Genomic DNA, 56,752 nt, shown 5'->3' with positions numbered 1-56,752 from the left:
TGAAAGTTATGTTGATTTGTTGTAGGAGAATTCCACTGATAAACTTCAATTCCTTTTGTGGAATCTTCATCTTGTAGTTGATAGTCTGGGTTTTGAATTTTATTAGCTAGAGTAGTTTTACCAGCGCCACCTTCTCCAATAATTAGTAATTTTGCTTCATAGAGATAATCTGTTCCTTCTTCTTCTTCTTGTCGGAAAAATTCTCTAATTGCTTTTATCCCTTTTTCAGCAATTTCTATTGGTGGAGTTTCTAAGGGATTGCCTCTTAAATTAAGATGATTTAAATTGGTGAGTTTAGTGATGGATTTGGGAAGATTTTTAATATTATTAAAGCCTAAATTAATGTGAGTTAAGTTGGTAAGTTTACCAATTGATTCTGGGAGAGTTGTCAATTGATTCCCTTTAAGATCGAGGTGATTTAAGTTAGTAAACTTACCAATTGATTCTGGGAGAGTTGTCAATTGATTCCCTTTAAGATCGAGGTGATTTAAGTTAGTAAGCTTACCAATTGATTCTGGGAGAGTTGTCAATTGATTCCCTTTAAGATCGAGGTGAGTTAAGTTGGTAAGTTTACCAATTGATTCTGGGAGAGTTTCCAATTGATTACTACCTAAATCAAGAATAGTTAAATTCGTAAATTCACCAATTGATTCTGGAAGATATGTTAATTGATTATTACCTAAATAAAGTTCAGATAAATTAGTAAGTTGAGTTACTGACTCTGAAATACTTGTTAATTGGTTTCCACCTAAATAAAGTTCAGCTAAATTAGTAAGCTTAGTTATTGATTTTGGCAGATTTGTTAATTGGTTTCCACCTAAATAAAGAGCCGTTAAATTAGTAAGCTGAGTTATTGATTCTGGCAGACTTATTAGTTGGTTTTCACTTAAATTAAGGTAAGTTAAACTGGCAAGTTTAGTTATTAGCCTTGAGATTTTTAACTGATTCCCAATTAAAATTAATGACTCTAGCTGCTCTAAGTCCCAAACTGTAGTAGGAATCTCGGTTAATCTATTATAATCTCTGCTAGAAAAATTGTTACTTAAATCTAATTCCTTAAGTTTATTATCCTTAGCTACTTGTATTCTTTCTCGAAAATGTGCTGGTATATAATTCTTATTCTTTCTTCTAGGATAAGTCATAACTCAATAAAATAATTTTTACAATCATTGTAATACCTACAAATACAAACATTGATTTTCCATAACCATCAGAACTTTCTTACTTCAACCCAATTTACAAAAAATGCTTATACATAACCACCCGATGTTTTGCCTCAAAAATTTTCTCAGTATTTCAGCAACGTGCTAGAATATTTCTTTAAGTAAAAATCATATAATAGTTCTTAGATGGAAAAACTAAGACGTTGTAGTTTTGAGTACCTGGTTTCTCGGGGCAACCTGCTAACTAGATGGCAAAACTAAGACGTTGTAGTTTTGAGTGTCTGATTTCTAGAGGCAACAACCTACTGACTAGATGGCAAAACTAAGACGTTGTAGTTTTGAGTGTCTGATTTCTAGGGGCAACAACCTACTGACTAGATGGCAAAACTAAGACGTTGTAGTTTTGAGTGTCTGATTTCTAGGGGCAACAACCTACTGACTAGATGGCAAAACTAAGACGTTGTAGTTTTGAGTGTCTGATTTCTAGAGGCAACAATATCTAATCTAATAGATGGAAAAACTAAGACGTTGTAGTTTTGAGTGTCTGATTTCTAGAGGCAACAACCTGCTAACTAGATGGCAAAACTAAGACGTTGTAGTTTTGAGTGTCTGATTTCTAGAGGCAACAACCTACTGACTAGATGGCAAAACTAAGACGTTATAGTTTTCAGTGCCTGGTTTCTAGAGGCAACAACCTACTGACTAGATGGCAAAACTAAGACGTTATAGTTTTCAGTGCCTGATTTGTAGAGGCAACAAAAGCTACTAGATGGCAAAACTAAGACGTTGTAGTTTTGAGTGTCTGATTTCTAGAGGTAACAACATCTACACAGATGGCAAAACTAAGACGTTGCAGTTATGAGTGCCTCATTTTTAGAGGTAACAACATCTACACAGATGGCAAAACTAAGACGTTATAGTTTTCAGTGCCTGATTTGTAGAGGCAACAAAAGCTACTAGATGGCAAAACTAAGACGTTGTAGTTTTGAGTGCCTGATTTCTAGAGGCAACAACATCTACGAGATGGCAAAACTAAGACGTTGCAGTTATGAGTGCCTCATTTTTAGAGGTAACAACATCTACACAGATGGCAAAACTAAGACGTTATAGTTTTCAGTGCCTGATTTCTAGAGGTAACAACATCTAATAGATGGAAAAACTAAGACGTTGCAGTTATGAGTGCCTCATTTCTAGAGGTAACAACATCTACACAGATGGCAAAACTAAGACGTTGTAGTTTCTGAGTGTCTGATTTGTAGAGGCAACAACATCTAATAGATGGCAAAACTAAGACGTTGTAATTTTGAGTGCCTGGTTTTTCACCATAACAAAAGCTATAACAGCAGAAAAACTAAGACGTTGTAGTTTTCACCCTGTTCCCTATTCCCTATTCCCTGCTATATAGCAATGTGCGCTGGCTTATGTACAAATTGCAAGAATTGTCCAATAGCTAAAAGTCTTATATTATCAGTTTTTTACTCTCCCTATTGCCTGTTGCCTGTTGCCTGTTGCCTGCGCGCAGCGCTATTCCAACCAAGATGAAAGGTCTCTGTCAATCAAATCTTGTAACTTGAGAATATCTTCACGGTAAAATTCAGTTAATACTTGACGCTCTTCTGAAGAAAGAGGTTTGAGTTCTTTTCCTGCTGAATTTAACTTAATTATATTAGAGCGTAATTTCTGCCGCATTTCTAAAGGCATTAATACTTTGAGGGTTGATGAAATAGCTTTCCTTACTGGATTTTTTGTTTGCAATAAATTATTCAATGTTTGATTCTTAGGTACAGCCGCACTTTGACTACGCTTTGAAGTATCAGGATTAAATGTATCATCTACCCCAATAAATCTATAAATTTCTTGCATCACCGTTAAAGAATCTTTAGTTAAATCATCATGGAGAATAATTTTTAATTTTTCTCGGTCAAAAGTATCTAAATAATGTTTGATAGGAGAATAATATAATCCTTTCTTGATTGTTGAAGAACTATCTGCCCGAAATTTAACTTGTTCGCTTAGAGACCTAACTTTTCCCACATTTATCCCATCACGAAGGTGCATTAAATAATCAGAATAAGCTCTGTCCACAGGATTTCTCAATATAGCAATCATTTTCACGTTAGGAACATAACGTTGAATCATTTCCGATGAAGTTTCATAGTTAACAAGATAGTTAGGAGATGCTTCTCCTATAGCAATCTCATCTTTTACATTCATAAAAAGTTCACAGTATCTTTCCCAGCTATTAATTCTTTTTCTTGTTCCTGTATCTGGTTTTTTTTCTGTATTGTTTTCCCAATCTGTAGCGAAAAAATTTGTTTCCTTAATGGGACTCATATACACCTGGGGATGTTCCTTTAAATATCCATAGACCGATGTAGTTCCTGCCTTCTGTACTCCTATTATTAGAAAAGTTGGTAACTTCATTGTATTTCTCCTAAATTTAAACTTATAGATATAGATATTTATTATTAAAAGTATTCAGACTACTAATTCGGAGTTTAGAGTATAGTTTACCATGATGCTTAAATTATAATTTATTAAGAGCTATCTTCCACAAATTCTGATGATTTAGTAACTCTTCATTCCTGATTAAGCTAAGAATAATTTAAATTCTATATTCCTTCACAGGAGCGCCCATTCCCTTGCCTCTGCTACAGACGCGGGGTCGCACCACTGTTAAGAGTTCCTTTTGGCACAAATTTAGATATATGGTTTAAATGCAAAATAGCTTATATCTTGGTTTAGTTTACTGCATTGATAGACTATTGTAAATAATCTGAATATTATATCAATCGTGCATAATTTATAAAAAACTCACCACTGTTCCTAGTTAAATCTTCCCTTTTTCCTAATTTCCAGATATTATCTACACAACCGCTTTAAGGATTACAATACTAAATGTTGAACACAGATTAAATTTGTTTTAAGTTATACCATATCCGGATGATTAAGTATCATAAAAATGTTCTATTGAAGCGACAAGGAATATCCCAAATTTATGCTCTGTTTCCAGTGTTATCACTTGAATTTAGACCTACCATCTACCACCTAAGAAATTTGTTGGAAACAATTAGACAATATCGAAATAATAGATCAAAAATCAGCTTTTTTTCTATCAGTTAGTTTGACTTATTATCTCACTGTTTGAGTTTGTTTTTAATTTAGTCGATCAGAGATTTTGATTCTAACAGCAAACCAGTAGGTTCATCATCATTATCCTCGTATTGAGGAAATAATTCGGAAATTTCTGATTGATATTTCTCTGTTTGATCTTGAATCATTTTATACGCCTTTACTAATATTTCCGATTGTGCTAATAGTAAATCATGTAAATCTATCAATCTTAAATTGCCATTCGACAACACTATAATTATTGGTTCGTAAATATAATTTTTTGGTCTATTTAGGGCAGTTAGTACTGCCGCATTAATTTGAAAATTTTCAGAAAGAACTAAAGGAGGAGTGCTAAGAAAATCTAACAATTCACTAACAGGTTGCCTAGAATAAAAGTCTTTATTTCCTGGGAATTTCATATACTCTAAGAATCTGACTTGTGAAATCATACCCAACATTTTTGTACTTTTAGTAATGATAACTCCTGGTAATTCTGGTTGTTGTCGAAATTTTTCTGCTACTTTTTTTCCTAAAGTAGTAGTATTAACTTGAAAATCGTGGAAGGGTAAGTTTCCAACAGTGGAATAGAGTGTAAGCTGAACTAGGTTGGTCATTGAAAATAATGAAGAATAAGCAGTATGAAAAAATATGCTATGAGAATATGTTAACTTGGATAAATTTACAGTTAGATTAAATAATCTAAAATCTAAAAAAAAGCTTAATAATTACATAAGCAATACTCTTTGTCCTGGTCCGGAATATTCTTATGGCCATTTTATCCAAAATCACCGGGGATGCCCAGTTTCCACCTGCAAAACCAAACTTAATTTTACCTTTAAATACCCTTGAGCTTTTAAGTCAGCTATTGCAACAAACAACTCAAGGTTTGAAGACCATATTAATGACGGAAGATATACTTGCCACCACTCAATCTCATAAATTCCCAGACCTAAAATTTACAGTAGTCATTTCAGAGGAGTTTAATGGACTTTTGTGGGGCACAATAGTCAAGGAGTCATCAGATAATCAAAGTCAGAAGATAGAAGACCGACAAAAAGATCATAATTTACAATCTAACTCTTTTACCTTTCCTTTTTCAAGGGAAAATGTGGGAAATTTAAAATTTAATGTAGGTTTAACTTTTGACCCAGAGACAATCACACTTTTTGTATACCAGATTTTTAATATTATAGAAGAAGACAATAGTAACTCAGCGCTCATCTCTCAAATTAAATCTCAAATAAATAACCTTAAAGTCAATAATCCAAATATCCAGGATGAATTTACCTTGAAATTACTAAAATTATTGACTTCTGATGAAAATATAGATTCTATTTTAGAGCAAACAAGTAGTCAAAAAATCAAGAAAAAAAAATCTTATTCTCAGACATCAAATTTACTGTCAATAAATGATTCAATAGTTGGTATTCATGGATTATCAAGACCGGATTCAATACTGAATAATCAACAATATCCATTAGTATGTAAACCTATTGAGCAAGCTCTAAACCAACAGCTAGAACAAGAGATACTTCTGAATCAAGTCACAACTAAAATTCGTCAAAGTTTAGAACTACCAGAAATTTTATCAACGACTGTAGAGCAGGTTCAAAAATTGATTAAAGTTGATAGATTATTAATTTATCAATTTAATTCTTCCTTATCATTAACAAATAAAAAAAATAATATTACAACAGAGAATCAAAGAAAAGGTACTGTTAAATATGAAGCATTAGCATCCGAAACAATTTCTTCAGTATTAGGTTTAAGTGAAGGAGAAAACTGCTTTTTTCCTCCCCATAACTCGATCGTGAAATATAGTAAAACATTTGTTCGTGCTATAGCTGATACAGAAGTAGTTTATGGTAAATTTCCTTGTTTAGTAGAATTGATGCAACAACATCAAGTCAAAGCTAAATTAGTAGTATCAATTATAGTCAATCGACAATTATGGGGATTATTAATTGCCCATCACTGTTCGATTCGAGAGTGGCAAGATAATGAAAAAATATTTCTCAAAGAAATAGCAGAACACTTAGCGATCGCTATTTACCAAGCTCAATTATATGAAGAATTGCAAAAGCAAAAACAAACTTTAGAAAAGCAAGTAGCTAGGCGGACTCAAGACCTTTATGATGCTCTACAAGCAGCAGAATCAGCTAATCGTACTAAGAGTGAATTTTTGGCCACAATGAGCCATGAATTACGCACTCCTCTCACTTGTGTTATTGGTATTTCTTCAACTCTTTTACGCTGGTCTTATGGCAATAGAGGAGCTAAAACAATACCAATACAAAAGCAAAGAGATTATTTACAAATAATCCATGATAGTGGCGAACATCTCCTAGAATTAATCAATGATATTCTTGATTTATCTCAAGTAGAAGCGGGCAAAGCAGTTTTAAATATCGGTGATTTTTCTCTCTCTAAATTAAGTTATGAAATTTGGCAAACTTTTAGAGAAAAAGCAGAAAAAAACGAAGTAAAATTAACTTTAGAACAAACAATAAATCCACAACTAGATCTATTTACTGCCGACCAAAGGCGAGTTAAACAAATTCTCTTTAATCTTCTCAGTAATGGAATTAAATTTACTCCTAGTGGGGGGAGTGTCATACTTAAAGTTATCAGAGACAAAAATACAGTAACTTTTCAAGTAGAAGATACTGGTATAGGAATTTCTGAAGAGCAAAAACCATTATTATTTAAGAAATTTCAACAACTAGATTCTCCTTATAATCGTCAGCAAAGTGGTACAGGCTTAGGTCTGGCTTTAACAAAACAATTAGTAGAACTTCATGGTGGAATTGTTGAAGTAGAATCTGCTATTGATTTTGGCTCTACTTTTACAGTGAAATTACCAGCACAACCCCTAACATTAAAAAATGAAGAATTAAAACAAAAAGAAGAAAATTCACCTAATATTTTATCCTTGCAAGGTAGCGTAGTATTGATTGAGCAAGAAGAAGATGTTGCCACAGTAATTTGTGATATTTTGACAGCAGCAGGATTAAAAGTTGTATGGATAATAGAAGGTTCTACAGCAGTGGAGCAAACTATTTTGTTGCAACCTGTTGCTGTAATTGTAGATATGCAATTACCAGGAATGGATGGTGTAGAAATTATCCAGCAGTTACGCACAACAAATAGTAGTGAAAATCCAAAAATTCTGGCATTAACTACTTTTGATACACAAATAGATATAGAATATTGTTATACTGTTGGTGCTGATGAATGTTTGACTAAACCAATTAATCTCGAATATTTATTGAGTAAAATGATAAATTTGCTGACTAAATAATAAGCGTTACATAAATGCAGGATGATTTTAGAGGAGTCAGGAGTCAGGAAGACCGAGTCAGGAGGTCAGTATTTCTTTGGCACTGTCGATACTGTCAGTCATTAAATTTTATTTATAACTGACCCGTCCGAACATGATATTAAGCCCCGCTCCAAAAACCCGATCGCCTTAAAAGGCGGGGTTTTAGACCCATGTTATTTTGATAAAAAATAATTATTTAACCATGACTAATAAATACTGCGATATATCATTACCACAAAGTTTAATCGTTTCTTGTCAAGCTCCTACTGACTCCCCTTTACATCATCCAGAAGTTATTGCAGCTATGGCACAAGCATCTATAAATCAGGGAGCTTCAGCAGTGAGAATAGATACCCCATCCCATATTCGAGCAGTGCGACAGAGAATTACTCAACCAATTATTGGTTTGTGGAAGCAACAAATACCAGGATTTGAAGTTTATATTACGCCCCAATTTTCAGATGCAGAAGCGATCGCCGAAGCAGGAGCAGATATTATTGCTGTTGATGCTACTGCTAGAAAACGTCCAGGAGGAGAAACTTTAGCAAAATTAATTACTCGTATTCATAATAAATTAGGAAAACCAGTAATGGCCGATGTAGATACTATAGAAGCAGCACAACTAGCAGTAGAAAAAGGTGCGGATTTTGTTGCCACTACTCTGTATGGTTATACTGAGCAAACAATTACAAAATCTCCTCCTGGTTTTGAGCTGTTAAAACAGATGGTAGAAAACTTAGAAGTACCAGCAATTTGTGAAGGAGGTATTGCTTCTCCCACAATGGCAAAAAAAGCTATGAATTTAGGAGCTAATGCTGTTGTTGTCGGGACAGATATTACAGGAATTGATAGTAAAGTCAAAGCTTACAAAATGGAGATGATTTCTTAAATTAGCTGAATATGCTAATTATTTATGACTCTTATTCCTCAATATTTAATAATACTGATGCTATCCAAATCTAATATTGCTTTCTGCTCCAAGAGGCATAGTTACTCTCAACTCTTTAGCAAAGTAAAAATATCTTTGATTCCTTCTGCTGTCTTTCCTCTAACTTTTTTGTATAGCAGAAGGAAGAATTAAGAAATAAGTAAGAAAAATCTTGCGTTGTCTGAGTTTTAAGCTTTTGATATGTCATTTCAGTTATCAGTTAGCCTCCTCCGGAGGAACTGCGTTACCTGTATTTCTCACAAACTGATTTAAGAACCCGATTAACAAATTGAAACTTGTGGTTTTTCCCAACAAGAGAAATTTTGAAAGTTCTGAGGCTTTTTTTTCAGAAAAATCCTCAAAAACTTGATAAATTATCTGATTGAATTGAGTTGATTCACAAAACTTTGCACCCTAAAATAGACTATATTTATTATTAGTCATTTCCAGAATTATTTAGTGATCAAGCAAGGACAAAAACCTTAACTTGTATCTTGAATCCCTTGAATCCTAGAGTAAGCTATGGCCAAAATATCTTGAGAGGGACAAGAACTAGCAATAGCGATTAAAATTCCTCTGACAGGCCCCAGTAATCCTGGCTCCTAACTTCAGGAAATTAAGACGAATTGTTCCTACTGTAGCCTTGGCAAAAGAAGTTTTACTTAAACAATGATGGGGAAAAGCTGGCATCAAAACATCACAAAAAGATCACAACCAAAGTCTGAATTGGTTACATTGATTTTCTGACTAAAACTTGGAGTCATAAACTGAGTATAATTTGGCTAATTATTAGGAATTTATTATAGCAAGTTTTGTGATTTTATTCAACTCTTGATTGAGGAACAAATTAATTAATTTTTCTTGAAAAAATCGCGGTTAATTTCTACTTTTTCCACAGTCTAATCAATTGGGTTCTAAAGTCTAGAAAGAACAACACACTGTGGTTTTCTCTAATTGGCGTTGGCGGAGGGAGCAAGTGCGGCAGCTATAGCAATGAGCGCTGGTATATTTACAAATTGCAGGAGAGGCCAAAGAGCTAAAAGTCTTATGTTATCGGCAATTTATTCCCCCTTCCGGAGCTGTTGCTTTCCGGAGCTTTTGCCTGCGCACAGCGCTATATATCGCTATGTTCAAACCATTATCCCGTAAGTCTTATGGGGTTGGAGACCGCATTATTTGTGAGAAATGCGGGGTTAACATTACCTCTGCAATAAGGAGGCTTGAAATAGGGAATTCTCTTTTTTTATCCCCTTAAAAGGGGAGGCGCATACCCACAATTTATCGGTCAAATGTAGTAATGGCAACTGCTATAACTATTCATTTTTAACTCATAGTAAAATGTGGTGAGATATACTACGAACTATAACCCCAAAAGATACAATTGAATAAATAATAATTAACCACAATATTTAAACATACATCTACTAAAAGTGGTTAATATTCCGGACGAAAAGCAGGGTGTAAAGAAAAATAAACAAGATGAAACACTTATGCAATAATAATGGCTCAAGATATTAGTTTATATTTTAAATTTCCTTACGTTGCCAGAAATGCTGCGCAACAAATTGTATCGAAACGTAGTCGCTTGGTGCAAGCATTAACAATGATGCTAATAATTACCAGCTTAATTGGTATCAATGCTTATCGTGTAGTACAACTACAATTAATTCAGGGAGAGTATAACCGGGAACGTGCAGAAAACAACCGCATTCGTCTAGTGCCAGTAGCAGCGAGTCGTGGCACAATTTATGACCGTAAAGGTAAAATCTTAGCGGGTAACCAGCTCTCTCGCTCCGTATATTTGTGGCCTCAAGAATACTCACCTACAGAGTGGTCAGAAGTTGCAACCGAATTAAGTTCAATTTTAAACATTTCCGCCAGCGATATTATCAACAAGTTAGAAGAGGTTGGCTATAATTCACCCCTAGCAGTCAGAATTATTTCTAATCTCAATCCCACTACCTTCATAGCATTAGCAGAAAAAGCTGGTGAAACACGAGGACTAGAAGTGCGTACCGAAAATATTCGCCACTATCCTAATGGCAATTTAGCAGCTCATCTGATTGGATACACTGGCGAAGCAACCAAAGAAGAATTGATATCTAACCCCGAATACCCAATGGGAATGATCGTTGGTAAAATGGGGATAGAAAGTACCGAAAATTCTACGTTGCAGGGAGTTTGGGGTAATCGTTTGATTGAAGTTGACGCTAAAGGTAGCGAAATCCAGGAACTGGGAGTCCAAAATCCGACTTCAGGCAAATCAGTGAAATTAACTATCGATCTTGATATTCAAAAAGCAGCAGAAAAAGCCCTCGGAAACCGCCGGGGTGCTGCAGTTGCCATCAATCCCAAAACAGGGGAAATCTTAGCAATGGCAAGCGGGCCTACATTTGACCCTAGCCTATTTGCTGGTAAGATGACAACCTCAGAATGGCAACGTCTGCAAGGTGCAAGTAAGCCTTTTTTGAATCGTGCCCTCCAGGGTTATCCCCCAGGAAGCACTTTCAAACCTGTTACTTCTGTTGCCGGACTACAGTCTGGTAAGTATTCTCCTAATTCTAGAGTGAGAACTTATAATGCTGTCACTATTGGTGGCATCACTTTTAATGAACATAGTGGAGGTTATGGGTTAATTGGTTTCAGGGATGCTTTAGCTTACAGTAGCAATACATTTTTCTATCAAATGGCTGTGAATATTGGCCCGGAAGCAATTTCTAAGTGGGGGCGAGAGTTAGGTATTGGTGGCAGTATTGACTTAAAACTATTGGGGATAGATGGTAATCATGGTCAGATCCCCACTCCTAAACAAAAAGAAGAGATTTATGGAGAACCTTGGCATATTGCTGATATTGTGACTATGGGTATAGGTCAAGGTTTGGTGTTGGTAACTCCTTTAGAATCATCAGTGATGGTCAGCACGATCGCTAATGGTGGGTATCGAGTACAACCTCATTTATTGGCATCTCAAACTGGGACTGCGGCTACTAAATCAGTCAAAACTGGTCTGAAACCTTCAACTATTAATACAGTACGCGAAGGATTAATTGATGTGGTGAGGAAGGGTACTGGTCGGAGTTTGAATGATGGTACTATCCCACTATCTGGGGGCAAGACTGGCACGGTGGAACTTCCTGGACAGGCAGATAATGCGATGTATATTGGGTTTGCACCTGCTTATAATCCTGAAATCGCTGTAGCAATTGCAGTTGAGGAGGGTGGTTACGGTTCGGTAGGTGCGGCACCAATTGCTAAAGCTATTTTTGATGCTTATTTTGCTAATAAAGGAAAATAGTATAGCAGAAGGAAGAAGGAAGAAGGAAGAGGGAAGAGGGAAGAGGGAAGAAGGAAAAATCTTACCTTGTCTGAGTTTTCAGCTTTTGATCTGTCCGCGCTCTTTCCTTAGACTCCTATAGTATTATGTCCGGCTAAATAGACATAGGCGTGATCATCAAAAATCAAAAAATTATCAATTATTTCTCCCTGTTCCCTGTTACCTTACAACTAAATAATTGTTTTAACCAAAAGACGTAGTGCTTTTTTTATGAAAAAAAATTCCTCATTCTTCCTTCTTCTTTCTTCTCTGCTGACTCCTGACTCCTCCGTCGCTTTTTATAACTATTCAACCGGACATGATATAACTTTAGACTTCCTGTCAGAAAAGCAATACTTCTAGTGTTAGTTTAAAGTATATTTGTATAACATATTTGATAGTGAGGTTTATGGAGCATTGACTTAATCAAAGAGTAATGATATAATACGCACTGAACCATACTTTTAGACAGGTTGCACTCACCCATATATGAAATCCATTAGAACCAAACTCAAATTAAATAATAAGCAGAAAACGCTCTTTGCTCAACACGCGGGCTACTCTCGATGGTGCTATAACTGGGGTTTAAGTTTGTGGAATGCTGCTTACACAGATGGTTACAAGCCCAACCCTCGTAAACTCAGAGAGGTTTTTACTAATCACACCAAACCCCTCTACCCCTGGATGAAAAATCTCTCATCTAAAGTTTATCAATATGCTTTTATTAACTTGGGTGAAGCATTTAAAAGGTTTTTTTCCTTCGGAATGCTTCGCAAACAAGGGTTAGGTAAACGCCCACGGTTTAAGAAGAAAAGTAAGTCTGATTCATTCACAATAGATAATTGTGGAAAACCAATAGAACTAAACGGATGGAGTCACAAATTACCTTTTATTGGTATTGTCAAAACTTATGAACAAGAGTGAAGCAACTACTCAGAAAATAACTATCAGCAAACAAGCTGGCGATTGGTATCTTAGCTGTAGTTATGAATTTACTCCGAGTGCAAATAATAAAACTATAGAAGTTGTAGGTGTAGATTTAGGCATTAAAACATTAGCGACACTAAGTACAGGTGAAGTCTTAAAGAGTGTTTTGCCTTACAAAAAAGCGCAAAACAAACTAGCTAAATTACAACGACAACTGAGTAAGAAAGTTAAGCATTCAAGCAATTGGTACAAAGCTGTAGTCAAGCTAGGCAAACAAAATAGACGAGTAGCTAATATCCGTAGAGATGCACTTCATAAAGTGACAACATATCTAGCCAAGAACCACGGCATTGTTGTGATAGAAGACCTAAATGTATCTGGAATGTTAGGCAACCATAAGCTAGCTAAGTCAATAGCAGACCAAGGCTTTTATGAGTTTAGAAGACAGCTTGAATACAAGTGTCAATGGTACGGCTGTGAATTAGTAGTAGTAGACAGATTTTTTCCATCATCTAAGACTTGCTCTAATTGCGGTCATATACAGGATATGCCTTTGAACATCAGAACTTATGATTGCCCAGAATGCAGTCTATCAATTGAGCGAGACTTGAATGCTTCAATTAATTTAAGAAAGCGAGTGCTAATTGGCGAGGTTTCCTCAGAATGTAAGACGCACTCAAGACATGCGGTCGGCTTGACCGTTGATGCTTGTGGACGGAGTGCTGCCGACAGTTCCGGTAGAAGCAGGAAGTAAACATTAAAATATCACTAATTATGACGTTTTATATCGGTTTTATGAAGCAGTTTTATCTGGTCAACCCTTGGATAGCAAACATTTGTTGGGTTCTCGGTTCTATATTATTTGTGGAACTGGTGCGAGATATTTATCATGTTGTTTCTCATATTTGGTCGCCTTTATATAAATGGCACGGTTGGCATCATCGTGTTTTCCGTCCAGACTTGACTTCAGTTAGTACAGAGATTTATCAAAAAGCTACTTGGTATCACGATGTGCCAGAATCTCTGGTCATGTTGACTTTTAGTCTGTTTCTCTGGGCACTAACTTTTGTCTGGATACCTTCTTATCATTGGGCTACTTTAGCAGGTTTTGTTTATACTTTAAGTTTCTTGTTTCCGGCGATCGCTCGTGCTATTGGTATTCCTAATGCTGACCAACTTACAGACTTAAATCATCTTCCCGGTGCATTCTCAGAGCCTCCAACTAATTGGTTTGTCAACCGTCCTTATCATTGGCGACACCACTTCGATAATCAAAATGCTTATTTTTGCGGCACTCTGAGTCTGGTAGATAAACTTATGGGAACAGCACTTTCTCTCAAAGGTAAAACTATTGCTGTTACGGGTGCTTCTGGAAGTTTAGGGCGATCGCTTCTCCTACATCTTCACAAAGCAGGTGCAAAAGTAATTGCCCTTACTTCTGGAAATCAAACTATTACCTTAAATATAGATGGTAAAGATTTAGAAATTAATACCATAAATTGGCAAGTAAGTCAAGAAAATAATTTAGCAGATTTATTTGAAAAAGTAGATATTTTAGTATTAAATCACGGTATTAATGTACATGGAGAAAAAACAGCAGAAGCGATCGCTAAATCTTACGAAATTAATACTTTTTCTAGCTGGCGAATGTTAGAAATATTCCTCAAAACTGTAAGAACAAATTCTGATATTGCTTGTAAAGAAGTCTGGGTTAATACATCAGAAGCAGAAGTTTCTCCAGCATTTAGTCCTCTATATGAACTCACAAAAAGAACTCTTGGAGATTTAGTTACTTTACGAAAATTAGATGCTCCCTGTGTCATTCGGAAATTAATATTAGGTCCGTTTAAAAGCAATCTTAATCCCATCGGAATTATGTCTGCTGATCGGGTGGCAAAACAGATAGTAAAATTAGCAAAAGCAGACGTTAGAACAATTATTGTCACAATTAATCCTTTAACTTTTGTAGCAATTCCTATCAAAGAATTTTTAGTTTCTACTTACTTTAAATTATTTACTTCTAAATAAATTTTAGAGTGAGTATAAAAAGTAGGGATTTTTGGTCTCTAAACCCCTCAATAACGTTTAATATAATATCATTTATTAAGCATATAAAATTTGGTAGTGGTGCATTGCATCGCAGAAGGAACAAGGAAGAAGGAAAAGTATTACGTTGTCTGAGTTTTAAACTTTTGAACTTTCCGTGCCCTTTCCTTTGACTGCTATAATAGTATACCCAGTGGGAGCATCTTGCTCCCGTTCTCACAGAAACTCAACTATGAAAATACCCATACAAATTGAGGTATTTCCCAAATATCAACATTTTTAATTACCAATAAATATTGTGAATTTAACGCTTTCCATTATCTAGTAAAGTTACTAACCAATTTTTAAACAGTCGCTGCAATTTTATGATAAAGCTATACCACTTTTGATCTTGTTCTAGGCGATCAGCTAATCCCACAGCTCTTTCAAAAAAAGCAAAGCGATCGTCACGAAGCTGCTGAATCTCTTCATATTTTCTGATGATCTTAATTATTTCCTTAGAATTATGTAGACGATAATCTTTCAATTTCTTATTTGTCCAACGTCTGTCGTCCCCCAAATGAAAAGTAAGATATAAATCTTTAAACTCAGCAAACTTATCTGAATTTAATAAAAAGTTTATATAAAGACATCTATCAAAATAGACTGCACCAATACAAAGCAAACCTAAATTAAACTTTGGATATAAACTTCTCTTAAACACAAAACAATCATAACCAGGATGACGCTCCCCTTTTTCAGCATACATTAAAGGTATATCTGCGACACTTTTATATGAATTAGATATAGTCCGTCGATTAATTATAAAAGAATCATATCCTTGCTCTATAAATTTAGTTACCTCTGTATAAATAATGAGGTTGTAAAGCAATATCTACATTTGTATAAATTAAATAATCTGCATTTTGAGAAGCTTCATGCAGTCTGTCTAATATATCCTTAATGAATGGCAGTTTTCTAGGAACTGCAAATTTTCCCACATCCAGCACAGAAGCTTCCAAATTTGGTGCTTTCACAAAACCATCAGGAACTATAGATTCATCTTCAGGATACTGAGCTGAATATAAAGTAACATTAACTTTTCCTTGTGCCTGAGCTTGAGCATTTTTCATAGTCTGAAAAGTTATTGGTTGTGCTACAAACAAATCGGAAGATTCCGGTACAATCACAGGATTAATAATGTGAGCTAGGTTTAAAACTTTTTCAGGATACTGAGCTGAATATAAAGTCATATTAACTTTTCCTTGTGTCTAAACTTGAGCATTTTTCATAGTCTAAAAAGTTATTGGTTGTGCCACAAACAAATCGGTAGATTCCAGTAAAATTACAGTATTAATAGGTGTTGGTAATTGACGGGATGATTTATCTTTTGGAGTAGCGTCCTCGTGCCTACCAAGGTGAATGATTGATAACCACAGGGGAATTGTTCCTAAAAATTTAATCCTGTGATTTACCAACGCCTTTTAATAATGTGAGCCAACCGAATAATTAATTCACGGTATAAACCTAAATTCCGGAAGAAAAAACGTAGCATAAAAATACAAGTCAAAAGTCATGCATTTAAAAGTCAAAAGTCAGAAAAAAATTATAGTGGTCAATAGGAGTCAACGATTTAGTAAGTATTTATACTGAATATTTAACTGAGAATTTGACTCCTGATCAATTTGACATCCTCCCCGGCCTAAAGGCACGGGGATTCCTACTGAGCCGTAGCTCCTCGGCGGGTTGACGCTTCACAGGGTGCTGCTTCCTTGGCGGTAGTCTAACGCTTCCCTCCACGTCCGCGCACGAGTTTCCGAGTGCCCCCCGGCAACTAATAACACTGTACCACATATTCAATTCACTTGCAGATAAAATAAAAAGTCGCCCTACAAGGGCGAGGCTTTAAACCCAATTTTTCGGTAAATGAAGATAATTTATATAGTATAAATACTTAAGCAAGCTACGGATTTTATACTAATTTTTATGTTACAAATTGAAGTTCGGAATTCGGGTTCTAAGTACTCTCTACTTCCCTACTCCCCCGCTCCCCTACTCCTGAAAAAGACTTTTTCAGCAAACACTACATTACCCGAAAAATGATATTAAGCATTTAAAATTTCTTCTGCTGTTAAAGAAAATTCTGGAAAAGTCAAAGACACAATTTTTTCATGACTTCTAAACTGAGTCATGTTATATTGACTTTCTTGATTTAAAATATAAACAAATACACTCGGAAATTTCGGCTTTCCCAAATATTTTCTCCTACCAATAGCTAAATAATCAACAATCAAATACTCTAAAATTCCCAAACGTTGATATTCCTCAAATTTATCAACATAATCATCTTCCCAATTAGTAGAAACGACTTCTACAGCTAATTGAATTGGTTCGTCTAAAGCAGCATAAGTAGCACGGTTAACACGCCAAACATCCCGATTAATTATACTTACCGAAAAATTATGTTTTAAAGCCTCCCCTTTTAAGGGGATAATAAAAAAAAATTTTCATCTCTTTGTCAATCCTCTTCTTTTCAAGAATAGGATTGATTCAAAAGAAAATTTTTTCTCTCTTGGTCGATTGGATATGGTTAGGAAACCCATCCATCCCTCGACCGCTTGTTTCTCCTTTAAAGGAGAGGATTTTTACCTTAATTATTCGGTCAAGCTACCCTATTAGATGATTTTTTAACTAAATAAAAACTCATAGTATAGATTCTTTATCAATTAACTAGCTATTAGCTTTTAGCATTTCCTGACGGAATGCTCCGCAAACAGCTAGCTTCTTGCAGAGAAACTCCGTTAACAGCTTTTAGCAGCTCTGGTTTAAATCCCCTTCTAAACGTTTACTGCTGAGTGCTGACTGCTGAGTGCTAACCGCTTTTTTATCATAAACCATCATTAACCCCATCATCCATCTGAGATAACATTGTCTGTATCTCAATATTCGACTCCTCAACTTCCATTTCTATGGAATCAAAAGTAGGCTGTACAACAAAAGGTAAAGCTGCTCCTATCAATCCTCTTTTAATCCTTTCTGGAGTCTCTGAAAATAAAACAAATAAAGGATAAACTTCTTCCGTTTCTTGAGAGTAAATATGTTTATAATCTTGAGGCATTACCCATTCATATTCCTTATCTAATAAAATCTGAGTTTGTCGCCAACGACTAAGAAGATCGGAAAAGTCTTCCTGGGGTCTATAAATAAAAATAAAAATTTCTGCTCCTGTCTTAACCTTCCACTCAGGATCGCACATAAAAATGCCTATATCGCAAGGCAAATTCACAGTTTTTCCTGACTCATCACCCTGTTTTCTTAACCTAATAATAGGTAAAGGAATCACAACTAAACTATCTTCTGGACGACGCATACTAGGAAGCATTTCTAAGTATGGTCTATGTTGTTTAAGTAGTGCAATTGTTGCTTGTGAATTACTATATTCTGCTAGTAATGCTTCGTAATCTGATTTTTTTATAACCATAATAATTTTAATTTTTTCTTATATTTATTTCAAATAGGGAGTAGGGAGTAGAGAGTAGGAAGTAGGGAGTGGGGAGTGGGGAGTGGGGAGTAGGGACGTTGCATGCAACGTCCGTAGGGGGAAATAATTGATAATTTATGCACGATAATTGATTGGATTTTTGATTATCGGAGATATCTATTGTGTAGCAAAGGTAGGGAACAGGGAACAGGCAAAAAAGCTTCATAAAGAGTAAGAAAAAAACTTAAATTACCTGTAGATATTCACGCTAACTTTTACACAAACGATACCAACAAACATGATATAACTTATAATTTTCTACTATTAGACATCTCCAAAAATAAAAAATAAAATCAATTATCGTATAGAAATAATTGATAATTTCTTCCTATTCCCTATTCCCTATTCCCTATTCCCTCTTTTCTGGAGATGTCTATTTAAAATAGAGCTAATTTATCTATAAAATTAGGAGAGAAGTAGGGAAGACAAGTTGTTATAGCAGTTGAAGGAAAGGGTGCAGAAGTTCAAAAATTTAAAACTCAGACAACATAATACTTTTCCTTCTTCCTTCTTCCCTCTTCCCTCTTCCTTCTTCCTTCTACAAATCTTCAAACACCTTAAACATAGGCAAATACATAGAAAGCAAAATCGCACCAACCATAGCACCAATAACAACAATCATTAAAGGTTCCAACATACTTGTCAAAGACTTAACAGCTTCCTCAACTTCTTGTTCATAAAAAGCACCCACCTTCATCAACATCGCATCCAACTCACCTGTTTCCTCTCCAATAGCCATCATTTGCACTGCCAAAGAAGGAAAAACTTTCTTTTCTTGCAGAGCTATACTAATCATTCCCCCACTTTGAATTTCTTGCCTTGCATACTCAACAGACTCAGCGATCGCCGCATTTCCTGCCACATTTCTCACAATTTCTAGAGACTTCAACATTGGTACACCGGAGCGAGTCAAAGTACCAAAAATCATACAAAAACGAGCCACTGCCGACTTCTCAATAATATCTCCAAAAATAGGAAGTTTCAGAAATATTTTGTCAAAAAATAGCCTACCTTGGTCTGTTTTATAAACCATTGTATAAACAACGTAAATAAAAATAATTGTGCCTATTGCCGTTACTTGAGGAATAGGAGGCCAAGTTCTACAAAAAGCACTAATACCTAACATAAAAACAGTAAAAGCTGGCAACTCAGTACCAATTTCTTCAAAAATTTTGGCAAAAGTTGGTAATAGAAAAGTCGTCATCCCAAAAAATACTGCCAAAGCAATAAACATAACAGTTTTTGGATAAGACATAGCAGACTTAATTTCACTCAAAGTCTTAGCATTTTTCTCCAACATAACCGCCAGACGTTCTAGTACTTCATCAAGGACACCACCCACCTCTCCAGCAGCTACCATACTCAGAAATAACTCATCAAAACAAGCAGGATGTTTCCTCATTGCTTCTGATAATTCAGTACCTTCTTCTACTTCTGCACTAATCATTTTCAGAGCATATTTAATCTTATAATTAGAGCTTTGTTCTTGTAATACTTTAAGACACCTAACCATCGGCACACCTGCATTAAACATTGCAGCAAATTGACGTGCAAATACAGCTAAATCTTTAACTGTAATCGTAGCAAGGGCGACGTTTAATTTTTCTTCAAATTCTTTTAACTTTTCCTCTAATCCACCTTTAGATTTTTTCCTGGCTAAATTGCTAGTCATAGTTTAGTTTCCTCATTTATTTAATCTTGAATAAATTACTATTAGACATCTCCACCAAGATAGGGGGTAAGGAGTACGAAGTAGGGGGGAAATATAGCGTTTCCCAAGGTCGTGAGGTACAGTACGCTTTTTGGGAATTGCTATAATTGATGTATATAGTGCAATAATTGATTTAATTTTTTATTACTGAAGATGTCTTTTAGGTTGGGTTGCGTTGTTTTAAATTGATGTTGAAAAAGTTTTTAATTACTATGCATTCCGTCGGAAAAAGCAGAGCTTCCCGTAGGGTGGGATGGCGAGGAAACCTGCGCCATATCCAATCGACCAAGAGAAGAAAATTTTTGTCAATCCTATCCGTTTGAAAGGAGAGGTAATTATTAATTATTAATTATTAATTATTAATTATTTAAACAATATCTAACGACGAGCCTTAGCCTTTTCTACCTTCCCTTTAGGTTCTGGACCAATCAAAGCTGCTAGCTCATCTGGCTTTACTGCTTTAGCCATCACATTCTCCCAAGTCGCCTTTCCTTCTTTATATAGATCGGCAAGAGCCATTTCCATAGTCTGCATACCTAACTTCTTGCCCATCTGAATTTGAGAATAAAGTTGAGCATTTTTAGATTCCCGAATTAAGTTAGCGATCGCCGGAGTATTAATCATAATTTCCTGAGCAGCACAGCGACCCCCACCAACTTTTTTCACCAAGTTTTGACTACAAATACAAACAATAGAATTAGCCAACTGTGACCTAATTTGAGGTTGTTGTTCTGGTGGGAAAACATCCAACATCCGGTCTACCGTACCAGAAGCAGAGTTAGTGTGCAAAGTCCCAAATACCAAGTGACCTGTTTCTGCTGCGGTACTAGCCAAAGCAATAGTTTCCAAGTCACGCATTTCCCCCACCAGAATAATATCCGGGTCTTGACGAAGTGCCCCTTTCAGAGCATTAGAAAAGCTCTTTGTATCTTCTCCCTTTTGCCGTTGATGAAATAAACTTTTAACGTTAGGAAAAACATATTCTATAGGGTCTTCAACAGTAAGAATATGTTCAGCACGGGTACGGTTAATCAAATCTAGCAAAGCCGCCATAGTAGTTGTTTTTCCAGATCCAGTCTGCCCTGTCACTAGAAAAAGTCCCCTTGGTCGCTCAGTCATCTCCCGTAAAATCATTGGCACCCCAAGCTTATCAACATTAGGAATTTGAGAAGCCAAAGCACGCATACAAGCTGCCCAACTACCCCGCTCCCGATAAACATTTAAACGGAAACGAGCCAACCCCTTAACACCATAAGCACTGTCAAGTTCCCAATTTTGTTCCAAGTGCTTACGTTGCATATTGTTAAGCATTTGGAAAATCAGATTTTGCACTTCCAGTGGGTCAAGATTTTCTCCAAACTGTGGCTGAGGCATAAGTTGGCCACTAATTCTAAAAAAAACTGGAGCGCGAGCTTGGATATGTACATCTGAACCGCCCTGCTCTACAAGGGACTCCAACACATCCTCAATCATAAAAGACATAATTTAAATCTCCTGAAAAAAAGTTGGATTTGCTGTACTTAAAAAAATTTATAGCCTTCTCCTGACGGATACGCTGCGCGTTACATGTCGCGGAGCGTTAACGTTTGCGGTAGCATGACCTTAGGAAAGTTGTGCGCTAGCAAAACGACTGGAAGTCAGTAGTCAGTCGGACCGAGTCAGTAGAATTTTTTGGCTTTGCTCATCGGATATGGCTCCTAGCTGGAAGCCTTATGGGGTATAAATCCCCACCTTTGCACAGTGCCTAAAATTTTTTGGGGTTATAAGACACGAAGTGGCGTGTCGAAAACTATTCATAAGCAATTTATTCTGTCTCCTGTCTCCTGTCTCCTGTCTCCTTCTTCAATTTATTCTGTCTCCTGTCTCCTGTCTCCTGTCTCCTGTCTTCTTCTTCTACTACTCAAAGCGGGGTGTCATACAATATGGACAAGATCGCCATTCTGCCTCTAATTCAGCATTACAAGACTTACAAACTAGATTCTGTTTAGCTTGGCGCTTCATTTCTGCTTCCAGACCAGAGTCAGTAAATGTTACCCGCTCTACCTCTTCAAAAGTGGTATAACCTTGTCGCACCAAATCCAAGCTATACTGCAATAAAGTAGTCATTCCTTCTTCAACTGCTACTTCCTTAATTTGCTCTGTAGGTGCTCTTTGAGTAATTAGAGTTTGTAGTCGCTCTGTAGACTTCATAAACTCATAAACACCTACACGACCTTTGTAACCTAGACCATTACATTTTTTACAAAGTTCGTCCCTTTCTGCCAATACCCTCCGGTCTTCAACTGGTATAGTATTTGCTCTGTAAAAAGTAAAATCCTGCTCCTGAGAAGGAACTAAACCATAGCGAGTCAACTCCTTAGGTTCAGGAGTATAGGGAATTCGACATTCACTACAAACCCTACGCATTAGACGTTGTGCCAAAACACCCAACAAAGCGGCAGAGACCATAAAAGACTCGACCCCCATTTCATCAAGTCGAGCGATCGCCCCTGCTGCATCATTAGTATGTAGGGTTGTTAAAACTAAGTGTCCAGTTAATGCCGCCTCAATAGCCGTTTTTGCTGTTTCCTTATCCCGTGTTTCACCCACCAGTAGAACATCAGGGTCTTGTCGTAGAAACGCCCGGAGGATATTAGCAAAAGTCAAGTCTTTTTCTCGAATCACCTGACACTGAGTAATCCCAGGTAAAGCATATTCAATTGGGTCTTCTGCCGTACTAATATTAATTCCTGGGTCATTTCGTTCTGCCAAGACAGAATATAGAGAAGTGGACTTACCAGAACCAGTAGGCCCAGTCACCAGAATTAATCCAAATGGACGACTAGCAGTTTCCCTCACTAAAGCCAAAGTATCCTGGTCTGTAATTAACTTATCCAACCCTAGTTGGGTACTAGAGCTGTCCAAAATCCGTAAAACAATCTTTTCACCATAGCGGCTAGGTAAACTATTTACCCGAAAGTCAATAGTACGTCCCTTAAATACCTTACGAATACGACCATCTTGAGCTTGCCGTCGTTCAGCAATGTCTAAGTTAGCAATAATTTTGAAGCGGGAAGTAATAGCTGGGATAACTTTTTTCGGAAACCGAAAATATTCTTGTAATACCCCATCTTTACGCATCCGAACTCTGATAAACTCCTCTTGGGGTTCCACATGAATATCTGATACCCCCTCAGTCAGAGCTTTCACTAAAATTACATTAACAGCCTTAATTACAGGAGCATCTTCAGCCTCAGAAATGCTTTGTGCTATGTCCTCTACCGCCGTCTCATCTTCAGCTTCTTCTAATTGCTGAGTCTCAAAAAATCCTGACTCCAGCTCTAACTCTTTTTCTTCTGCCTTTTTCGCAGCAACAGCATCCTTTTTCGTTTGCTCGTCTAAGTAGTAGTTAATTAGGTGTTGATAATCTTCTGGAGTAATGACCAGACGTTGTAAAGTTAATCCACGATGTCTGAGAATTTTATTTTTCAGTTCATCCAAAGCTTGGAGGTTATCAGGATCGGCCATTGCCACCATCACAAAGGGTTGCTGTTTTTCATATTCATTCAGCAAATTTGACGGCAGTGAATCTCCAGCAAACTTCTCTAATTCCTCAACGAATGTACCTTGTGAACCAATGCTTTGAGTCAAAACTTTTAACATTTGGTTTTTATCTATTTTGCCAGCTTGGACTAACTGATTTGCCAAATGAGTTTCGTGGCTAAATAGTGGTATGATTCGGTTACGACGACAAGTTTCTATTGGAATTACTTTGTCAATTAGATAACATACTTGTTGTGGTGGAATTTGAGTTATTTCTGGGTCAAAGGCAGCTACACCATAGAAAATCATTAGTTCAAATAGCTGCTGCTTTTTGTAATGCCTCAGTAATTCTGGAGGTAAAGCTTGTCCTGTTAGAGCTTGGAGCAAATCTGTCAAAGATTTACCCGTTTTACGGCTTTCAACTTGACATTTTTGGAATTGTTCAATGTTAACATAGCCTGCCTGAACTAGTTTATTCCCAAAAGGAGAAAGATTGCTAAGGGCAACTATAGCGGTGCGTGAATTCCGTGAAGAGCTTTGGGCCATGGCTGATAAATTAAATTCTCCTGAATCTAAGTATTCCCTAAGTTTTTGATAAAATTTACACCAGCTTAACAAGTCGTTAACTTAGTTTACTGATTAAGTATTTCCTGTTTCCTGGTTTAATATTTTGTCTGTGAGTATCTGAATAGCTTTAGTTAAGTTAATCTAGGGATAGTCTACAATTATACAAAACTCCTAAACTAGAACTAAGGCCAGTAATTACCATGTTACTGTAAAAACCTTAGCAATTTAATTCACATAGCATAGAAATACTTTTTCTTTTGTTTGATATAGCAGCTACAATCAGCTATAGCCAGTAAAAATATCGACCAGAAAAATGTTTTGGTTAATATGAAATAATTCGGTATAATCTGAAACTAGAGTCAATAAATCTCCAGGGACACAATGTTTACGAAAAACATCAGGCCATAGAACTAGGAAAGCCTATTATTGATTGTTGAGGTCTCAGGAACTACTTCAGAGTTACTGAGATAGTATTGCAATCTATGTTAATTTTAAAGAAGAGTCTAACTATTATATAATAAACTAATGTTAATGGTTGACCAATTCAACAATCTTAACCTTAAAAGAGTCTTTGTCTTTAGTATAACTAAGTTTTTTCCTAGTGATAACCATAATTTTATTTGTGACATAGACTTAATTAGTAATATTAGCAAATTTTTAGCAAAGAAATTGGTTAGGTATTTTGCGAAAAAATCAAGTACCCTAGAATTTCTATAAACCACTATACTTGCTAATATATTAAGCTTATAAGCTTGGCGCTAAAAACCTGAGAACTAATAAGTTTAAAGGTAGTAATAATCATAATAGTGCAGTTAAAAATTAGTGTGTCTATAGTGCTTTTTATTCTGAATAAATCAGAGGAAAAAAGCAAAATTAAAAGCAGTAACAACCGTCAGTATCCAGGAGAAAATTAAATGGTAGGAGAGATACCATCAGCAGAAACAACAAATCAAGAAATACATGAAAATATGGAAGTGGTTGAGGCAAACGCAGAATTAGACTCATCTCAAAAAATTGAGAATATTGAGGAAGCGTCTGAAGATAATGGTTCTGTAAATACAGACCAACAGAGCTTCGAGCAAATGTCACAGAATATAGTCCTTTTAAAAGAGGCCAATGAATCTCTGCAAACTCAGGTAGAAACTACCAAAGTTCAGCTAGAAGAGAAAGATCTTCAATACAAAAGACTAGCAGCAGACTTTGAGAACTTCCGTAAACGTACACAAAAAGAAAAAGAAGAACTGGATGTACAAGTGAAGTGCTCCACAATCATCGAATTATTACCAGTAATTGACAATTTTGACCGTGCTCGTTCCCAAATTAAACCAGCTAATGATGGAGAAATGAATATCCACAAGAGCTATCAGACTGTCTATAAACAAATGGTAGATACTCTCAAACGACTGGGAGTTTCTCCTATGCGCCCAGAAGGTCAAGAGTTTGACCCAAATCTACATGAGGCAGTAATGCGAGAAGCAACAACAGAATATCCAGAAGGAACTGTGACAGAAGAGTTAGTGCGGGGATATACTCTCGGAGATCGTGTCCTCCGACACGCAATGGTAAAAGTAGCGACAGCTCCAGAACCTGTAGAATCTACAGAAGAAGCTCAAACTGATGCAGAAGATTAAAGCTAAAAAATGGCAGTCCGAAAGTTCCCGGAAGAGTTATCCCCTGGTAGAATAACGACACGCGGGATTTATCCCAGTGTCAAAGTCTGGTATAATTGTTGAATGCGAGTAAAAATAAGGTTTTTCGCCATAGACCTTTTGCTAGTTGGAGTGAAACTCCGGTGGACAGGAGACGGGAATGATATTTCCTAGGACGGCTGTTAGCTCCGCATTCGACACTGAAAAGTAAGAAGGCAGCTAAAGCAGCGATTTATTGCTCCAGCATTTTGAGTAAAACCACTCTCAAAACTAAAAAAAAGTAAGCTCACAGCTAGATTTTAATCTATGCCGAGGAGTCTAGGATTCTGTTGACAGGTTTCAAGCATAAGCGGATTTATCCCTATATGCGGTAGCCTAACCACAAAATCTAGGGTGTTTCAACCCCTGGATATGTTAAAGCAGTTCCATATTGTTGTTTAATCACCACACTTAGTAAGCTGTATTCAGACTATTCAAAATCAGCTAAAAGAAAATACAAGTGTAAAAATGTCCATCTAAAATCTTACCGAGATTACTTGATTTGTTCTGAATACAACTTTACTAAAAAACTCAAAATATTTTTGACTATTTAAGAACGCCGAAGCACTATGGGAAAAGTCATTGGCATTGATTTAGGGACAACTAATAGTTGTGTGGCCGTCTTAGAAGGGGGCAAACCAATTGTAATTTCCAACTCAGAAGGTGGGCGTACAACACCAAGTATTGTGGGATTTGCGAAAGGGAACGAACGCTTAATAGGCCAACTAGCAAAGAGACAATCAGTAACCAATGCAGTAAATACAGTTTACAGTATTAAAAGGTTTATTGGGAGAAGATGGGACGATACAGAAGAAGAGCGCTCCCGAGTTCCATATACCTGTATTAAGGGTAAAGATGATACTGTAAATGTCCAGATACGAGGCAAGAATTATACACCTCAAGAAATTTCAGCAATGATTCTGCAAAAAATGAAGCAGGATGCTGAAAAATATTTAGGAGAATCTGTTACTCAAGCAGTAATCACAGTACCAGCTTATTTTACAGATGCACAAAGACAAGCGACAAAAGATGCAGGGACAATTGCTGGTCTAGAAGTGCTGCGAATTATTAATGAACCAACTGCTGCTTCTTTGTCTTATGGATTAGATAAGCAAGACCAAGATCAGACTATTTTGGTATTTGACCTTGGTGGTGGGACTTTTGATGTTTCGATTTTACAGTTAGGAGATGGTGTATTTGAAGTTAAGGCAACCTCCGGTAACAACCATCTAGGAGGAGATGATTTTGATAATTATTTAGTCCGTTGGTTGGTAGAGGAGTTTAGAGACCGGGAAGGTACTGACTTATCCGCAGATAAAATGGCGCTACAAAGACTGCGAGAGGCAGCAGAAAAGGCTAAAATCGAACTATCTTCTGCCAAGATTACCAATATAAATTTACCATTTATCACTGCTGACGAAACAGGGCCAAAACACTTAGAGACCCAATTAACTCGTGCTAAATTTGAAAAATTAGTACAAAGTCTTACTAAAAGCACGGTTAAACCAGTGGAACAAGCTCTTAAAGATGCTGGTATGACATCAGAAAATATAGATAAAATTATTCTTGTGGGAGGCTCTACTAGAATACCAGTAGTTCAAGCAGCAATAAGTAATTATTTTAACATTAAAACTCCTGATACTTCCGTGAATCCCGATGAAGCTGTGGCATCGGGAGCAGCAATTCAAGCTGGTATTTTAGGTGGTGAAGTTAAAGACCTTTTGCTATTAGATGTGATTCCTTTATCCCTGGGGTTGGAAACTTTGGGGGGGATATATACCAAGGTGATAGAAAGGAATACTACAATTCCTACCAGTCGCTCTCAGATGTATTCTACTGCCGTGGATGGACAAACTTCTGTAGAAATTCATGTCCTTCAAGGTGAGCGGGCAATGGTGAAAGATAATAAAAGTCTAGGTAAGTTTTTACTGAAAGGAATTCCTCCAGCTCCTAGAGGGGTGCCTCAAATAGAAGTTAACTTTGATATTGATGCTAATGGAATTCTTAAAGTTAAGGCTTTAGATTTGGGCACGGGTAGAGAACAAAGTATTGAAATTAGTAATACAGGTGGTTTGAATGAAGCAGAAATTCAACGAATGCAACAAGAAGCAGAAATTTATGCAGAACAGGATATTCAACAACAAAAATTAGCAGAATTGAGAAATCAAGCAGATACTCTTCTATACAATTACGAAGCAACTATCAAAGAACATGGTGATTTTATTGATGAACAGTTAGCAACAGAACTTGAAGAAAGCTATGAACATTTCAAGCAAGTTCTTATTAGCTCAAGAACTGAAAATAATTATGACCAGTTAAATCAACACATTGAAGAATTCAGGCAAAAGCTTTTTGCTTTAGGTGAAACTTTATACGACCGAAGTGGGGGTGAAAAGATAGATTCACCAGAAAAAGAGAAAATTACTCAGCTTCCTCAAGATTCAGAAATTACAGAACCAGAAACTTTAGAACAAGAAACTAATACACCAATTGATAGTAACCTAACTAAAAATGAGGTCACTTCAGTTAAGGTTGAAGAATCAACTGAAGAGCCTGAGAGTGAATTTGGAAAAAATCCATTCCTTTAGATGGCATAGCTGTCCAGAATGCAAATATGAGGCTGATAGAGACGTAGCTTCAGCACAGGAAATTCTTTAACCGAGGTTATGAGCAACTAACTACTCAGGGACTCTGGGGACAAGAAATAGGCTGTCATTTCAGTTATCAGTTATCAGTACCTCTGCCTGAAGTCAGAGGCTTGAAATATTGAAGTTTATTTTTTTTTAATCTCCTTGAAAGGGGAGACTTGAGACCTTATTTCTTGGTCAAGTTGAGCTTTCGGGGACTTTTTTTCTAGACAAGTGGCGCAGGGCAGCAATGTCTAATAGCGATGTTGGAACCCCGCGCTGTACTTCGTAGAAGTCAGGGTTGGGAGGATGTCACCCTTCAGTCGCAAAAAGTATCGCTTCATAGTAATTGGGTGGCCGTTAAATTGGCAACTTACTTGAAGTTTTATGGAAATGCGGATGAAATTTTTGATATAATAATATAAAATAATATAATGTAGTACTTGCAGCTAACTCTAGTTGTAAAAGTTACAAGCAATCATATAAATAAAAATTTAGCCTGCGGACGCTGTGTAAGACCAAGATAGTTTTCGGACTACGGAGACATTGGCGGTTGAAGCAGGATATCTGACACCATCTAGCGAAAGCTTTGGTGTTAGGTACTTCAAAGATAAAAGTTCAAAAGTACACATATTAACACTAATTCTAGGCAATCAGCTCTATGGCCCGCGATTATTATGAAATTCTAGGTGTTTCTCGTACAGCAGATAAAGAGGAACTAAAGCGTGCTTACCGTCGCTTGGCTCGTAAGTACCACCCAGACGTGAACAAAGAGCCAGGAGCAGAAGAAAACTTTAAAGAAATAAATCGTGCTTACGAAGTTCTCTCAGACCAAGAAATGAAAGCTCGTTACGACCGCTTTGGGGAAGCAGGAGTATCAGGAGCAGGAGCACAAGGTTTCTCCACAGATTTTTCAGACAGCTTCGCTGATATATTTGAAAGCTTTTTCAGTGGATTTTCTGGAGGAATGGGGACACAAGGGCGTAGGCGTACAGGTCCAGTTAGAGGTGATGACCTACGCATAGACCTGAATCTGGATTTCCACGAAGCTGTATTTGGCGGGGATAAAGAACTAACAATCAAACATTTAGAGGTTTGTGAAACTTGCAACGGTTCAGGGGCGAAACCAGGTACAAAACCTAAAACTTGTTCTACCTGTGGGGGACAAGGCCAAGTACGCCGAGCGACAAGGACTCCTTTCGGTAGTTTCACTCAAGTTTCCGTTTGTCCTTCGTGTAATGGTACTGGGCAAATAATAGAAGAAAAGTGCCCAACCTGTGGCGGTCGTGGGCAAAATGAGGTTACTAAAAAGATAAAAATTACTATCCCAGGAGGGGTGGATAATGGTACTCAGCTACGAGTATCTAAGGAAGGAGATGCAGGTAAGATGGGTGGACCACCTGGAGACTTGTATGTTTTCTTGGGGGTCAAAAAAGACTCAGAGTTTAGAAGAGATGGAATTAATATTCTGTCTGAAATAAAAATTAGTTATTTACAAGCAATTTTGGGCTGTAGTCTGGAGATAAATACAGTTGATGGCAAAGCAGAATTAATAATTCCAGCAGGTACTCAACCAAATACTGTTCTAACTTTAGAAGATAAAGGAGTACCGAGATTGGGTAACCCTGTAAGTCGTGGCGATCATCTGATTACAATAGCAATAGATATTCCCACAAAAATTACGACAGAAGAACGTGAGTTGCTGGAAAAACTGGCAAGTATTAAGGGCGATCGTATAGGAAAAGGTGGTATAGAAGGGTTTTTAGGAAACTTATTTCACCAAAAATGATCTAGAAAGGGAATATTCAACAATTAATAATTAATAATTAATTATTATCTCTCCTTGAAAAGAAGAGGATTGACGCTTAAGGAAAATTTTTTCTTGTTTCTCCTTGAGAAGGATATCTGAAAATTTTTTTGATAGTGAATTTTGCCCCCCTAGCCCCCCAACTGTGGGGGGGGAACAAGAGTCAATTTCCTTGCTCTAGTCCCCCAATTTTGGGGGATGCTCGGGGGCTTGGATATAGCAAATGGGACTTCTCAGACAACCTCTAAAGGAGAGGCTTTAATCCTTAATTATTCGGTCAGAATTCCCTTCTGCCTCTTTCTCTCTGCATTTCCTGATAATAATTGATTGGAACTATACTATTAAAAATTAAAAGATTGGAGAGACAATATTAAATTATGGATTCTCAACCTCAAGTTCAGCAGCAAAAAATACCAGATGCCCAAATAGATTTGCGAGGTACTCCCTGTCCAATTAATTTTGTCAAGACAAAACTACACCTGGAAAAAATGATGCCTGGAGAAATTTTGGAAGTTTGGCTAGACCCAGGAGAACCTATAGAGCAAGTACCTGATAGTTTAATTATAGAAGGTTATCAAATAGAAGAAATAAGCGATCGCTCTGAATATTTTATCCTGAAGGTACGTCGTCCGGAAACGGTGGCATGAGTGGTTCAGAAGAGGGTGCTATCTTAGAAGCAAATAAGGATTTGGTAGGGACAGTTGTCGCAGTCCAAGCAAATTTTTACCAAGTTAAGCTCGATACAAAAGATGATTTGGTAAAAAAAACAACAGAAAATTTTACCCAACTCCTCTGTACCCGTAGATCGCGATTGAAAAAAATTGGTCAGAAAGTGATGGTGGGCGATCGCGTGGTGGTAGAAGATCCTGACTGGACAGGTGGACGAGGAGCTGTTGCTGAGGTTTTGCCAAGAACAACAGAATTAGACCGTCCTCCTGTAGCTAATGCTAATCAGGTAATGTTAGTGTTTGCTATGGCAGAACCAGATTTAGACCCTGTTGCTTTGACGAGATTTTTAGTGAAGGCAGAGTCAACAGGTTTAGAGGTATGTTTATGTTTGAATAAATGCGATCTGGTCACGTCAGAGCAAATAGAGAGATGGCGGAATAAAATTTCTCAGTGGGGTTACGATCCATTTTTTATTAGTGTGGAAACAGATGTAGGTTTGGGGATAACAAAAGATAATTCGCTTTCTCTGTGGGAAAAACTGAAAAATAAAATTACGGTAATTTCTGGTCCTTCTGGAGTTGGGAAGTCAAGTTTAATTAACTATTTGATTCCTGATGTTAATTTAAGAGTCGCTGCTGTATCAGGAAAGTTGTCGCGAGGAAGACATACTACTCGTCACGTTGAATTATTTGAGCTACCGACTGGGGGTTTATTAGCAGATACACCTGGTTTTAATCAACCACAATTAGAGTGCGAACCTTTGGAGTTGGGGTATTTGTTTCCAGAAGTGCGACGGTATTTAGAAGAAGGAAGTTGTCAATTTAGTGATTGTTTGCATCGGGATGAACCTAACTGTGTAGTCAGGGGTGATTGGGATAGGTATGAGTATTATTTGATGTTTTTAGAAGAGGCGATCGCGCATCAAGAAGCTTTGCAACAAAAACCTGATGTTGAGTCAAACTGGAAGGCAAAAATGAAGTCAGGTGGCGAACAGAAGTTGGAACCGAAGTTAGCTAGTAAAAAGTATCGGCGTTCTTCGAGAAGATTGCAGCATCAGCAGTTACAAGATTTGTGTGAAGAATTTGATGAATTTTAGAAAAGAGGGAGTAGGGGTCAATAATTAATAATTAATAATTAATAATTAATAATTAGGGCTTGCGTTTTTTCTTGTTTCTCCTTTAAAGGAGAGGCTTTAATTATTCGGTAAATATATGATAAACTAAGAAGACGTTGCTGAATTGAAGTATGAATGCGCGATTCTTTGGTTCTATTCAAGCCCCCTAAATCCCCCAAAATTGGGGGACTTTTAGAGTTTTATTCCCCCCAATTTTGGGGTGCTAGGGGGGCAAAATCATACCCAGAATCAGCAACGCCACTAAGAAAAATATCAAAAATTATATCCGATGAGTGTTGTTATATCAAACGAAGTATTAGAAAAAATTGAGATGTCGGAAGGGCAATTGCAAATAGAAATAGCAGTTATGTTATTTCAACATGAACGTTTTACCCTTGCACAAGCTGCTCGTTTTGCTTGTTTGAATCAGTTAGCATTTCAAAAGTTACTTGCAAATCGTCAAATTCCTTTGCATTATGGTATGAAAGAATTGATGGAAGATTTCTATAACTTACAAAAATCTAGAGTTTTGTAGGTTGGGTTGAAGAATGTTAGCGCAGTTTTGTAGGTTGGGTTGAGGTTGGGAAACCCAACATTAATCTTAGGAATTAAATCTCACGTCAATATATTATTGTTGGGTTGCGCGATCGCTTAACCCAACCTACACCTGACAAACTCTTTCCTTACTAAAATTACACTCATTATCTATGTAGTATTTAAAGCTTGAGTTTACCTCACTTAACTTTATCATCAATACTACCAGTATACAGCGGTTTTCATTTCAGTAAACCACAGTAGGGACGTTGCATGCAACGTCCCTACAGGGTTTTGGTTATGACGATGTGGTTCATCAATTTGAAAAGCGCTGTAGAATGTGTACAAATTGCCTTGAAAAAATTTAACTTTGTCCAGTATCGAATCAATCGAACTCCCTTGCAATAATACTTTTCCTCTAGCAGGAAAATCATAAATATCTCTTTCGGTAATTTCTACTGTTACCCATTGTTTAGGATATTTTTCTTTGATTTCCGATATTTTTAATTCTTGAGATTTTTCAATCATTTTAAACATTTTTATTAGAACTTTTCCACATAATACAGCAGATTCCAGCGTGAGGTAAACCCACGCGGGCAAGATGCCCACACTGGGAGCATTTAATTGTTAATATCTGTACTTCTTATGCGAGGAATTTGCTGTATTATACAGTTCAACACCGAATAAAAATCTAGTTGCTTTGGTAAGATTGTCTACTCCTGGCACCAACTTCAAAAAACATTAAGCATCTCTGACAAATAAAGTAGGGAGATTCCATGGAACATCCCTACAAAGCTTTCATCAATACTTTATTTATTTGCTGGATATTTCTAATAATTTACCAGCCAAAAAGAAAGCTGCTTCCTTCTGATATTAACAGGACTTACGCAAAGACACTATATATAGTGTATGGCAAACTTAGCGAACGCTATAATTTTTAAGCGATCGCCAGAGCAACAAAATTATTATAACTTATACCAAGACACTATATATAGTGTATGGCAAACTGAGCGATAGCTATAATTTTTAGAGAGCGATCGCCGAGCATTTCTCTAGTGATAAAAACTTAAATAGCCGTCATTTTAATTGCAGGATATTTGAGTTCAGATACTAGATATTTAGATAATAATTGATGTTTGAGTTGATAAATAGTTTTTCCCAGAATGTAAGCTAGTTTTTTTAAATTATTCCAAACTAACATAGCACAGGCAATATGATTTTTTTGAATTTTTGCCAGGCGACATTGACAAAACTCTATTCCTGTTAATTGCTTGATTTCTCTGTGAAAATCTTCGATTTTCCATCTAGTTTGCGACTCGAATTCTACATCATCTGTCGAAGATTGACTTAAGTCATTAGTGACAATGTATTCTGTTCTATTGGCAGAAATAGTACCCCAGAATAGTTTGACTTTTTTATCTCTTGGAAAACCTTTAATTTTTATTATTTTACCTGATGTTCTTTCTGATTTATTCCAGCTTAATTTAGCAATACTTTTATATTTTTCTGCACCACCAGTATCATCTACTAAACGATTAATTTTTAAGGGGCAATAATAAATTTTTCCTAAGTTATCTATCAGTCCCATTAATCTTTGTATTGCATACCAACTATCCATTAGTACAGTTTTAAATGGTAATTTCTTTTTATTTACCACGTTTAATATCATTTCTTCAACATGATCTATTTTAGTTTTTTTGTCACTTTCTGGATCATAAATACGGTAATCTATTATCCAAAATTGTTCGTTTTGGGGATTTAAATAGATACAATTAACTATTCCTATACCCTGAATTACTTGATGTTCATTACCACTATATTGTTTTCGCACAAGTTCAATTTTATTAGCATATTTTTTCTTAATTACTGTATCATCAAAAATCAGGTATGCTTCCGTATTTTGGACAATTTCCTTTTTGACATTTTCCCATAAATCTTGTGAGTTTAGAGATTCTGTTCTTAAATAACGATTAATCGTATCATGGCTAATGTTTTCTAGGTGATTTGCTAAATTTGTGATGGTATAATTTGTATGATAATTTAGTAAATATTGGTATGGGATCAATATAGTTAAAATTCATTTTATTAGCTCAAATTAACAGTAATATTATTGTACAATAATCAGGGTATTTGAGCCAAACTTATTTACAATTAGCCACATATCATAGAGCTAAAATTAATTATACTAGATTATATTTAATATAAGTTATAATAATGTTTTTGTGCAGGCGATCGCTATAAATTTTTAAGAGTTCGCTCTATTCAGTATACGTTATATATAGCGTTTTGGTATAAGTTATAATAATTTTGTTGCTCTGGCGATCGCTTAAAAATCATAGCTATCACTCAGTTTGCCATACACTATATATAGTGTCTTTGCGTAAGTCCTGATTAAATTACTTATACCAGAGAAAATATCATTATTATCTTCAATTGGGAATCCAAAAAATGAGTCTGAAGATGAATCTTCAAATCCTGGATCAATTATCTGTTCATCTTGATATACACCAGAGTCAAAATTAAGTAATTCCTGAATTTTAACCTTCGCTTGTTCAAATGATTCTTCAACTAATAAATCCTCTTGACTTCCCTGGGGATATTGATTGATATCTAGATAATTTTCGATTTTATGTGAGTCTCTATCTCCTGGAAAGAAGGATAGTAGAGAGTTTCCTGGCCAGCTAGGAAGATTATGTTGGTCTTCGGGAACAGCTATTGCTGGTAGGTTTTTCAGGCGGTTAGGAAAATCATCTTCTCGTAATAAGTAGTCATATTTATCGGAACTAATTCCCTGGAAATTTGTAAAGGGAGAGAAAGCTAATATTCTTGTTCTTTGTTGAATACTTTCAGGTAGTTGATTAAAAATATCTTCAGCAAAGAAGTTGCCTTGGGAGTGAGCAATAATTAAAAATTTATCTTCCAAACTATTTTCTTGGTCAATGTTTTGAATTCTTTCCACTACACTGTTAGTAAATTGCGTGCCTTCAAAATCATTTCCTGAAGTAACAGCTTGAATAATAGATTGGGCAAAGTCGAAGTTAATAGGTTTTGGTTTGCCTGACAGATTATATGTTTCTTCCTCAACCTGAGAATTAATACCAGTTTTGTAGGTTGGGTTGAAGAATGAAACCCAACATCAATCATCAATATGAGGAATGTTGGCGCTGCTTATCCGGAGTATAAACTCCACATAAATATCAGGAATTAAATCCCACATCAATATATTTTTGTTGGGTTGCGCGATCGCTTAACCCAACCTACAGTATTATAATTAATTATCCGAATATGATATGATGTGCCCTAATTAACTACTCAAATAATTTCAAGACTTGGGAGCTATTTTTAATTTAGCTGTAAACTTAACACCAAATTCCATTCCCAGTTCCAACTCTGCTTCCCATGTCAAATTTGGCTTTTCACAAGCTCGTGAAAATTCTTCATAAACCTTATCTACAAGTTCGCTCAAATCTTCTATTACTTGTTCTTCATCTATCATAAATGAAGCCTGAATAGCTTCTTCTTCTACTGACTCTGTTACTTCTTCTTGTTGTTCACTTTTTTGGGTAAAAACTACTTTTGGCTGTTGCTTGCTAACACCAAAAAATATGGACTATCCTAGACAAACATCTACAAAATGTCTAGGATATTACACAATGGCAAATAGGTAGAAAAATTAGGAACCAGACACGAAACTTGAGTTCATGTCAAAGCAAAGCGCAAATATTATTGACACAAAAAGACAAGCTGTGCTAACCTTGAGTAAAGTAATTCAATGTGAGTAATGGCCAAATCTCACGGTTCCTTGACAGGAATAGAAGCTAAAATTGAATACCATCCTGCATTTGAGGAACTCGGAGCATTATATGAATCCTGGAAACGTTCTGCTGTTAACTGGATGCAAACTGAGAAATTATCAGAATCTGAACTAGAAAAGCGTCTTATGAAGCAGTTTAACATTCAATGGGCATGGGCTGACTCAATCGCTACTGAAGCACGAACATGTTTAAACCAATTAAAAACAGCTAAAAAAAACCATTATTCTAAATTAGAGTTACAAATTCAAGCTAAAACAACTGCTGCCAAAAAACTCATCATTAAACTAGAAAAAACATTAAAATTAGCAACAAAAAAAGGTTTTCCACATACACAAGCTCGAAATAAATTTTTTCATCAATTACTGGGTTTAAAAAGTAAAATTCAGAAAATAGCTAACCTGAAACGAAAATTAAAGAAGTTAAAAAACACAGAACGTTTACATATTTGTTTTGGCTCACAGAAATTATTTAATGCTCAACATAATTTAGCAGAAAATGGATATAAAACCCGATCACGATGGAGTATAGATTGGAGTAAGAAACGGTCAGGCAGGTTTTTCTGTATAGGAAAATCTCAGCCAGGCGGTGGAACTATGATCAAAGTTTTCTCATTACAAGAGGATGGGTTATATCAATTACAAGTTCAACTACCGAGACCATTACAGGATAAGTATGGTCAAAAAATACAGTTAGAATTTAGTGTTTCAGATAGAAATGGCCGATCTAGAGCCACAGATTTAGATTATGCCATCAATAGTTTAAAACCAATCACAATTTCTATTTTTCGTAGAGAACACAAACAAGACAATTGGTATGTACATCTTTCTACTTATGTACAAGAAATTCCAGTAGTTCATACTAGAAAAAATGGTTGTATAGGCATTGATTTTAATGCCGAGTTGATTTCAGTTACTTATGTTAAGTGGGATGGCAATATTGAATATTTAGAAGAGCTACCTAGAAAGTGGAAAAATCAAACTACTGGGCAACGACAAGCAACTATGAGGAATATTGTCGCGACTATTGTCAAATTAGCAGATTTTTTTGAGTGCGCTATTGCTATTGAGTCTCTGGATTTTACCAAGAAAAAAGCAAAGATGAGTGAGGAAAGTAAAATTTATAATGCAATGCTTTCTAACTTGTCTACAGGAATGTTTAGAGAGGCTTTAGAGTCATGCTGTAGAAGATTTGGGGTTGAATTAATCAAAGTTAACCCTGCTTTTACTAGCGTGATCGGAATGGTTAATTATATGGCTAAATACGGCCTAAATAGTGGTACTGCTGCTGCTTTAGTCGTTGGCCGTAGAGCCTTAAAGTTATCTGAAAAAATCCCGCAGTGTTTGTTGAGACCGGAGGATGTCAACAAACATGATTGGAGTCATTGGAGGCGAGTTGCTAGTTTTATTAAACTACATCGTATTCGCCGGACTCAACTTTTTCAATGGAGGAAAGCCCTTGAGGGTATCCTAACCCATAGCTTGTGGGCGGAACATCAACTTTCACAGCAAGTACACATTGAAACGGGTGAGCCACGAAATCATTTGCACTCACCGATGGCAAATGTCTAGCTTTGTCTAGTTTTCAAGAAGGTGTAAGATTGTGGGATATTAACTCTCATCAATGTCTTCACGTTTTACAGGAACATGGTTTCTGGGTACGAGGAGTTGCTTTCGATCCTCAAGGAACAAAAGTTGCTAGTGGTAGTGTAATGGAGCAAATTGTAAAATTGTGGGATGTTCAGAGTGGTAAATGTCTCACAACTTGGCAACAACTCAATCATGTTGTTCGTGCCATCGCTTTTAGTCCTGATGGAAAAACTCTAGCTACTGGTAGCGATGATAATCTTGTCAGATTACTGGATATCCATACTGGTAAATGTATCAAAACTATTCCGGGACACAATGGACGAGTGTGGTCAGTTGTTTTTAGTCCCGATAATCAAATTCTAGCTAGTGGTAGTGCGGATCAAACTGTGAAGTTATGGAACATTGAAACTGGTGAATTATTACTGACTTTACCAGAACAAAATCGACGAGTTCGATCTATAACCTTCAGTAGTGATAGTAAAACTCTAATTAGTGGGAGCGACGATCAAAGTGTCAGGTTGTGGGATATCCCTAAAGGAGAATCTTTGAAGACTATCAATGGTTATACTCAAAGAGTATGGTCGGTTGCTTTCTCTCCTGATGGTAAAACTCTGGTCAGTGGTGGTGACGATCGCGTGGTTAGACTATGGGATATTGAGACTGGTAACTGTAAAATCTTGGACAGACATATAAAGCGCATTCAGTCCGTTGCTTTCCATCCTCAAGGAACAAAAATTGCCAGTGCTGGAAATGATGGTCAGATTAGGTTATGGGATCTTGCTACTGGGAAATGTTCTATTCTCCCTGAAAGAGATAGAGACTGGATATGGTTAGTAGCTTTTTATGAGGAGGGAAGAAAATTAATTAGTGTAGGTAGCGACGGCGGTATCAAGTTATGGGATATGAATACAAATAGCTGTCTGCAAAGTTTCAAAGATTATCCAAACTGGTTGTGGTCAGTTGCTGTAAGTCCGGATAGTCAGAATTTAGCGATCGCCAGTGATGGTAAATTATTACAAACATGGAATATTGAAACTGGAAGACTTACAGATATAGGAGAACATCAAGATAAGTTGCGTCAAGTTGCTTGGAGTCCTAATGGTAAAATTATTGCCAGTGCTAGTGATGACCTCACTGTTAAACTCTGGAATGTCAGTACAACAGAATGTCTACATACTTTAGCAGAATATACCAAGCAAATTAGAGCGATGGAATTTAGTCCCAATAGTAATCTGATAGCAACTGGTGGCGATGAATGTACAATTAAACTCTGGGATGTTTCTAGTGATAACCTCTGGCAAACTTTAACGGGACATGAAAATACTATTCGATCTGTTGCTTTTAGTGCTGACGGGTCGATGCTTGCAAGTGGTAGCGAAGACGAGACTATTAGACTGTGGAATACTCAAACAGGTAGCTGCATTAAAACTCTGAAAGCAAAACGCCTCTATGAAGGAATGAATATTACAGATGCGACAGGTTTGACGGAGGGTCAAAAAGAGACTCTGCTAGCATTGGGAGCTATTATGTAATATCAAATCCGGTTGAATAGTTATTAGAGTTGTTGGGAGTAGGGGAGTGGGGGAGTAGGGGAGTGGGGGAGTAGGGGAGTGAGGGAGTAGGGGAGTGGGGGAGTGGGGGAGTAGTAAACATTAAGAATAATATACAATCACTGGCTAATAATCGTTGAAAACGTTATTGAATCCTAATAATTACTTAATCATTGAAATCTTGCATATAGTTAATAGTCGAAGGTAAGGTTAGAATAGTTCAAAAATTTAAAACTCAGATCAAGTATGACTTTTCCTTCTTCCTTCTTCCTTCTTTATTCTGGTTGTGTAATCGGAATTTCAATTATAAACTCTGCTCCTTCACCAAGAGTAGAATTACAACTCAACTTTCCCTTGTGTTTTTCCACAATAATTTGATAACTAATAGACAAACCTAAACCAGTACCTTTCCCTGCTGGTTTAGTAGTAAAAAATCGCTCAAATAAACGCTTCTTAACTTCCTCATCCATACCTAAACCATTATCTATAATCTTCACTGTAACTTTGTCTGATGTAGCTTCTGTTTTAATTTTAATAGTAGGAGTTTTATCTTGGCAATTATCATTGTCACAAGCCTCTTCTAAAGCATCAATAGCATTACCAATTAAATTCATGAATACCTGATTTATCATACCTACATAACATTCTACTAAAGGCAATGCTCCATACTCCTTATAAATTTTAATTTCAGGTTTTTTTCCACGGCCTTTAAAACGATTTTGGAGAATTACTAAAGTACCATTAATACCATCATGAAAACTCATTAGAGTTTTTTTCACATCATCTTTACGAGAGAAATTGCGCAGAGAACTTACAATATCACGAATTCTTTCTGCTCCTATTTGCATTGCTGATATTACCTTAGGCAAATCATGCCTCATAAAATCTAGATCGATCTCCTCAAATTCTTTTTTAATGTAATCTGGTGGGTCTGTACAATATTCTTCATAAAGATTTAGTAAATTCATCATGTCTTGAACATAATGATTCAAATGCACTATATTTCCATAGACAGAAGTTATAGGATTCTTAATTTCGTGAGCAATTCCTGCGATTAATTGACCTAAACTAGACATCTTTTCACTATTAGTTAAAGTCGTCTCTGCTTCATTCAGTTCTTGCAAAGTATTTTCTAATTTTTGCTTTTGTTTTCTTAACTCATTTCGAGATTGCTTTAGTGCTACTTCTGCATTTTTACTCTCAGTAATATCTGTAATAAAACCTTCTAAAGCTATTAAATTTCCTGACTCCGAAAATACTCCTATTCCCTGTTCCCAAACCCATTTAATTTTTCCAGTTTTAGTAGTAATTCGATAAACTACTTGATAATGCTTATTTTCCTGTATAGCAAACCGTATAGCATTCCATAAACGTTGTCGATCTTCTCGATGAATTAATTGTGATAAAAATATTTTCTGTGAACCAAAAAAATCTTTGACTCGGTAACCAGTTAATGAATAGCAACCTTTACTTACAAATTCCACACTTCGATGTAGATCGTTGCGAAAACGATAGGCCATACCTGGCAAATTACTCACTAAAGTAGCTAATTTTCTTTGACTTTCATATAAAGCTTCTTGTGCATGTTTGCGTTCAGTAATATCTGTAATAACTGCTAACAAACAAAGTTCATTACCAATATCAATAATCTCTGCAGACAACAACCATACTCTAATTGCACCAGATTTAACTCTGAACTCGTATTCCTGATTTTTCACAACTCCTTGCTGTTGTAAATTCTGCATAAATTCAGTTCTTGCTTCTGGATATACCCATATTTTCAACTCTTGTGCAGTAAAACCGATTATTTCTTCACGGCAATAACCCATTATCTTCAAAAAACCATCATTTACTTCGATAAACCGTCCATTCTCAAAAGTAGTAATACTGATCGGGTTGGGACTACAACGAAATGCTTTTGAGAACTTTTCCTCCGATAATCGTAACTTTGCTTCTACTTGTTGACGTTCAGATATCTCTTTCTGTAATCGCCCAACGACCTCCTGTAGTTCAACTGTTCGTTTTTCTACCCTCTTTTCTAACTCCTCATTTGCCTGCTTTAGTGTTTTTTCTTTTAACAACCGATTGCTAATATCTAAAACTACTGCTTGCCAACCATCTCTACCATCAAACTTCATAGAACTTAAGAAAACTTCTGCCGGAAATTCAGAACCATCTAAACGTTTATATTGCCAATTAAAACGACTTATGCCTCTATGTAATGCTATTTCTAAATAATGTTTAAATTTCGTATTTGAGTCTTCTTTTCCAAGCTGTTTTAGAGGACTGAATTGCCAAGGCTGTTTTCCACACAACTCTGATTTATTAGTACAGCCAAATAATTTTAATGCAGCAGAGTTACAATCAATAAAACCTAGTTCATTTATGAATAAAACCGCATCTTGAGTGGATTCATATAAATCGCGAAACTTTTTTTCTGAAGCTTGTATAGTAGCAATTAATCCTGTTTGGATAGCTATAGCTTGTTTACTCTCAGTAATATCTCTTGTAACTTGAGAAAAACCCCGTAATTGTTGGTTATCATCATACAAAGCTGTGGTAATTACATTAGCCCAGAATTGCGTTTTGTCTTGCCTCAAACAGATATTTTCTATCACAAATTTACCTTTTTCTCTAGCAATTTTTAATTCTTTCTCTGGTAAGTGATTTTTAATATCATTTTGAGTATAAAAAGTCGAGAAATGTCTACCAATAACTTGCTCGGATTTATATTTATAAATACGCTCTGCTCCAGGATTCCAGCTAACTATATATCCGTCAGCATCCAACATAAATAAGGCATAATCTTGAACACTTTCTATTAATAATCTTTGTCTTTCTTCGCTCTCTTGCAAAGCAACTTCTGTCTGTTTACGTCTGGTAATATCTTCAACAAATCCTTCATAATATAAAAAATTTTCCTGGCGATCGCGAACTACCCAGGCATTTTCAGCAATCCAAATTATTGTACCATCTCTGCGATAAATCTGGGATTCAAATTCGGAAACTTCTCCTTTTTTTCGTAAAATATCAACAAATTCGTCACGTCGCTGAGAATCTACATAAAGTTGATTTTTAATATCTGCCAGAGCAGCAATCATTTCTGTAGAAGAGTCATAACCATAGATGCGAGCTAGTGTAGCATTAGCGCTGATGTAATGTCCTTCAAGTGTTGTTTGGTAAATTCCTACAACTTTATTCTCAAATATACTGTCATATTTATCTTCCATTTGCTGTAATGTCTCTTGACTTTTCTGACGATTAATCATTCAAATTTTCCGTTCCAGATTTATCCTTGTATGTAACTATTTTTACCTACTTAAGAAGTTTATTATTGAATCAATGCACCCTTTTAGTTATTATATATCTTGACATATTTATAACTTTTTGGCTTAAATATGTGACCATTATCTTAAAAATCAAATTACTGTAGAGAAAGTTGGAAATAAATGCATTTGACTTTTGGCTTTTTTTTGTAGACTTATGTTTAATTGTGTAAAATATTCTTTTCAAAGATATATATACAAGATAAACATCAGATAATTAGATAGTGGAAAAATGTATATTTACTTTTAGACTATGACTGGTTCTATTGCTCAAAACCAACAAGGTACATCAATGATTAACTCTTCTACTAATGAATGGCCGAGTTTATTACAGCAGTTACTTGATGGCCAATCTTTATCTTCATCTCAAGCATCGAATTTAATGCAAGGATGGCTGCAAGAAGAAATTCCACCTGTTCTATCAGGAGCAATTTTAGCTGCCCTGCAAGCTAAAGGTGTATCTGCTGAAGAATTAGCAGGTATGGCAAAAGTATTACAGTCTTTATCCTTGACAAAAGAAGATGGCGATCGCTCTGCTCCCATCACCAACTCCAAATATCCAGTTATTGATACTTGTGGTACTGGTGGAGATGGAGCTTCAACATTCAATATTTCTACTGCTGTTGCTTTTGTCGTAGCTGCGGCCGGAGTGCCAGTAGCTAAACATGGAAACCGTTCTGCTTCTGGTAAAGTTGGTTCTGCCGATGTATTAGAAGCATTGGGAATACGTTTGAGCGCTCCCACGGAAAAAGTAATATCCGCAGTATCTGAGGTAGGAGTAACTTTTCTGTTTGCACCAGGTTGGCATCCAGCAATGAAATCTGTAGTTCCTCTACGTCGCACTTTAAAAGTACGAACTGTGTTTAATCTTTTAGGTCCTTTAGTTAACCCTTTACGTCCTCAAGGTCAAGTCATAGGAGTGTTCAATTCTCATCTAGTAGAAACTATAGCTCAAGCTTTAGGAATATTGGGGGTAGGATCGGCGATCGTTCTCCACGGTAGAGAAAAACTAGATGAAGCTGGTTTGGGCGACATTACCGACCTAGCTATTTTATCCAATGGTGAGGTACGAATGACAACCGTTAACCCCCAAGATTTAGGATTAAATTTGGCTCCCATAAGTGCCTTACAGGGCGGGGAGGTAGAAAAAAATGCTGAAATTTTGCAGAATGTTCTCCAAGGTAAGGGAACTTCTGCACAGACAGATGTAGTTGCTCTGAATAGTTCTCTAGCGCTACAAGTAGCAGGTGTTGTACCACTAGAAGCTCATGCAGAAGGTATTGCTAAGGCTAAAGATATTCTTCTGGATGGTTCAGCTTGGTTGAAATTAGAGCAGTTAGTTAAGTTCTTAAATCATTAGACATCTCCAGGAAAGAGGGAATAGGGAATAGGGAGAAATAATCGATAATTTCTGTACGATAGTCCTGTGAAATTAAGCGATCGAAAAAACTTTCTCTTTCTTATGCCTTAAGACTCCCTCTTCTTCCCTTCTGATATAGAATCCGGTTATATAATATATGTTGATCAGGACTTATATCATGTCCGCTTGAATACTTATACTTTAATGGAAGGAAGGCAGAGGGCAGATTGAAACTTAATTTTATACACAAATGATGCTACCGGACATGATATGAGATGGAAGATATAGTTTTTGAGCGATGTATCAACTTAATGAAACAGCGATCGCTCATTCAAGGTCTTACTTGTTTTCGTTGGTGGCCTACTGATAATTTATCAAGTGCTTGAAGAGTGGCGATCGCTCCGGGCAATTATTTTTTTTCTTCTTCCATTATACACAAACGATGCTACCGGACATGATATTACTCCTAGTGTCTAGTTACAAAAATTAGTAATATTATTTTTGAGTTGACTTTATTTGATTTTAGGTGAGTTTAGGCTTTTTTCATTCTTATAATAAATATATTAACTTATACAATTAGACACTAGCTCCTCCCTCATTCCCATTTCTCCTGTCTCCAGTATAGCTGTCTCCTGTCTTCTACCCCTACTAAAAGACTAGTGAAGCGCAAACCTACATATAGCGAGGGTGCCATTCGGAGCTTGGCGGAACGCCAATACCATTCACCCCTACAAATGCTGCTTTAAAAGTTAATTTGCGTAAGTCCTGTTGATAATTCTATAATTACTTCAATATTTAATCGGACCCACTCCCCTATTCCCCTACTCCCCTACTCCCCACACTTTAATGCAACCAGATATGAAATTAGCTATTAGAACGTGCTCGTAACTCCACTACATCTTCCTTAATTGTCATATCATAACTACCAAAAAAGTTTTGTCCTAGTAAACCCTTTTCTTTATCTGGAGGAGCAACAGCAACATTAAACTGGTTAATTGTTAAACCTCCTGCAGAAATAGAACTGACGATACCAATTCCTAGTTCTACATTTTTACCATCAGCTAAAGTGAAAGTTCTTTTGTCAAAAGGCAAAACTTTCAAAGCGGTTGCCATTTCTTGAGTGATTAAAGTAGAACTAGCACCAGTATCCAGTATCATTTCATAAGTTTGATTACCATTAAAAGTAACATCAATTACAGGACTACCACCCCGACGACTTTTAATCGGAATTTCGTATATTCCTTCCGCCACCGTACTCGAAGTTGATACTTCTTCTGGTAACTCTTCTGGAAACAGACCACAAACTGATATTGTTAAATCTCTCCTATTTCCAAATTCATCAAGCAGAAAACATCCTGGATATTCTTGGGCGATCGCGGCAGCGCTATAGCCAAGGCCAAACCCTGTTATAGAAAGTAATGTTGTCAGCAATATTGATTGTATTTGCCCAAATCCAAATATTGTTTTAACCTGTTGCTTTTTTTCAGTATCCGATTTCATCTGCTTTACCTGACTTCTATTGCTAGAGTTGTAGAGTGAATAATTTTCGATCATAATTACTAAATTTTTTAAGAATTTTAACTATTTATTTACTGTAATATTTAATGGCTTAACTTAATTTTATCTTATTTGAATAGTGAGTGTAATCTGTACTTGTGACTACTACATATTTTGTTAACTTAATATACTCTCTATAACCTAAGTAGATATTTTGAGGCTATCTTTAAATACTAATTAATTGAGAGGAATTAAAATGTCAATCTCAGCTCAACCTGCATTACTGGTACTAGCAGATGGAACTACTTACCAAGGCTTTTCCTTTGGTGCCCCTGGAACTACTATTGGAGAAGTAGTATTTAATACAGGAATGACTGGTTATCAGGAAGTTCTGACAGACCCAAGTTATTGTGGGCAAATTGTTACTTTCACTTACCCAGAGTTGGGAAATACAGGGGTAAATCCTGAAGATGAAGAGTCCAATGAGCCACAAATCAAGGGCGCGATCGCTCGTAATATTTGTCCACGTCCTAGTAACTGGCGCTCTACTCAGTCTTTGTCAGAGTATCTTCAAGAACATAAAATTCCTGGAATTTATGGTATTGATACCCGTGCTTTGACCAAAAAAATTCGGACTTTAGGAGCAATGAATGGGGCAATTTCTACAGAAATTCTAGACCCAACTGAATTGCTACAAAAAGTTCAGTCTGCCCCTAGTATGGCAGGATTGAATTTAGTTCAGGGAGTAACAACTAAAGAAGTTTACCAATGGTCTGAACCTACTAATGCAACTTGGGAGTTTAATCCTTCTGTTTCTGGTTACAGTGGAGAACAGTATACAGTCGTGGCCATTGACTTTGGAGTGAAAAAAAATATCCTACGACGTTTAGCTAGCTATGGTTGTCGAGTTGTAGTTGTTCCTGCTAATACGCCACCAGAAGAAATTCTCAAGTATAACCCTGATGGTATTTTCCTTTCCAATGGTCCAGGAGACCCAGCTGCTGTTAACGAAGGTATTGAGACTACTAAAGAGTTACTAAAATCATCTAAACCTGTTTTTGGCATTTGTATGGGACACCAAGTCCTCGGTCTTGCTTTGGGAGCCGACACTTTTAAATTAAAGTTTGGCCACCGTGGTCTCAATCAGCCAGCAGGTTTACAGCAAAAAGTAGAGATTACAAGTCAAAATCATGGATTTGCAATTAATCCAGATTCTTTAGCTACTGAGGTAGAGATTACGCATCTTAACTTGAATGACCAAACTGTTGCCGGTTTACGACATAAATCTTTACCTTTGTTCTCAGTACAATACCACCCCGAAGCAAGTCCTGGTCCTCACGATGCTGATTACTTGTTTGAACGTTTTGTCCAGGTAATGCAAGATGAGCGGAAAGCTAAAGCCTCGAAATCAAAGTAGGATTTTACCTGCAAATTTTGTGTATTCCTTACTTAAATTGTAAAATTTTTGCATCATTTGTCTTTGAAAATAAGTTATCTGTAGGAGTAGACAAATTGCACATAAGAAAGTATAATTGATATTCGACTTATGCAAAATCAAGCTAGGAGGGTGTTATTCCTGAGCCTAAGCCATTAGCCCTGACTGTTAGCCTGAGATGCACTCATGAAGAGAGGAATAACTACCAGCTATTCCGCCTAACAGGGTTACTAGATGCCTTTTCAGAAGGTACTTTTAACAAAACGCTGAAGACAAAAATCGATCAAGGGCCAAAAAACATTATTTTGGATTTGTCCAAAATAGACTTTGTTGATAGCTCTGGGTTAGGAGCACTCGTACAACTGGTAAAGCATACCAAAGGATATGAAGAAGGTACGTTGCAAATAGTCTCCAATGCCCGTGTAAATCAAACTGTTAAATTGGTTCGTTTAGAGAAATTTTTGTCTTTACGGTCTTCATTAGATGAAGCTATAGAGAATGTCAAGAGTTCTTGACAAGGCCAGGCAATGACCGACTGTTTAATATAGCTATAGATGCTATCTCCCGTCAAAAATCAAAGGGCTAGACGGGAGTTGGTCAAGCCTGATTGAGATAGAAAAAACTAGAAAGATTGTGAAAACAAAATTTGGCCTGTATTGTTACATAGAAACTAAAACTTAAGTTAAGCAAAAATTTTTCTACGGGGATCTTAGAAGAAGGACAATTAATATTTGATCGAGTAGAAAAGCTGGTCTAATAAGGAGAATGCTCGGTTTGCAACAATTAAACCTTGTCGCGCTAACACCAACAGAAATTCAAAAAACTACACCCTCAGCTTGGGCATATCTGGGGGATGCTATTTATGAATTGTATGTTCGGAGCTACTACTTAATACCAGCCAAGCGATCACGGTCTTATCATCAACTGGTGGTAGCGCAAGTTAGAGCAGAAAGTCAAGCTCATCATTTACATAATTTAAAACCTCATCTTACTAGTTTAGAGTTAGATATTCTCAAGCGAGGACGCAACGCTGCTTTTGGGAAACCGAAAAGATTAGACCCAGAAGTTTATCAACAGGCTACAAGTTTAGAAGCTTTAATTGGGTACTTATATTTAACAGATCCTCAACGATTAAATCAATTACTAGGCTATATAGAATTAGATTAAAGAATAGAAAGAATTAAAAAGGTTAATTAAAAAGGGGTAAAAACAGAAGCCCAAATCCTACTTAAATATACTCTTTCCCTACTATTTTTCAAATTTTGGCAGTCCTGCAACGGTAACGGTATTGATTGAATTTAGGACAAATTACCTAATGATGTCAGCTATTATTACCTCAGCTCCAATTAAAAGAAAGCCTTCGAGGGATGGCGCCATTCGGAGTGGCTTTGTCTCTCTTCGGGTCTCCTCACCATATCCAATCGACCAAGAGAGAGGATGTATTTCGGTTTCTTTCTCACTCCCCGTCTTCCCATCTCCTCATCTCCCCCACTCCCCTACTCCCTGCTCTTGCGTGAGATTTGGTATAATATCATGTCCGCTGAGGCGCGTTTGTGTAAACCCAAGGGTGGATATCTATAGGAAATTTAGGTTTTTTCAAGCTTTTACAGCGCTTTTCAAATTGATGAACCACATCTTCACAAGCAAAATCTTGTAGGGACGTTCCATGGAACGTCCTTACTGTGGTCTACCCAAATGAAAACCGCTGTAAGCCTTCTTCCTTCTTCCCTCTTCCTCTCTTGGTGCGCTACCAGGTGCGTCTGTCGCCGACGCGGGTCGCACCGCTTCTTCCTTACCTTCGCGCTTACAATACCGATGCTACCGGACATGATATAAGATATATTTTCTGCTCCCTATCGGGTTAATGTACAACAAATAGTAATTTTCGCTCGAAAATTTAAGTAATTTGTAAATACCATTACTTTTAAAATTAGCCTTTAGAGTAGTTTTTATATTATGTTCGGTAGAACAGTTATAATTAGGCTCGTAGTTTTGCTTGAGCAATAATATAAGTATTGCAAGGGCTAGAGCAAAACTACAAACAAAAACTTTACTATAAGTAATTATCAGAAATTATCAGTAATTATCCGTTAGCGTAGCTCCCCCGGAGGGGGCAGATGATATTATATCATGTCCGAAGGCAATCGTTTGTGTAAACCCAAGGGTGAATATCTACAGGAAATTTAGGTTTTTTTCTTCCCTCTTGCTTCTTCCCTCTTGCTTCTTGCTTCTTCCTTACCTTTGCTATACAATACCGATGCTACCGGACATGATATTACTCCCTACTCCCTGGTATCTACTTATTATAAATGTTAAATTAATTTTGAACAAGTATTTATATTACCTGGGGCCTTATGGCCTATGCCCCCTGTATTAAGAATAAAACTAGATTTGATATGAGCTATGCCTATAAAACCTTCAAAATTTAACTATCAAGATAAACCCCAAAAACAGAAATCAATTAAACTCAAAAGTAGGCAGTCAAGCAATGATAATTTAGAGGCTACAAGGGAAGATGACGATCTAATCTATGGACGACATACTGTACAAGCAGCCCTCAAAAGTGAGCGTTCCTTAAACCGCATTTGGGTTATTCCGCCACTAAGATACGATCCCAGGTTTCATACATTGCTCAATGAGGCTAAAGCTAGAGGTACAATCATAGATGAAGTAGACGATAGACGTCTAGATCAAATTACCCACAGAAAAAATCATCAGGGTATTGCTGCTCAAATATCTCCTTACGAGTACAAAGAGCTTGACGAACTAATTTCTCAAGCTAAGTCTAAAACTGAGCAACCTATATTGCTAGTAGCTGATGGTCTCAACGATCCCCATAATTTAGGAGCCATTATTAGAACGGCAGAAGCTATGGGAGTGCAAGGTTTAATTATTCCACAAAGACGAGCAGTAGGAATAACTTCGACTGTAACAAAAGTTGCAGCAGGAGCTTTGGAAAATTTTCCGGTAGCTAGAGTTATTAATCTGAGTCGTGCTTTGGAAGAATTGAAGAAAGAGGGATTTTGGATATATGGTACTGTCGCTGATAATGGGGATCTGATTCATACCGTAAAGTTTACAGGAGCTATTGTTTTAGTTATTGGCAGTGAAGCAGAGGGTTTAAGCCTTCTCATCCAAAAAAATTGTGATGCCTTAGTATCTATACCAATGTCAGGGAATACACCTAGTCTCAATGTATCGGTAGCAACTGGTATGGCTCTTTATGAAATTCATAGACAACGCTGGTCAAAAAGTTTGCGTATATAGTGAAAAATATAATTGAAAAAATAGAAGTTGCGTAGTATAACAAAAATAGAGAGGAAAAGTATAGCTTAACATGGGTAAAACAGTTTTCTATAAGCTACTTCGTTACTACCAACGAAATAGATTTTGAAACTCCCAGTTCACTATCATAAACACTCTTTATAATTTGTATAGTTTAGTTATTGATTCACATTTTTCCTGGTAGTTTGTTGAGAACTTTTGCTCATAAAGTTACAAACATTGGCAGATGTGAGGATCAGTAACTTCAAAAGCAACTACTAATACAACAATTATTAACATCGTATGAAAGAAACATTGGTAAACTTATTAAATTTCTCTGGTTTGGCTTGGTGGGTTAAAATTTCTACTGCTAACCCTAGTTGCACTTATTATTTTGGACCTTTTTTGACACCTGAAGAAGCAAAATCTGCTGAAGCTGGCTATATAGAAGATTTAAAAGACGAAAGTGCTCAGGGTATTCAGGTGTTTATTGAGCAGTCTAAACCTGTGGAGTTAACTATTTATGATGAATTAGAAAATAGTAGTAATGAAACAGTAATAAATCCTGCTTTTAGTCCCCAAACTTAATCCTTTTCAGGAAATTATAAAATTTGAAGATAAATGGTGTTGCTGAATAATAGTATAACTTTGAAGTCAGTAGTCGATAAGAGTCAAAGATACTAAATAAACTACTAATTGCTTGATACTAGATAGAAAAATAGTAAAGCTTATTCATGACTCTTGATTTACTTTAATTTCAGTCTTGATATCTGTTTTCAGCAATGCCAATAAATTATAATTAGGAAATTATCAATTTTTCTGAATTTTGACTTTTAATTGACTTTTACAAGAATTTCTAATATGTTTGATTATTTTTGCTGATGCTGTATCCATTTTTTAATATCTGTTAGTACTTGCTGAGGAATTTCCCAAGGAAAAAGATGAGCGGTGTTAGGATAGCATTGCCAATGTGCATAATTGAGATGTAGAGCTGTTTCTTGACTAGACTCAGGTGTAATATGGCGATCGCTTGCCCCAGCTAATACTAAGCAAGGACATTGAATTTGTGGCAGAGCGCTCAATCTGTTATAGCCACTTCTTAAAGCTTGATTTAATGCTCTAGTGGCAAATTTAGAAGTTTGTAAATAGGCAGGAACGGCTTCTTTTGCTAAATATCTATAGGTGGCAGGAGTGTGTTGTTGAATGAGATATCTAAATAGCGATCGCTTGCCAAAAGTATCAATATTCCATTGCCATCCAGGCATAAACAAATTTATGATCCCTGCTAAAGCAGTATAAAAATTATCCTGCCAAGTAATAGGTGGATGATTGCCTCTAGGTCGTGCTGCGGTACCTATTAAAATCAGACCTGCAACTTTCTCTGGGTTTTTTAGAGCTAACTCCATTGCTATAATTCCACCTAACGACCATCCTAATATAAAATATTTGGGGATCTGAAGTTGGTCTAGGAGTGTTTCTAAATCTACTAAATGTTGAGTAATCTCAAAGTCTTTTTTCGTATAACTTTTGCCATAACCTCTTAAGTCAGGAGCAATAGTTTGAAAGTTTTCGCAGAGGGAATTGGTAAACACTGACATACATTGGGCAGAACCAGGATGTCCATGGAGGCAAAGAATGGGAAAACCTTCTCCTTTGACTTGAAAATGTAGTGGTAATGATGAGACCATGATTATATTTTCTGTAAAACTTTTTTTATATACCTTACCGAAAAATTGTGGGTATGCGCCTCCCCTTTTAAGGGGATAATAAGCGGTCGAGGGATGGCGAGGAAACCTGCGCCATATCCAATCGACTCCTGTGAAAAAAAATTTTCATGAATTTGTCAATCCTCTCCTTGAAAAGAAGAGGTAATTATTCATTATTCATTATTCATTGTTGAACTTGCTTTCAAGTCTAGTTAATATACTTACAGCAGATTGCAGGTAGATGAGGTACAAGTATAAATAGTAAAGTCTTTGTAGTGCGGGCATCTTACCCGCGACTGGTGTACCTCACTAATATGAAATATGCTGTAAATTACATCCTCAGGACTTATATCATGTTCGGTAGAACAGTTATAATTAGACTTGTAGTTTTGCTCTAGCCCAGCTATAAGTATTGTAAGGGCTAAAGCCCTACTACAAACAAGAATTTTATTATAACTAATCATCCGAACATGGTATTACGCAGAGACTCTACATATAGCGAGGGCGCCATTCGGAGCTTTGCGGAACGCAAATACCATTCGTCCCTACAAATGTTGGTTTAAAAGTCAATTTGCGTAAGTCCTGATCCTAATAACCATAATTCAGATAAAAAATTTACTCAACCCTTTTTATTTTTATCTTTTGGGTTTAATATCCCGCCGCCACTCGCGGTGTTTACAATTAGTTTGGGTTTGAGTCCCCATCAACTTTTTCCTTCTTCCTTGTTCAATCCTAAGTATTAATATCTATAATATGAAGTCAAACCAAAATCAAATGACAGAAAAGCAAAAAATGCTAAACGGGCAATATTATAATGCCTTTGATCAAGACTTACTAAAAGATAGACAAAGAGCTAAAGGTTTATGTCAAAAATTGAATAGTATTCCAGATGGTAGTCAAGAAGAAAGGGTCAAAATTATCAAAGATTTATTCCAAACCGATCGAAATTGTTGGATAGAATCTCCTTTTAGATGTGACTACGGGTATAACATCCAAATTGGAGATAATTTTTATGCCAACTTTGGTTGTGTTATTCTTGACTGCAATATTGTGAAAATTGGTAGTAATGTAAAGTTAGGTCCTAATGTACAAATTTATACTGCTACTCATCCAATAAATGTGACAGAAAGAATTGCAGGTAAAGAAATGGCTTATCCCATTGAAATAGGGAATAATGTTTGGGTCGCAGGGAGTTGTATCATTCTTCCTGGTTTAAAGGTGGGAAATAATACAGTTATTGGGGCTGGAAGTGTGGTAACAAAAGATATTCCTGAAAATGTTGTTGCAGTAGGGAACCCCTGTCGCGTAATCAAAGAAATTGAATGAGAAAAAGTTTCTAAGTATACACAATATTTACCGAAAAGCGACGTTGAAAGCCCCTGTGTTTTAACCGGGGGATGAAAACAAGGGAGTCGTTTAGACAAGACTTCTAAAGTTGTCCTGTGCTATAATCTGAATGTACAAATGTTTAGACAAAAGTAAACAGAAAGCTAGGTTGAGACGCTATGCTGACTGTGTAGGGGCACCGCGGAAATTGTCCCCAGAGAATATATCTTTGGTCAGCTAAGTAGAAAACGAAGCAACAAGGATTTATCCTGTTGCGTAGTATCAACTTAGAATCCCCTCGGCAACAGCTGCGAGGAGTAGTCAAAATGTCGCGTAATGGTTACAACAACGAGGGACAGCTGGCACGGGAGCAAGATGCTCCCACTGTTCTCGTAACAAAAATAATAACAATAGACATCTCCATCAAAAGAGGCAACAGGGAATAGGGGGGAATAATTGATAATTTATGGATAATAATTGATTTTATTTTTCATTTTTGGAGAATTCTAATGCACGACCAATGAAAATGTACCACCACTGAAAAATTCTCCCATCTCCCCTACCCCCCCCACTCCCCTACTCCATAAAATAGGTGGAGTCGTTAGTCATAATATCTAGAGCAAACCATCATTATCCATTAGATATTTTGCCACCTTATTAATAGAGGTACGAATTTGGGGGTCGCGCCCACCACGACTATCAATTACAGTTATTACATACACTTCACCATTAATACTTAATCCTAAAGTAGTACCCAGAGCGCGAGAATTTTCTCCCGTCTTTTCACCCAACCATTTGACTTCAGGTAATTCTTCTAGGGCAGCATATCCTAATAATCTATCCTTCTGACGGGCTAAAGCTTCTATCAATACATCAGAATTTGGATACTCATAATTATATATTGAGACCATCATATCCGTCAGTTCGTTGCTAGTTAGAGTATTGCGACCTTTACCAGGATTTTTGGGCATGATCCGGTTCCCCATCAGTTTGTAGTTGACACTCATCACTTTGTAGCCATCGTCTTTGAGAACTTTATTAATATAAGGTTGTCCTAAATAATCAATAAGTTGATTTGTGGCAATATTGCTACTGTGGTCAATCATTTGCCCAACCAGAATTTTGAGGGGGTAGGGTTTTCTTGCCCTAATTTCTGAGGCATCTTCGGTAAAGTTTCCCCTACTCACATATATAGGAGTATCTAAACTGATATTTTCTTTGGATACTTTCTGCATTGCTGCTACAGCAATTGGAACTTTAATTAAACTAGCAGGACTAGCGGGTGGTTTATTCCCGTTTAGGTCTAAACATTCTCGCCGGAGGTTACAAATAGCGATCGTTGCTCTGCTAGATAGACCACTGTCTTTACGAATTTTCTCTAAAAAGTTTGATTTTGTTAGGTTTAACTGATAATAAGAATCATCCAGACTACGCTGGTATTCTTCGATCTTTTTAGTAGTTTTTTCTGCTATCAATGAATCTGAGGGAATTGCCTCTAAATTATAAAGAGCTTGTTGCCAGAGGTGTTTTTCTGTTTCTCTCGTTTTGACAGTTGCATTTGGCGTTTCTCCTACTTCTGATGCTTGAGCACCAAGGGTTAATGCTTGACGCCAGTTATCATTTGCTCGTTGTTCAATTAATATTTGAACTTCAATTTCTTGTAATTTTTGTAGCAATTTTTGTTGCTTTTCTAATACAGTGTTATTATCATCAGAAAAGAATAATTGCTTTCTGGGAGTAGGTAGAGATTCTAATTTCGCAACTGTACGATCGCGCAGTTCATAGAGTTCTTTTAAAGACTGAGTATAAGATTCTTCTGCCCAGGAAATCTCTATATTCCCAATTGAAATTATAGTAATACTAGCTATTGTTGTTAAAGTGCTAGTCAGAATATGTCTGATTTTTAGTCTTCCATGCATTGAATTTGCCCCACACAAATAAATAATTTTCTGCTGACCAATAAAAATATAATCTTTTAATCTTTACTGTATCAACTTGTCTAACTGAATACAAATATATAGTCTTTTTTATTATATTTTAGTTATTTTGTCAACTCCCATTAATCTTTTAACAAAGTAAGCAGCAGGAAAGAGATAATAAATAGTAGTTTAAAAGCATATTTATTCAGGGTTCTTAGATAGTTTGATTTTCTGAGGGTGACAGGGAAATTCAAGGTAGAAAAATATAGACTTATAATTGGTTAGCATCTGTCGCACTTACTTGGATCATAAAACCAGTAAAAACAAGTTTATTCAAGATAATATTCAAATTTACCGAAAAATTGTGGGTACGCGCCTCCCCTTTTAAGGGGATAATAAATAAAAATTTTCATCCCTTTGTCAATCCTCTTCTTTTCAAGGAGAGGTAATTATTAATTATTAATTATTCATTATTCATTATTAATTATTGAAAATAAGTCTAAACATTCAAATGCTTAACATCCTTGTCCTTTGAACAAATACGATGAGAAAAATAACTGGAATATGGCTGGTATTGCGATCTGCTTTGAGACGACGATAGGTTTCAAAGCAATCAATACCAGACATTTGAATATCCAGTAAAATTAAATCTGGCTGATAATGTTGCAGGCGTTTGAGTGCCCTTTCTCCATCAATGGCGGTAGAAACAGTATATCCTGTATTGCGTAACCATTAGGAAATCTGGCGTTGGTGATTTTGGCTATGATTTTTTTCAATGGCGATCGCCTAAATACTAACAGGACTTACGCAGAAACTCTATATATATAGAGGGCGTTAGCGGAGCTTGGCGTTAGCCAATGCCATTCGCCCCTACAGATGGTGGTTTGACAGTCAATTTGCGTAAGTCCCGACTAATTAAAAAGCATTTTATACTTTATAAATTTAGCTTTCATAGCTTGATTCACCAATGCCGGAAATCTTTATAACTGTTTTTCCTCCTGTACGTCGCCAATCCCATCCCCTACCTGATATCAAATCCGTTTAATTCGGCACGTAAAAAATGTTCTATCTTCAACCATTACCAAATATTTCTCTCACTCCCCATCTCCCAATCTCCCAATCTCCCCATCTCCCCATCTCCCAATCTCCCCATCTCCCCATCTCCCAATCTCCCAATCTCCCAATCTCCCAATCTCCCAATCTCCCCATCTCCCCATCTCCCCATCTCCCCATCTCCCCATCTCCCCATCTCCCAATCTCCCAATCTCCCCATCTCCCAATCTCCCCATCTCCCCATCTCCCAATCTCCCCATCTCCCAATCTCCCACTCTCCCAATCTCCCAATCTCCCACTCTCCCAATCTCCCCACGCACACCTCTGACCTCCACCCACTCTT

Annotated in this window: 40 protein-coding genes and 3 pseudogenes; 21 read left to right on the top strand and 22 right to left on the bottom strand. The window is 36.5% G+C overall.

Annotated features, from left to right (window positions below):
• On the bottom strand, nt 1-1,142 hold a 1,142-nt coding region (locus F6K23_RS29645; protein ID WP_293162472.1), incomplete at its 3' end, for a leucine-rich repeat domain-containing protein.
• Nucleotides 1,143-2,123: 981 nt separating this feature from the next.
• Here F6K23_RS29645 and F6K23_RS29640 point away from each other — a divergent pair.
• Complete coding sequence (locus tag F6K23_RS29640; RefSeq protein WP_293162469.1) at nt 2,124-2,273, top strand: hypothetical protein; 150 nt, start codon at nt 2,124-2,126, stop codon at nt 2,271-2,273.
• 414 nt (nt 2,274-2,687) lie between these two features.
• Here F6K23_RS29640 and F6K23_RS29635 read toward each other — a convergent pair whose 3' ends face one another.
• Together F6K23_RS29635 and F6K23_RS29630 are read right to left on the bottom strand one after the other, a co-directional pair.
• Nucleotides 2,688-3,587, bottom strand: a complete 900-nt coding sequence (locus F6K23_RS29635; RefSeq protein WP_293162467.1) for a sulfotransferase — start codon at nt 3,585-3,587, stop codon at nt 2,688-2,690.
• A gap of 737 nt (nt 3,588-4,324) precedes the next feature.
• A complete protein-coding gene (locus F6K23_RS29630; protein ID WP_293162464.1) occupies nt 4,325-4,891 on the bottom strand; it encodes a hypothetical protein in 567 nt (188 codons plus the stop codon).
• 152 nt (nt 4,892-5,043) lie between these two features.
• Between F6K23_RS29630 and F6K23_RS29625 the strand changes: the two genes are divergently transcribed.
• A complete protein-coding gene (locus F6K23_RS29625; RefSeq protein ID WP_293162461.1) occupies nt 5,044-7,578 on the top strand; it encodes a GAF domain-containing hybrid sensor histidine kinase/response regulator in 2,535 nt (844 codons plus the stop codon).
• Between the two features lie 223 nt (nt 7,579-7,801).
• Nucleotides 7,802-8,488: an N-acetylmannosamine-6-phosphate 2-epimerase gene (locus F6K23_RS29620; protein WP_293162458.1), complete on the top strand. Its 687-nt coding sequence runs from the start codon at nt 7,802-7,804 to the stop codon at nt 8,486-8,488.
• Nucleotides 8,489-9,009: 521 nt separating this feature from the next.
• Here the strand turns inward: F6K23_RS29620 and F6K23_RS29615 are convergent.
• Nucleotides 9,010-9,265: pseudogene (locus tag F6K23_RS29615) on the bottom strand (transposase); the annotation flags it as partial.
• A gap of 763 nt (nt 9,266-10,028) precedes the next feature.
• Here F6K23_RS29615 and mrdA point away from each other — a divergent pair.
• The 3 genes and pseudogenes from mrdA to F6K23_RS29600 all read left to right on the top strand — a co-directional run bounded on the left by mrdA (nt 10,029) and on the right by F6K23_RS29600 (nt 14,795).
• Nucleotides 10,029-11,822: a penicillin-binding protein 2 gene (mrdA, locus tag F6K23_RS29610; RefSeq protein ID WP_293162455.1), complete on the top strand. Its 1,794-nt coding sequence runs from the start codon at nt 10,029-10,031 to the stop codon at nt 11,820-11,822.
• A gap of 507 nt (nt 11,823-12,329) precedes the next feature.
• A pseudogene (locus tag F6K23_RS29605) lies at nt 12,330-13,521 on the top strand (RNA-guided endonuclease InsQ/TnpB family protein).
• A gap of 20 nt (nt 13,522-13,541) precedes the next feature.
• The gene (locus F6K23_RS29600) at nt 13,542-14,795 is read left to right on the top strand and encodes a bifunctional sterol desaturase/short chain dehydrogenase (RefSeq protein ID WP_375340798.1); all 1,254 of its coding nucleotides are present in this window, start codon (nt 13,542-13,544) and stop codon (nt 14,793-14,795) included.
• A 322-nt stretch (nt 14,796-15,117) separates the two neighbouring features.
• Here the strand turns inward: F6K23_RS29600 and F6K23_RS29595 are convergent, their stop codons facing one another.
• From F6K23_RS29595 to F6K23_RS29560, 8 genes are all read right to left on the bottom strand, one after another.
• Nucleotides 15,118-15,561 carry a hypothetical protein gene (locus F6K23_RS29595; protein ID WP_293162452.1) on the bottom strand — a complete coding sequence of 148 codons (444 nt, stop codon included), beginning with the start codon at nt 15,559-15,561 and terminating at the stop codon, nt 15,118-15,120.
• Between the two features lie 85 nt (nt 15,562-15,646).
• Entirely contained in the window at nt 15,647-16,045 is a 399-nt protein-coding gene (locus F6K23_RS29590) for a hypothetical protein (RefSeq protein WP_293162448.1), read from the bottom strand.
• Nucleotides 16,046-16,087: 42 nt separating this feature from the next.
• Nucleotides 16,088-16,270 (bottom strand): hypothetical protein, encoded by a 183-nt coding sequence (locus F6K23_RS29585; protein WP_293162445.1) that lies wholly within the window; start codon nt 16,268-16,270, stop codon nt 16,088-16,090.
• A 627-nt stretch (nt 16,271-16,897) separates the two neighbouring features.
• Nucleotides 16,898-17,236 (bottom strand): Uma2 family endonuclease, encoded by a 339-nt coding sequence (locus F6K23_RS29580; protein WP_293162484.1) that lies wholly within the window; start codon nt 17,234-17,236, stop codon nt 16,898-16,900.
• A 443-nt stretch (nt 17,237-17,679) separates the two neighbouring features.
• Entirely contained in the window at nt 17,680-18,273 is a 594-nt protein-coding gene (locus F6K23_RS29575) for a hypothetical protein (protein WP_293162442.1), read from the bottom strand.
• Between the two features lie 598 nt (nt 18,274-18,871).
• Nucleotides 18,872-20,005 carry a type II secretion system F family protein gene (locus tag F6K23_RS29570; RefSeq protein WP_293162440.1) on the bottom strand — a complete coding sequence of 378 codons (1,134 nt, stop codon included), beginning with the start codon at nt 20,003-20,005 and terminating at the stop codon, nt 18,872-18,874.
• Nucleotides 20,006-20,422: 417 nt separating this feature from the next.
• Complete coding sequence (locus F6K23_RS29565; RefSeq protein WP_293162438.1) at nt 20,423-21,526, bottom strand: type IV pilus twitching motility protein PilT; 1,104 nt, start codon at nt 21,524-21,526, stop codon at nt 20,423-20,425.
• 414 nt (nt 21,527-21,940) lie between these two features.
• The gene (locus F6K23_RS29560; RefSeq protein WP_293162435.1) at nt 21,941-24,112 is read right to left on the bottom strand and encodes a GspE/PulE family protein; all 2,172 of its coding nucleotides are present in this window, start codon (nt 24,110-24,112) and stop codon (nt 21,941-21,943) included.
• A gap of 935 nt (nt 24,113-25,047) precedes the next feature.
• Here F6K23_RS29560 and grpE point away from each other — a divergent pair.
• The 6 genes from grpE to F6K23_RS29530 all read left to right on the top strand — a co-directional run bounded on the left by grpE (nt 25,048) and on the right by F6K23_RS29530 (nt 32,573).
• Nucleotides 25,048-25,764, top strand: coding sequence for a nucleotide exchange factor GrpE (gene grpE, locus F6K23_RS29555; RefSeq protein WP_293162432.1), 717 nt, complete (start codon nt 25,048-25,050; stop codon nt 25,762-25,764).
• A gap of 626 nt (nt 25,765-26,390) precedes the next feature.
• Nucleotides 26,391-28,409 carry a molecular chaperone DnaK gene (gene dnaK / locus F6K23_RS29550; protein WP_293162429.1) on the top strand — a complete coding sequence of 673 codons (2,019 nt, stop codon included), beginning with the start codon at nt 26,391-26,393 and terminating at the stop codon, nt 28,407-28,409.
• A 700-nt stretch (nt 28,410-29,109) separates the two neighbouring features.
• On the top strand, nt 29,110-30,237 hold the full coding sequence (dnaJ, locus tag F6K23_RS29545; RefSeq protein WP_293162426.1) for a molecular chaperone DnaJ: 1,128 nt from the start codon (nt 29,110-29,112) through the stop codon (nt 30,235-30,237).
• 395 nt (nt 30,238-30,632) lie between these two features.
• Nucleotides 30,633-30,902 (top strand): sulfurtransferase TusA family protein, encoded by a 270-nt coding sequence (locus F6K23_RS29540; RefSeq protein WP_293162423.1) that lies wholly within the window; start codon nt 30,633-30,635, stop codon nt 30,900-30,902.
• Nucleotides 30,899-32,020, top strand: coding sequence for a small ribosomal subunit biogenesis GTPase RsgA (rsgA, locus tag F6K23_RS29535; protein WP_293162421.1), 1,122 nt, complete (start codon nt 30,899-30,901; stop codon nt 32,018-32,020). Before F6K23_RS29540 ends, rsgA begins: the two co-directional genes overlap by 4 nt.
• A gap of 307 nt (nt 32,021-32,327) precedes the next feature.
• Nucleotides 32,328-32,573 (top strand): UPF0175 family protein, encoded by a 246-nt coding sequence (locus tag F6K23_RS29530; RefSeq protein ID WP_293162419.1) that lies wholly within the window; start codon nt 32,328-32,330, stop codon nt 32,571-32,573.
• A gap of 221 nt (nt 32,574-32,794) precedes the next feature.
• On the opposite strand, the gene F6K23_RS29525 is transcribed toward F6K23_RS29530, so the two are convergent.
• The 4 genes from F6K23_RS29525 to F6K23_RS29510 form a co-directional block, all read right to left on the bottom strand.
• Nucleotides 32,795-33,100 carry a hypothetical protein gene (locus F6K23_RS29525; protein WP_293162417.1) on the bottom strand — a complete coding sequence of 102 codons (306 nt, stop codon included), beginning with the start codon at nt 33,098-33,100 and terminating at the stop codon, nt 32,795-32,797.
• 538 nt (nt 33,101-33,638) lie between these two features.
• Nucleotides 33,639-34,637 carry a transposase gene (locus tag F6K23_RS29520; protein ID WP_293162414.1) on the bottom strand — a complete coding sequence of 333 codons (999 nt, stop codon included), beginning with the start codon at nt 34,635-34,637 and terminating at the stop codon, nt 33,639-33,641.
• Nucleotides 34,638-34,898: 261 nt separating this feature from the next.
• On the bottom strand, nt 34,899-35,531 hold the full coding sequence (locus F6K23_RS29515; RefSeq protein ID WP_293162411.1) for a hypothetical protein: 633 nt from the start codon (nt 35,529-35,531) through the stop codon (nt 34,899-34,901).
• A gap of 363 nt (nt 35,532-35,894) precedes the next feature.
• The gene (locus F6K23_RS29510; protein ID WP_293162408.1) at nt 35,895-36,068 is read right to left on the bottom strand and encodes a hypothetical protein; all 174 of its coding nucleotides are present in this window, start codon (nt 36,066-36,068) and stop codon (nt 35,895-35,897) included.
• A 285-nt stretch (nt 36,069-36,353) separates the two neighbouring features.
• On the opposite strand from F6K23_RS29510, the gene F6K23_RS29505 reads away from it, so the two are divergent.
• On the top strand, nt 36,354-37,955 hold the full coding sequence (locus F6K23_RS29505; RefSeq protein ID WP_293162405.1) for an IS200/IS605 family accessory protein TnpB-related protein: 1,602 nt from the start codon (nt 36,354-36,356) through the stop codon (nt 37,953-37,955).
• 2 nt (nt 37,956-37,957) lie between these two features.
• Nucleotides 37,958-39,505, top strand: coding sequence for a WD40 repeat domain-containing protein (locus F6K23_RS29500; RefSeq protein WP_293162402.1), 1,548 nt, complete (start codon nt 37,958-37,960; stop codon nt 39,503-39,505).
• A gap of 293 nt (nt 39,506-39,798) precedes the next feature.
• Here F6K23_RS29500 and F6K23_RS29495 read toward each other — a convergent pair whose 3' ends face one another.
• Nucleotides 39,799-42,792 carry a PAS domain S-box protein gene (locus F6K23_RS29495; RefSeq protein ID WP_293162399.1) on the bottom strand — a complete coding sequence of 998 codons (2,994 nt, stop codon included), beginning with the start codon at nt 42,790-42,792 and terminating at the stop codon, nt 39,799-39,801.
• Nucleotides 42,793-43,141: 349 nt separating this feature from the next.
• Between F6K23_RS29495 and trpD the strand changes: the two genes are divergently transcribed.
• Nucleotides 43,142-44,209: an anthranilate phosphoribosyltransferase gene (gene trpD / locus F6K23_RS29490; protein ID WP_293162481.1), complete on the top strand. Its 1,068-nt coding sequence runs from the start codon at nt 43,142-43,144 to the stop codon at nt 44,207-44,209.
• 864 nt (nt 44,210-45,073) lie between these two features.
• On the opposite strand, the gene F6K23_RS29485 is transcribed toward trpD, so the two are convergent.
• On the bottom strand, nt 45,074-45,709 hold the full coding sequence (locus F6K23_RS29485; protein ID WP_293162396.1) for a TIGR02281 family clan AA aspartic protease: 636 nt from the start codon (nt 45,707-45,709) through the stop codon (nt 45,074-45,076).
• A 253-nt stretch (nt 45,710-45,962) separates the two neighbouring features.
• On the opposite strand from F6K23_RS29485, the gene carA reads away from it, so the two are divergent.
• The 5 genes from carA to F6K23_RS29460 all read left to right on the top strand — a co-directional run bounded on the left by carA (nt 45,963) and on the right by F6K23_RS29460 (nt 50,993).
• Nucleotides 45,963-47,123, top strand: a complete 1,161-nt coding sequence (gene carA / locus F6K23_RS29480; protein ID WP_293162393.1) for a glutamine-hydrolyzing carbamoyl-phosphate synthase small subunit — start codon at nt 45,963-45,965, stop codon at nt 47,121-47,123.
• A 155-nt stretch (nt 47,124-47,278) separates the two neighbouring features.
• Nucleotides 47,279-47,656, top strand: a complete 378-nt coding sequence (locus tag F6K23_RS29475) for an STAS domain-containing protein (RefSeq protein WP_367267857.1) — start codon at nt 47,279-47,281, stop codon at nt 47,654-47,656.
• Between the two features lie 250 nt (nt 47,657-47,906).
• The gene (locus tag F6K23_RS29470) at nt 47,907-48,308 is read left to right on the top strand and encodes a Mini-ribonuclease 3 (RefSeq protein WP_293162390.1); all 402 of its coding nucleotides are present in this window, start codon (nt 47,907-47,909) and stop codon (nt 48,306-48,308) included.
• A 1,236-nt stretch (nt 48,309-49,544) separates the two neighbouring features.
• On the top strand, nt 49,545-50,408 hold the full coding sequence (rlmB, locus tag F6K23_RS29465) for a 23S rRNA (guanosine(2251)-2'-O)-methyltransferase RlmB (protein ID WP_293162387.1): 864 nt from the start codon (nt 49,545-49,547) through the stop codon (nt 50,406-50,408).
• A gap of 300 nt (nt 50,409-50,708) precedes the next feature.
• On the top strand, nt 50,709-50,993 hold the full coding sequence (locus F6K23_RS29460; protein WP_293162385.1) for a DUF1816 domain-containing protein: 285 nt from the start codon (nt 50,709-50,711) through the stop codon (nt 50,991-50,993).
• A 281-nt stretch (nt 50,994-51,274) separates the two neighbouring features.
• On the opposite strand, the gene F6K23_RS29455 is transcribed toward F6K23_RS29460, so the two are convergent.
• Entirely contained in the window at nt 51,275-52,093 is an 819-nt protein-coding gene (locus F6K23_RS29455; protein WP_293162383.1) for an alpha/beta fold hydrolase, read from the bottom strand.
• A gap of 792 nt (nt 52,094-52,885) precedes the next feature.
• On the opposite strand from F6K23_RS29455, the gene F6K23_RS29450 reads away from it, so the two are divergent.
• A complete protein-coding gene (locus F6K23_RS29450) occupies nt 52,886-53,437 on the top strand; it encodes a sugar O-acetyltransferase (RefSeq protein WP_293162380.1) in 552 nt (183 codons plus the stop codon).
• Between the two features lie 614 nt (nt 53,438-54,051).
• On the opposite strand, the gene F6K23_RS29445 is transcribed toward F6K23_RS29450, so the two are convergent.
• The 3 genes and pseudogenes from F6K23_RS29445 to F6K23_RS29435 all read right to left on the bottom strand — a co-directional run.
• Complete coding sequence (locus tag F6K23_RS29445) at nt 54,052-55,356, bottom strand: serine hydrolase (protein WP_293162377.1); 1,305 nt, start codon at nt 55,354-55,356, stop codon at nt 54,052-54,054.
• Between the two features lie 507 nt (nt 55,357-55,863).
• Nucleotides 55,864-56,073, bottom strand: a pseudogene (locus F6K23_RS29440) (response regulator); the annotation flags it as partial.
• A 354-nt stretch (nt 56,074-56,427) separates the two neighbouring features.
• The coding region (locus F6K23_RS29435) for a hypothetical protein (protein ID WP_367267856.1) at nt 56,428-56,752 on the bottom strand (325 nt) is incomplete at its 5' end.

It is taken from the genome of Okeania sp. SIO2C9, assembly GCF_010672455.1.
Classification (GTDB): domain Bacteria; phylum Cyanobacteriota; class Cyanobacteriia; order Cyanobacteriales; family Microcoleaceae; genus Okeania.
The sequence above is the reverse complement of the archived record's forward strand: the minus strand, read 5'-3'. Positions and strand labels throughout refer to the sequence as shown.

Coding starts and splice junctions, on each gene's coding strand:
- F6K23_RS29640 (WP_293162469.1), top strand. CDS start 2,124: ATGGCAAAACTAAGACGTTGTAGTTTTGAGTGCCTGATTTCTAGAGGC.
- F6K23_RS29635 (WP_293162467.1), bottom strand. CDS start 3,587: ATGAAGTTACCAACTTTTCTAATAATAGGAGTACAGAAGGCAGGAACT.
- F6K23_RS29630 (WP_293162464.1), bottom strand. CDS start 4,891: ATGACCAACCTAGTTCAGCTTACACTCTATTCCACTGTTGGAAACTTA.
- F6K23_RS29625 (WP_293162461.1), top strand. CDS start 5,044: ATGGCCATTTTATCCAAAATCACCGGGGATGCCCAGTTTCCACCTGCA.
- F6K23_RS29620 (WP_293162458.1), top strand. CDS start 7,802: ATGACTAATAAATACTGCGATATATCATTACCACAAAGTTTAATCGTT.
- mrdA (WP_293162455.1), top strand. CDS start 10,029: ATGGCTCAAGATATTAGTTTATATTTTAAATTTCCTTACGTTGCCAGA.
- F6K23_RS29600 (WP_375340798.1), top strand. CDS start 13,542: ATGACGTTTTATATCGGTTTTATGAAGCAGTTTTATCTGGTCAACCCT.
- F6K23_RS29595 (WP_293162452.1), bottom strand. CDS start 15,561: ATGTATGCTGAAAAAGGGGAGCGTCATCCTGGTTATGATTGTTTTGTG.
- F6K23_RS29590 (WP_293162448.1), bottom strand. CDS start 16,045: ATGACTTTATATTCAGCTCAGTATCCTGAAAAAGTTTTAAACCTAGCT.
- F6K23_RS29575 (WP_293162442.1), bottom strand. CDS start 18,273: ATGGTTATAAAAAAATCAGATTACGAAGCATTACTAGCAGAATATAGT.
- F6K23_RS29570 (WP_293162440.1), bottom strand. CDS start 20,005: ATGACTAGCAATTTAGCCAGGAAAAAATCTAAAGGTGGATTAGAGGAA.
- F6K23_RS29565 (WP_293162438.1), bottom strand. CDS start 21,526: ATGTCTTTTATGATTGAGGATGTGTTGGAGTCCCTTGTAGAGCAGGGC.
- F6K23_RS29560 (WP_293162435.1), bottom strand. CDS start 24,112: ATGGCCCAAAGCTCTTCACGGAATTCACGCACCGCTATAGTTGCCCTT.
- grpE (WP_293162432.1), top strand. CDS start 25,048: ATGGTAGGAGAGATACCATCAGCAGAAACAACAAATCAAGAAATACAT.
- dnaK (WP_293162429.1), top strand. CDS start 26,391: ATGGGAAAAGTCATTGGCATTGATTTAGGGACAACTAATAGTTGTGTG.
- dnaJ (WP_293162426.1), top strand. CDS start 29,110: ATGGCCCGCGATTATTATGAAATTCTAGGTGTTTCTCGTACAGCAGAT.
- F6K23_RS29540 (WP_293162423.1), top strand. CDS start 30,633: ATGGATTCTCAACCTCAAGTTCAGCAGCAAAAAATACCAGATGCCCAA.
- rsgA (WP_293162421.1), top strand. CDS start 30,899: ATGAGTGGTTCAGAAGAGGGTGCTATCTTAGAAGCAAATAAGGATTTG.
- F6K23_RS29530 (WP_293162419.1), top strand. CDS start 32,328: ATGAGTGTTGTTATATCAAACGAAGTATTAGAAAAAATTGAGATGTCG.
- F6K23_RS29525 (WP_293162417.1), bottom strand. CDS start 33,100: ATGATTGAAAAATCTCAAGAATTAAAAATATCGGAAATCAAAGAAAAA.
- F6K23_RS29510 (WP_293162408.1), bottom strand. CDS start 36,068: ATGATAGATGAAGAACAAGTAATAGAAGATTTGAGCGAACTTGTAGAT.
- F6K23_RS29505 (WP_293162405.1), top strand. CDS start 36,354: ATGGCCAAATCTCACGGTTCCTTGACAGGAATAGAAGCTAAAATTGAA.
- F6K23_RS29495 (WP_293162399.1), bottom strand. CDS start 42,792: ATGATTAATCGTCAGAAAAGTCAAGAGACATTACAGCAAATGGAAGAT.
- trpD (WP_293162481.1), top strand. CDS start 43,142: ATGATTAACTCTTCTACTAATGAATGGCCGAGTTTATTACAGCAGTTA.
- F6K23_RS29485 (WP_293162396.1), bottom strand. CDS start 45,709: ATGAAATCGGATACTGAAAAAAAGCAACAGGTTAAAACAATATTTGGA.
- carA (WP_293162393.1), top strand. CDS start 45,963: ATGTCAATCTCAGCTCAACCTGCATTACTGGTACTAGCAGATGGAACT.
- F6K23_RS29470 (WP_293162390.1), top strand. CDS start 47,907: ATGCTCGGTTTGCAACAATTAAACCTTGTCGCGCTAACACCAACAGAA.
- rlmB (WP_293162387.1), top strand. CDS start 49,545: ATGCCTATAAAACCTTCAAAATTTAACTATCAAGATAAACCCCAAAAA.
- F6K23_RS29460 (WP_293162385.1), top strand. CDS start 50,709: ATGAAAGAAACATTGGTAAACTTATTAAATTTCTCTGGTTTGGCTTGG.
- F6K23_RS29455 (WP_293162383.1), bottom strand. CDS start 52,093: ATGGTCTCATCATTACCACTACATTTTCAAGTCAAAGGAGAAGGTTTT.
- F6K23_RS29450 (WP_293162380.1), top strand. CDS start 52,886: ATGACAGAAAAGCAAAAAATGCTAAACGGGCAATATTATAATGCCTTT.
- F6K23_RS29445 (WP_293162377.1), bottom strand. CDS start 55,356: ATGCATGGAAGACTAAAAATCAGACATATTCTGACTAGCACTTTAACA.